This window comes from Nocardia cyriacigeorgica, assembly GCF_005863245.1.
Lineage (GTDB): Bacteria > Actinomycetota > Actinomycetes > Mycobacteriales > Mycobacteriaceae > Nocardia > Nocardia cyriacigeorgica_C.
This window is the reverse complement of sequence record NZ_VBUT01000006.1, coordinates 169,209-226,879: the sequence shown is the minus strand read 5'-3', so window position 1 is coordinate 226,879 and position 57,671 is coordinate 169,209. Positions and strand designations below refer to the sequence as shown.

Sequence of the window (57,671 nt, the reverse complement as noted above, 5' to 3'; positions counted from 1 at the left end):
CGTCGTCGACCACCAAGATCCTGCGCGCCGCACTGTGCTCCATGCGGGCTTACATTAGCCAGCGGCTGTGGAGAGATCCGGGGCCAATTGTGGAGATTCGGTGAGCGCCTGCGCCCGATTCGGGCGGTTCAGCCGATCAGCGAGTTCATCAGGGTGCCCGCGCTGGTGGCGATGACGCCGCCGAGCATCCCGCCGACCACCATCTTCGGCGAGGCCAGCGAGCCGTTGTTCCACTTCTCCCAGGCGAAGCGGCCGCCGGCCACGGTGATGCCGAGAACGCCCGACAGCAGCACGAACCAGGTGAAATAGCGCACGAGCTTGTCGATCTGGTCGGAGATCGGCGGCGCCTGTGGCGTGGGATCGGCCACTTGCGCGACGAACTCGTGAACTGCGTGAAGGACCATCATGCTCACTCCGTGAACGAATGCTCGTCTGATAGTGAAGCAATTGATACCTGACAGCTATCGCGACCGAAGTATCCAGCGTGCGGGGTTGCGCCGTCAAGACCTCATCGTGACCTGATCCGAGCATCGCGCGGGCTACGACTGTCCGTAGTATGGGTGGGTGCGTTCGTCCGGGTCGGCAGTCGCCTCGTTGCGGGGCGCGTTCGTCGGCTCCGCGTGCGGCGCGGTGAGTATCGCCGCCCACGCGCTCGGCGGCGGTGTCGTCGCACCGGGATCCGCCTCGATCACCCTGCTGCTCGGCGCGTGCGCGGTGATCGGCACGCTCGCCCGGGCCCTGCCGCTGCGGCCCGGGCTCGCGCAGGTGATGCTGCTGCTGACCGCGGGGCAGGCCATCGGCCATCTCGCCCTGACCGCCGGGCCGGGCCACCACCACGGATCGCACTCGGCCGCGATCATGCTGGCCACCCACCTGGTCGCCATCCCGGCCGGCGCGGTGCTGATCCGGGGCGCCGAACTCGCTGTGCGGCGGTCGTTGTCGAGCGTGCGTCGCGCGGTGTCGGTACTGTGCGCCGTGCTCGCCGGTCCACCGCCGTGGGCGCCGAGTTCTCTTGCGGCGGGCAGTGATCCGCTGATTCCACCGCGCCTGCTGCTCACCTCCGGTCGCGGTACGCGTGGGCCACCTGTTGCGGCCTGGCAGTTCCCAGCGTCGATCGCGACGTGCGCCGGCACGCTCATGCGTGCGCCGACGTACACGTGGTGAGTCACGTTGACCAGCACGCGCTACGCAGACCGGTGACCCGCACCGTATCGGTCGCTGAAGCACGGCGCGGATAGCCGGAACCACACCGCCACCAACACGGATCGCTGAACAGGACCGGCAGCAGCACCGTACCGGTGTCGGCACGGCCGCGAAGCCGCCGACCGGCTTCCTCCGCACTCGCTGAATCCTTGTCACCCGGCGGATTCAGGGACCGTGCTGGGCGGCGGCGCGACAGGTGCGCTCGCTCGCGGGCTTCATCGAGCTGCGTACACAGCGCGCATCCACTGAGGCCCCGGGACGTTCGTCGCAAGCCCCGCAGGACCGCCTGCCCCCGGGCGGCGCACGAGGCGAGCCGCACGGCAATGCCAACGTCCGGCCAACGTTCGCATCCGCCCGGATCGCCCAGGGAACCACCCCGCACATCCACCATCCACCATCCACACCAACCCGTACAGGGAGATCCCATGTTCCACATCGTTTCCGCGCGCTCACGCCTGCGCCGCGCGGCCGCCACCGCCTTGGTGGCCGCCGCCCCGCTGGTCGCGCTCGGCTGCTCCGGCGATTCCGGCGCACCGGCCGATGCCGCTTCGGCCGTCACCATCACCGAGCAGTGGGCCAAGGCCGCCGACAGCGGCATGTCGGCGGCCTTCGGGCAGCTGCACAATGACGGCGACGAGGACGTCACCGTCGTCTCGGCAACCAGCCCGGCCTCGGCCACCGTCGAATTGCACGAGGTTGTGACCGGCGACGACGGCGTCAAGGTCATGCGCCCGAAGGCGGGCGGGTTCCGCATCCCGGCGGGCGGCGATCTCGCGCTCGAGCCCGGCGGCAACCACATCATGTTCATGGGTTTGCGCGGTCCGCTGCGCACCGGTTCGGAGGCGCCGGTCACGCTCACCTTCGACGACGGCTCGACCACCACGTTCACCGCGCAGGTTCGCGACTTCCCTGGTAATCAGGAGAATTACGAGCCCGGCGGCGAGCACGGTGACGGCGCCGCGGCGCCGGGGCACGGTGGTTGAGCCGGCCCGCGCCCGTTCCGTCCGGCTGAACCGGCGGCGGCTGCTCGGTGGCGGTGCGGCCGCCGCGGGCGTCGCCGGTCTCGGCCTCGGCGCGGCCGCGTTCACCACCCACCGCGACGAGCCCTCGCCCGTGGCCTCGGCGGTCGAGCCGTTCTACGGCGAACACCAGGCCGGGATCGCGACCACACCTCCCGCGCACGCGGCGTTCGTGGCACTGGATCTGCGGCCGGGCACCGACCGTGACGACATCGTCGGTGTGCTGAAGATCTGGACCGAGGACGCGGCGCGGCTCACCGCCGGTCGCCCCGCACTCGGTGACACCGAACCGGAACTGGCCGAACGGCCGGCGCGGCTCACCGTCACCGTCGGGTTCGGCCCGCGCGTGTTCGACGTGGCCGGACTGGCCGACCGGCGCCCGCAGTGGCTGAAACCGTTGCCGCCGTTCCCCATCGACCGGCTCGATCCCGCCTACGGTGACGGCGATCTGCTGTTGCAGATCTGTGCCGAGGAGCCGACGACGGTCGCACATGCGGTCCGGGTGCTCTGCAAGAGTGTGAAGTCGCTGGTGGCGGTGCGCTGGGTGCAGCGCGGATTCCGCGACGCCGCACCGGGCGCCACACCACGCAATCTGATGGGTCAGGTCGACGGCACGGTCAATCTCGTCGCGGACACACCGGATTTCGAGCGGCTGGTGTGGGATGACGGCGCCGCTCAGCCATGGCTGGCGGGCGGGACGTCGCTGGTGTTGCGCCGGATCGCGATGACCCTGGACACCTGGGATGAAATCGACCCGGAGGGCAGGGAATTGACGGTCGGGCGGCGGTTGTCCAACGGTGCGCCGCTGACCGGGACGAGCGAGTTCGACGAACCGGATTTCGCGGCCGTCGACGGCGACGGCATCCCGGTGATCCCACCGTCGTCGCATATCGCTCGCGCCCATCACACTCATGACGGCGAGCGGTTCCTGCGTCGTGGGTACAACTACGACGATCCGCCGCGTCCGGGCGAGACCTCGAACTCGGGGCTGCTGTTCGCGGCCTATCAACGGGACGTGACGGCACAGTTCCTGCCGGTGCAGCAGCGTCTGGCCGAGTTCGACGCACTCAATGTGTGGACGGTCCCGGTGGGTTCGGCGGTGTTCGCCATCCCGCCGGGTGTCCGCGCGCCCGGCGGGTATCTCGGGCAGACCCTGTTCGAGCGGTGAGCGCACGGTTCCCGGTGCCGGTACGCCCGGCGCCGGGAACCGGCCGCGCCGAACTCAGGTCCAGAGCGCGGCGATCAGCACATTCAGGATCGCGAGCCCACCGGCGGCATGCGTCATCCACGGCACGGCCTTGCCGCGCTTGGCGTCGGCGCGGCTCATTTCGGCGAACGCCGCGACGAGCACCGAGATGGCCAGTTTGAACCCGATCTTGACCATGTTGAGGTCCTTGTCGAGTGAGTCGATCGACTCCGCCAGCCCGACCAGGATCACACCGGTGATCAACTGCAGCCGCGCACCCCACACCATCAACTCCGAAACCACGGGTTGACTCGCGGCGTAACCGCCGACGACCGCGGCCATTCCGAGCAGATGGGTGACAACCACGATGTTGTAGACAACGTCCATAGCGCCCAACGCTAGCCGATGAGACGCGCCTCTACTACGTCAAGTCGTATTTTCGCGGACGCGGCGGCCCGCACCCGTCCGCGACAGACCGGTCGGCCGTCGAAAGAGCTCGCCGACCTGCGCAGAAGCGGGAATAGACCGGCCGCTTCGCCGCATCGCAGTCGCCGACAACACCATGTCGAGGTCCACCGGCCCAGAGCAGCCGACAGCCCGCCGGAGATCTCCGGCGGGCTGTCGGCAAAGCAGTCTGCGTATTACTCGGCCGAGAAGCTGGAGAGCCCGCCGAAACCGCTGAAGATGTCACCGAATGCACTCAGAAGGTCTCCGAGGCTGCCCAGGTCCACTGAACCCATTTCCACTCCTATCCGTGTGCGAAATGCGACGCTCTTGCACCGCCGCACACCATTGGTAGTGACGTTATTTAAACGTGATTCATTATTTATCTTAACGTTATCCACATTCTGGTGAACTCGAGTTGAACTCACCTGTTGCAACTCGCTGGCCTGCGAATACGCGACAAATAACACTCATGTCGATCTAGAAACGGTTGACCCAGTGCCGCCAAATCGCACAGACCACACCGGCCGGCCGCATCGGAGGAACTATCCGGGCAGGTCAGAACGATCTCTTCCGAGTCGCGCCCTGCGCTGGGACGAAGCCGACCACTGGCACGACCCAAAAGATCAACAATTTGTCATATCCCGGAAAAAGCGATCCGCACCAGCTGCCGGATGAGCCTGATAACCCGTTATTACAACCGGCGCAACTACCGAAATACCGCCGCCGGGAACCAGTTCGAAACCCTCGGTCCAGGGTCCGCTCCGCTGCGATCCTCAAAACTACTGGAATAGCGCAGATTTCACACGACCCCGAAATAGTCGCCCGGAACGGACCTTCCCGCATCGAACTCGAATGGCGAACCGCCCGCGGATATTTCACCACCGCGACGGCACCTCAGGCGCGGGTGAACACGGCCACCAGAAAATCGGAGTCGTCGCGGAACGGGCGCAGATCCCAGGTCGACAGCCGCAGATCCGTTGCCAGGCCCGCGGCCTCGGCGTCGGCGAAGAACTCCTCGAACGGGTAGCCACGTTCGGCGCCGAATCCGATGACGGCCCGGCCTTCCGGGGCGAGGTGGCGGGCGAAGCCCGACAGCACCGGTCGGCGGGTACTCGGCGCGAGGAAGGTCATCACATTGCCCGCGCACACGATGACGTCGAAGCTCTCGGGGATGCCGCGGGCCGGCAGATCCAGTTCGGCCAGGTCGCCGACCAACCAGGTCGGGCCGGGGTGGTCGTGTTCGGCCGCCTCGATCAGCACCGGGTCCACGTCGACGCCGACGACCACGTGACCGGCATCGTGCAGGTAGCCGCCGATGCGTCCGGGCCCGCATCCGGCGTCGAGCACCCGCGAGCCCCGGCCGAGCATCGCATCGATCAGCCGGGCCTCCCCCACGATGTCCTGCCCCTGGGCGGCCAGGCCGCGGAACCGCTCGACGTACCACGCGGAGTGCGCGGGATCGTTGGCCGTGATCTCCTCCCACTGGCTCGGAACACGCTCACCCACGGATGGCTCCTTCTCGATGGTCGGCTGGTCCTGCCACCGTAGCCCTCGCGACCGCGCACCCACGCGGCCACCCGCGCCAGAGTTCACGGGCGCGGGAGATGTATGCCGTCCTACCCGGAAACGCGCGTGGACCCCGCGAGAGATCGCGGGGTCCACGCGGAATTCGGTGGTCCGGGTATTACGGCACCGAGACGCTGCCGCCGCTGGGGACGTAGCCGATGGTGTTGGGGTCGATCACGCCGAGGGCCTGGCCCGCGCAGTCGGGGCCCGCGTACAGCGTGATGGCCTGATCGGTGCCGTTGCCGACGGTGGTCTGCAGCGTCGTGTAGAAGCTGTCGCCGGTGTTGAAGCAGCCCACCGGGTTCGCGTGCGGCGCACCGTTCAGGGTCAGGGTGCCGCCCGCGGCGTGCGCGGCGCCCGGGGCCAGCAGGGTGATGGCACCCGCGGTGGCCAGCGCACCGACGATCCCAGCAGTACGAAACATTCGTGCCTCCAGTTCCTTTCGATGTCGACCCCCGACGTCGACCATTGACCCCGCGATTGTGTCATGCGACCGGCTGTGCCGGAACACCCAGATCCTTCGCGTCCTTACGCACCCCGAACGCGGTGATCATCTCCATGATCCCGAGCACGACCAGCCAGATACCGGCCACCCAGGCCAGCGTGGTGACCGACTCGACGGGCCAGACGATCAGCACGACACCCGCGATCGCGGTGATCACGCCGAAGAAACCCTGCCAGCCACGGCCCGGCAGACCCGGCTCCGAGATCGCGGCCATCGTCACCGCGACCCCGCGGAACAGCCAGCCGATGCCGATCCACAGACCCAGCAGCAGGATCGAGGTCAGCTCGTCGCGGAAGCAGAAGACACCGATCACGATCGACAACACGCCGCTGATGAAATACAGCACCCGCATTCCCGCGCTCGCCGGTGCCGCGAAGGCCGCGACCAGCTGCAACAGGCCGCTGACCACCAGGTAGATACCGAAGATGATGCCCGCGACCAGCACCGTCTTGCCCGGCCATACGAGGATCAGTACGCCGAGGACCACCGAGAGCAATCCGGTGACCAAGATCGATTGCCAGGCGGCACGCGCGAGGGTCTGCACCGGGCCCTGCGGGAGGATATTCGTCGTCATGAAGTGATGTTATGCCCGAAATCCCTGGTTCTCTGGGCATTTGCTCACCGCCCGTGCCCGCGCGCCGTCACCGCCGGTGGTGCGCACCGGCCACCGACTGTGACCGAGAACGCCGTGATGATCACGTTTGCCGCTGTACACGCCGGGTAATTGTGGGTCAATGGCTCTCGTCGTGAACGCCGTCAGGTGAGTCGAGTGGGTCGGGTATGACGAGTCTCGGGTGGCTAGGAGAAGAGGGTGTCGGTTGTTCTCGTGCTTCAGGCACGCGGTCTCGGTGAACTGCTCACCGCGGTCCCGGCGCTGCGCGCACTGCGCCGGGCGAGGCCGGACGACCGCATCGTCCTGGCGGCCCCGCATCGGCTTCGGCCCATCGTCGATCTGATCACGTCCGTCGACGCGATGGTCCCCACCACCGAGGGCGGCAGCCTGCGCTGGGACGGGCCCGCCCCCGATCTCGCGGTCAATCTGCACGGGCCCGACACCGAATCGATCGTCGAACTGATCAAGACGGACGCGCGCCGCATACTCACCTACGCCAATCCGGCCTTCCCCGAGTTGCCCGGCCCGCAGTGGGATCCCGATATGCACCTGGTGGACCGCTGGTGCCATCTGCTCGAGTTCGACGGCATCGACGCCGACCGGCGCAACCTCGGCCTCGTCCCGCCGGTGGCCACCACCAGCCACCGCGACGCCGTCGTCGTGCACATCGGCGCGGGCGCACCCGCGCGCCGCTGGCCACCCGACCGGTTCGCCGCCGTCATCCGGCATCAGTCGGTGCTCGGCCGGGAAGTCGTCATCACCGGCGACGAGTTCGAGCGCGAGATCGCCCTCGGCATCGCCGCGCGTGCCGGGCTGCCACCGCACCGGGTGCTGGCGGGCGAACAGAACCTCATCGAACTGGCCGCGACGGTCGCCGAAGCCGCGCTGGTGTTGTGCGGCGACACCGGCGTCGCCCATCTGGCCACCGCGTTCGGCACCCGCACCGTGCAGTTGTTCGGCCCGACTCCCCCGCGCCAAGCCGGGCCGCCGCCGCATCTGCTCGCCCGCCACGACGTGCTGTGGGCCGGTCAAGTCGGCGACCCGGATGCCGACAGCACCGATGCGGGCCTGCTGCGGATCGGGGTGAGCGAGGTGCTCGGCGCGATCGACGCCCAGCTCGGTAAGCACTCCTGGACGGGCAGCACCGGCGAACGTCCGCGCGCCTACCGCCGCGTCGGCTGAGGATTCTGTTCGTCCACGCTCGCGGTGTGCACCGCCGCGGAGTAGGCGGCGATGGCGCTGGGCCAGAAGCGCTCGACGTAGTCGCGGGCGTCGGCCAGCCCGCGCGGGTCCAGGAAGTACAGCCTGCGGTTGCCGTCCGGGCGCATCATCACCAGGCGCGCCTCCCGGAGTACACGCAGGTGTTGTGAGACCGCCGAGCTACTGACGCCGACGGCCTCGGCCAGCTCACCCACCGATAGTCGCGCATGCGGGAGTGCTTCGAAGATCGCCCGCCTGGTGGGGTCGGCGAGCGCTTCGAGGGCCCGAACTCCATTAGTCGCCACTAACACAGTGTGATCGTCGGGCGGTTTTGCCGTCAAATCGGCCATTTACCGCATTTGCCCAGCTCGACACGGAATATCAACCGTGTCGTTATCACTTCGTAATCATCGAACTGGGGTTATAGGCGCTGGTGATGGTAGCCACAGGATTGCGGAGCAGCGCCGGCGATCCCGTAGCTTCGAGCCATGCCCGTGACCGTTCCGTTACTTAATCGCCGTCCCGGCACACCGCGCACCGGTCGTCGCAGCGTCGCCACCCGCGTGGTGGCCGCCTCGACGGCGATCGGCGCCTCGCTCGGCGTGCTCGCCGGATGCACCGAAGAGAACTCGACCGAGGCCCTGCACTCCCCGCAGCTGGTGGCCGGCACCACCGACGCGACCTTCACCGCGTTCACCCCGCCCGAGGCCCAGCGGGCCCAGACCGTTCCGGAGGCGGTGGCCTGGGAACAGAACCGCCTCGCGATCGAATTCGCCCGGCCCAAGACCATCCGCCCAGTGGCGGGCCCGATGAGCTCCACCTTCGGCATGCGCTGGGGTGCGATGCACGCGGGCATCGATTTCGCCGACCCGATGGGCGCGCCGATCGCCGCCGTCACCGACGGTGTCGTGATCGAAGCCGGCCCGGCCAGCGGTTTCGGCCTGTGGGTGCGCGTCCAGCAGGACGACGGCACCATCGGCGTGTACGGCCATATGCAGGACATCCTGGTCGGCGTCGGCCAGCCGGTGCGCGCCGGTGACGTGATCGCCACCGTCGGCAGCCGCGGCCAGTCCACCGGACCGCATCTGCACTACGAGGTGCACGTGCCCGGCGTCGGGCCGATCGACCCGCAGCCGTGGCTGGCCGCGCGCGGGATCAGCGTCCACGGCGACCACTCCTGACACCGGCGGCCCCCATCGAGGGGCTGCGAAGAACTCACGGGGATGGCCCGTAGGCGAGAGCGCCTACGGGCCATCGTCGTCCTAGGTCCGCGGATGGGTCTGCGGGCGCGGTCCGATACTGCGGTAGGGGGCGCCAATAGCGCGTCGGCGTGATGTGGCCGGGTACTGCGAATTCGTAGTTTCGCAGCATGGTCACACCCGAGATCGCTTCCCCGGCAACGACTTCGGGCCGAGCCCACACCGGCCTTCCCGAGCGCGCAGCCCTGCACCGGCCACTGCTGGCGATGGTGGGCGTCATGACCGCCCTGACGATCGTCGCGGCCTGCGGCCTGATCGTCGACGACCGACTGCTGCTCGGGGAGTCGGTCTGGCTCAAACCGTTGAAGTTCGGCATCGCCTTCACCCTCTACGGGCTCAGCCTGGTCTGGCTGCTGGCGCTGCCGCACCGGGGCCGCCGTGCCACCTGGTGGCTCGGGACCGTCTTCGCGGTGACCGGTGTACTCGATGTCGGTTTCATCGCCGTGCAGGCCGCGCGCGGGACGTTCAGCCATTTCAACAATTCCGATCCCGATCCGGTGAACGTCATCGGTCAGCAGATCTTCGTCTCCGGTGTTCCCGGCCTGTTCGTCGCGAATCTGGTGCTGGCCGTGATCTTGTGCGCGCAGCGGCTTGTGGACCGGCCGACCACACGGGCGATCCGCGCCGGTCTCGTCCTGGCGGTCGCGGGCATGGCGCAGGCGTATCTGATGGGATACACCGGCAAGCAGCGTGTCGTCGACGCCGAGGGCAAGGTCGTGGAGTTGATGGCCGGGCACACCGTCATCGAGCCGGAGCTGCGCACCGAACTCGCCCGCGATGGGGCGGGCATGCCGATCACCCACTGGAGCACCATCGGCGGCGACCTGCGGATTCCGCATTTCCTCGGACTCCACGGGATCCAGGTGCTGCTGGCGGCGGTGATCATTTCGGCAGCACTGGCACCACGCGTCGCCTGGTTGCGCAGTGAACGCACGCGGACCGATATGGTCGGCGTGCTCGCCGTCGGCTACGCGGGACTGTTCGGGCTGACGTTCTGGCAGGCCATGCGCGCGCAGCCGCTGCTACGTCCGGACGCACTCACCGTCGCCGCCTTTTTCGCCCTGATCGTCGTAGTGGCCTGTCTGAGCCTGCTGGTGTACCGCCGCGGCCGCGCCCGCGCCGGCGGATCGAATTCGCGCAGATCCGAATCCGCGGATCTCAGCGCAGGCGTTCGGCGTCACGGGCGAGCTGGAGCAGAGTTTCACTGAGCGCGGCGAGTTCGGCCGCATCGGCACCCTCACCGATCGCGGTCGCCACATCCTCGGCCGCACACCGCGCCGCGAACCAGCGGTCGGCCAGATCGGCGGCCTCCTGTGCGCTCAACACCACCGAGTCCTCGGGAATCCCCGTCCCCTTCAAGCTGTTGCGATGTTCATAGGCCCGCTGGCGGCACGACTGACGGCAGTACCGGCGGCGGCGCCCGACCTCGGATCCCACGATTTCCCGCCCGCACCACAGGCAGGACAGTGACCGGCGCGACATGACCCGACACCCTAACCGCACCCGGCGACCCTCCGCACAGGGCACGCCGCACCGGCGACGGCGGCGAACAGCGTAGAATAGCCAGGTTCTCCCCCGCAGGGAACGAAAGTAGCCCACCACACGTTCACAGAGCACATGGTGTTCGCGCCGGTCGAGCCACGCCGGGCGCGAACAACCCCAACCGGTTCCGCGCATCCGTGCGCGTTCGGCCGGAACACCAACGGGGTGATGCGTCCGGACACGCCCCGGACGCGGAACTCCACCGGTTCGCGGCCCTGCCGATGTGGCGGCAGGTGCGCCACGCCAGGGTCACGAACCCGCCGCCGCGTAGCAGCGGCACAACAGACACAGAGAGGACCGAACAGATGGCAGATCGCGTACTCCGGGGCAGTCGGCTCGGAGCGGTGAGCTACGAGACCGACCGCGACCACGATTTGGCGCCGCGCCGGATGGCCCGGTATCGGACCGACAATGGTGAAGAGTTCGACGTCCCGTTCGCCGACGACGCCGAGATCCCGCCGACGTGGTTGTGCCGCAACGGCCAGGAAGGCGTCCTGCTCGAGGGCACCACTCAGGAGGCCAAGAAGGTCAAGCCGCCGCGCACCCACTGGGACATGCTGCTGGAACGGCGCAGCAAGGAAGAGCTCGAGGAACTGCTCAAGGAGCGCCTCGAACTGCTCAAGACCCGCAGGCGCGGCTGACAGCAGCCACACGCCGGAAAAGGCCGCTCACACCGGATTCGTCCGGGATGAGCGGCCTTTCGTCTGTCCTGGGGCGCCACGGGTTCGAAGCCACGGCGCCTCGGGGTCAGTGGCTGGCGACCCGCCGATACCGCAGCAGCGCCAACGGCACCACCACCGCAAGGATGGCCACCGAACAGATCACCGCGTATTCCACACAATGCTCGGCGGGCCAGCCGGTCGGGGTCGCGAACGACGGCGGCGAACCGTTGTCGAACAGTTTGCGCCCTGCCGCGGCCACCGCGGTGATCGGATTCCATTCGGCGATCGTGCGCAACGGCCCCGGCAGCGTCTGCGCGGAGATGAACGCCGAGGAGATGAATGACAGCGGGAACATCCAGATCAAGCCGACGCTCTGCGCGACCTCCACTGTCGGAGACAGCAACCCGGTGAGGGCGCCGACCCATGACATCGCGAACGCGAACAGCAAGATCACTCCGAAGGCGAGCACGGCATCGGTGATCGGGCCGTTGATCCGCCAGCCGACGATATAGCCGCAGCCCACCATGACGATCAGGCTGACAATGTTGACCACCAGGTCCGACAGTGTGCGCCCGAGCAGCACCGCCATCCGTGACATCGGCAGCGTCCGCATCCGGTCGATGATGCCCTTGTGCAGATCGCCGGCCAATCCGACGGTGGTGAACGCCGCGTTGAAGGCCACCGTCTGGGCGAAGATCCCGGCCAGCAGGAACTCCCGGTACTGGCTGCCGCCGAGCGAGGCGCCGAAGATGTAGGCGAACAGGAACACGAACATCAGCGGCTGGATCGTCGCGGTCACCAGCAGCGTCGGTACGCGCAGGATGGTCAGCAGGTTTCGGTAGGCGACGATGGCGCTGTCGCGGAAGACCCGTCCGTGCGGCGACATATCCACTGCCGCCGCACGCGGTTTCGCCGCTCCGCGCGCGTCGGTGTCCGCCGCGGAGTCCTCGGCCGCGGGGGCTTCGTCACGTACCGCTGCCGGCGCTGAGCTCACGACATGATCTCCTCTTGTACGTCATCGGATTCCGCCGCCGCGGGCGTGGGTGCCGCGGTGCCGGTGAGGGAAAGGAATACATCGTCGAGAGTGGGGCGGTGCACATTCGCGTCGACGACGCACACTCCGGCGTCGTCGAGCCGCCGCAGGGCCTCCACCATGGTGCGCGAACCCTCGCCCACCACGATCGACACATCATGGCTGCCGATGTCGTGCACCGGCTCACCGATGCCGACCTGGGCCAGGACCGACAGGGCGGGCTGGGCTTCCTGGCCGGTGGCCAGGGTGACCGTCAGCCGGTCACCGCCGATGGAGGTCTTCAGTTCGTCGGCCGAACCGCGGGCGATCACCTTGCCCCGATCGATGACGATGATCCGGTCGGCGAGTTGGTCGGCCTCTTCGAGGTATTGAGTGGTCAGCAGCACGGTGGTGCCGTCGTCGACGAGATCGCCGATCACCCGCCACATGTCGAGCCGCCCGCGGGGATCGAGGCCGGTGGTCGGTTCGTCCAGCACCACCACCGGCGGCCTCGCCACCAGCGCACCGGCCAGGTCGAGCCTGCGTGCCATGCCGCCGGAGTAGGTGCCCGCCCGGCGATCGGCGGCGTGGTCGAGCCCGAACGCGGTGAGCAGCTCGCCTGCGCGGGCCGCGGCCTGCCGATGCGACATGCCGTAGAGCCGGGCCACCATGCGCAGGTTCTCGTAGCCGGACAGATTCGCGTCGACGGCGGCGTACTGGCCCGACAGTCCGATGCGGCGGCGGGCGGCGGCCGGGTCGCGCAGCACGTCCACGCCGGCGACGTGAACCGAGCCCGCGCACGGCCGTAGCAGGGTGGTGACGATGCGCACCGTGGTCGTCTTGCCGGCACCGTTGGGCCCGAGCAATCCCATCACGGTGCCCGCCGGGATCTGGATGTCGATCCCGTCGAGCACTCGGACGCGGCCGTAGTTCTTGACCAGGCCGAGGACTTCCACCGCCAGGCTCACCTGTGTGTCTCCTTCGCTTGCCGGTCCGCGCCGTCGAGGTGGAAGCGCAGCACCGGTCCGATCACCGCGAGTGCTTCGGGTGTGGTCATCGCCGCGTGGGTGCAGCGCAGCTGATGGTCGTGCACGGCGCCGGTGACGAACGGACGCCAGGCGGCGGCGCAGCGGTCGCGGTCCGCGCGGTTGATCTCGTCGTCGGCCGCGGTGAAGAACAGCAGGTCGCCACGGAACACGCGGGGCCGGAAACTGTTGGCCAGCACCGTGCCGTCGGTGTAGCCGGCGTAGAGCCGTTCCAGGTGTTCGACCGTCAGCGCCGCGAACGGTCCCGGCTGAGAGCGCAGCAGCGCCGCGGCCTCGGGCAGGCTCATCCCGTCGTCGAGCGCTGCGGCGTCGGCGATCTGGTCGCTGCCGAACTCACCGATGATGTCGGCGACGCTGGGCATGGCCTGATCGAGCAGGCTGTCGGAGAGCTGGTAGCTGTCCATCATCGACAGCAGCGCCACCTGCTCCCCCGCCTCCTGCAACCGCACCGCGATCTCGTGCGCGATGAGCCCGCCCAGCGACCAGCCGAGCAGGTGGTAGGGCCCATGCGGCTGCACCGACCGGATGAGCTCGACGTAATGATCGGCCGCTTCGGCGAGGGAGCCATAGCCCGCGCCCCCGGTGACGTGCGGCGCTTGCAGCCCGTACACCGGGCGATCCGCGGGCAGATGCGCGAGCAGTCCCGAGTAGCACCACGCCAGACCGATCGCCGGGTGCACGCAGAACAGCGGCTCGCGGCTGGCCCCGGTGTCGGGTCGCAGCGGCAGGATCGGCGCCAGGGCCTCGGCCATCGCATCGGCGACGCCGCTGTCGTCGAGCCGTGCCGCGAGCGCGGCCGGGGTCGCCTCGCCGAACATCATCTGCACCGGCATGTCGATGCCGTCGGCGCGCAGGCGTGCCACCACCTTCGTCGCCAGCAGCGAGTTGCCGCCGAGTTCGAAGAAGCTGTCGTCGGCGCCGACCCGGTCGATGCCGAGCGCCTCGGCGAAGGCCGCGCACAGCGCCGCCTCGGTGCGGGTGGCCGGTGCCCGGTAGCCCTGGCCGCCGGTGAACACCGGTTCCGGCAGCGCTTGCCGGTCGAGTTTGCCGACGGGGCTCAGCGGCACCCGGTCGATCATCATGATCGACTGCGGCACCATGTAATTGGGCACCAGATCCGCCAGGTGGGCGGTCAGCTCGGCGGCGGTCACCACCGCGCCGGCCCGCGGCTTCACATACGACACCAGCGCGGTGGCGCCCGCGGGTGTGCGGTGGCCGATGGTGAGCGCGACCTCGACGCCCGGGTGCCTGCCGAGGGCGGTGTCGATCTCGCCGAGTTCGATGCGGAAGCCGCGGATCTTGACCTGATGGTCGGTCCGGCCGACGTATTCGATATCGCCGGACCCCGCGTCCGCGCCGGGCCACAGCCGCACCAGGTCGCCGGTGCGGTACATCCGCTCGCCCGGTTTGCCGTACGGGTTGGCGACGAACCTGGTCGCCGTCAGACCGGGGCGGTTGAGGTAACCGCGGGCCAGGGCGGCTCCGGCCAGGTGCAGTTCCCCGGTGACGCCGATGGCCGCCGGATGCAATCGCGGATCGAGAATGAGTGCGTCCACACCGCGGATGGGCCCGCCGATGGTGATGGGCCGGTCCGGCGCCATGGGCTGGGACATGATCGTGACGATGGTCGTTTCGGTCGGGCCGTAGACGTTGTACAGGTTGCGGCCACGCGACCACCTGGTCACCAGTTCCGGCGGCAGCGCCTCGCCGCCGACGAGCACATGTGCCAGTTCGGTGACACCGGTCGCATCGACGGTGCCCAGCGCCGAGGTGGTGATGAAGGCGTGGGTGATGGCCTCGTCGATGAACACCCGGCGCAGTTCCTCACCGCCGACCACGCCCGGCGGGGTGATCACCAGGGTCGCGGCGCCGCCGAGGGCGAACAGCAGATCCAGCATGGCGGCGTCGAAGCTCGGCGTCGCGAAGTGCAGCACCCGGCACCCGGGCCGCACATCGAAACGCTGCGCGGTCTCGGCGGCGAAGTTGGACAGGCCGCCGTGGGTGACGGTGACGCCCTTGGGCGTTCCGGTGGATCCGGAGGTGTAGATGACGTAGGCCGGGTTCTCCAGCCGCAGCGGGGTGATCCGGTGGGCGTCGGTGACGGGGTCGCCGGAGGCCGCCAGCACCAGGGAGCGGATATCGGGGGCGTCGAGCACCAGCCAGTCGGCGGTCGAGGGCAGGCTGTCGCGGTACTCGGCGAGTGTGATGCCGAGGGCGGCACCCGAATCCGACAGCATGTGCGCGATCCGGCCGGCCGGGTAGTTCGGGTCGACCGGCACGAACGCCGCGCCGGCCTTCGCGACCGCGAGCACCGTCGCCACCGATTCCACCGAACGTGGAATACCCAGCGCCACCAGGGTTTCCGGTCCGACCCCGCGTTCGATGAGCACGCGGGCGAGGCGGTTGCTCCATCGGTCGAGGGCCGAATAGGTGACCTCGGTGCCGTCCGAGCGCACGGCGATGGCGTGTGGATCGCACGCTGCCGCCGCGGCGAACACCTCGGGCAGGGTCACCGGACGATCCGGCTGGGCACCGCGTACCGGCGCGAGTTCCGGCCATTCGGCGGGATCGAGCAGGTCCAGGTCGCCGACCGGGGTGGTGGGGCTGGTGGCGATCGAGGACAGCAGGCGGACGAAACGCTTGCCGAATCGGGCGGCGGTGCCCTCGTCGAACAGGTCGCGCGCGAAGTCGATCGCGAGCGAGATGCCGCCGGGTTCGCCTGCCGCGGTGCGGTTCTCGGTGAGGGTGAACTGCAGATCGAACTTGGCGATCCCGGTGTCGGCGTCCTCGGCGTCGATGCGCAGGCCGGGCAGTTCCAGCACCCGGACCGGCTCGTTGCGAACCGACAGCATCACCTGGAACAGCGGGTGATGCGACTGCGACCGGGCCGGATTGAGCACCTCCACCAGGCGTTCGAACGGCAGATCCGCGTTCGCGAAGGCATCGAGGTCCGTCTCGCGCACCGCCGCGAGCAGGTCGGTGAACGCGGCGTCGCCGTCCACCCGGGTCCGCAGCACCAGGGTGTTGACGAACATGCCGACCATGCGATCGAGCGCCGGATGCCCACGCCCCGCGATCGGCGTGCCGACCGCGATATCGTCCACGGCCGTCATCCGGTGCAGCAGGACCGCCAGCGCGGCGTGCAGCACCATGAACATGCTGGCGTTGTGCCCGGCGGCGACCGTGCTCAGTTCCCGGTGGGTGGCGGCGTCGACCGTGCACCGCACCGTGCCTCCGCGGTAGGAGGGTGTGGGTGGACGCGGCCGGTCGGCGGGCACCGCGAGTAGCTCCGGCAGCTGGTCGAGGGCGTTGCGCCAGTAGTCGAGTTGGCGGCTGATCAGGGAATCGGCGTCGTCCTCGGTGCCGAGGACCCGCTCCTGCCACAGCGTGTAATCGGCGTACTGGATCTCGAGCGCGGGCACGGTGTCCACGCGGCCTTCCCGGGCGGCGCAGTAGGCCGCGGCCACGTCGGCGGCCAGCGGTTCGAGCGACCAGCCGTCCATCGCGATGTGATGCACGACCAGTACCAGCACGTGCTCGTCGAGTTCGCTGGTGACCACCGTCGGGTGCGCGACGGTCAGGATCGCGGCCCGCACCGGCACCGTGGTGCCGAGATCGAAGCCCTCCGAGGCGAATTCGCGCACGATCGGCTCCACCGCGTCGGCCCGCACGGTCTCGGTCCGCACCCGGATCGCCGCGTCGGCCGGATCCAGCACGACCTGCGCTGGTTCGCCCTCGATGACCGGGAAGACCGTCCGCAACGTCTCATGCCTGCGCTGCACCGCGTGCAGCGCCGTGATGAGGGCCGCGCGGTCGAGACGTCCACGCAGCCGCAGGACGACGGGCACGTTGTAGGCCCCGGAGCTGCGCTCGCCCGCCCCGCCGTCGAAGCGGTTGAGGAACCACAGCCTGCGCTGGGCGGCGGACAACGGGATGCGCTGCGGCCGGGCACCCGCGACCAGGGCCGGCCTGCCCTCCTCCGGTGATCCGGCGTCCAGGCGGGCCGCCAACTCGGCGACCGTTGGGCCGGCGAAGACGGCCCGCACTTCCAGCCGGGTGCCGGTCGCCGCCGCCAGCCGCGCGACCAATTGGGTGGCGAGCAGCGAGGTTCCGCCGATATCGAAGAAGTTGTCGTCCGCGCCGGTGATGTCGGCATCGACGAGTTCACCCATGACGGCGGCGACCAGCCGCTCGGCGTCGGTGCGCAGCGGCCGCGTCGTGTGCGCGGCGGGCAGCACCGGCTCCGGTAGCGCGCTGATGTCCAGCTTGCCGACCGGGGTCAGCGGAATCTCGTCGAGCACCGTGATCGCCGCGGGCACCATATGCGCGGGCACCTGGGCGGCGACGTGTGCGCGCAACCCATCGAGATCGAGTTCACCTGCGCGCGCGGCCTGGACATAGGCCACGATGCGGTCCGCACCGGCGAGGGTGCGCACCTGGGTGTGCGCGAACCGCACGTCCGGGTGCCCGGCCAGCGCGGCCGAGATCTCGCCGAGCTCGATGCGGAAACCGCGCACCTTCACCTGGTGATCACTGCGGCCGAGGTAGATCAGCTCGCCGGCGGCGTTCCAGCGCACGACGTCACCGGTGCGGTAGACCCGGGCACCGGCCGGGCCGCAGGGGTCGGCGACGAACCGGGCTGCCGTGAGCGCGCGCCGGGCGTAGTAGCCGCGGGCCAGGTTCGGGCCGCCGATGTACAGCTCACCGGGCACACCCGCCGGCACCGGCCGCAGACGTTCGTCGAGCACGACGGCCCGCGCACCGCGCACCAGGGTGCCGATATCGATGGGCCGCCCGACCTCGAACGGTACGGAAATCGTTGTCACCACGGTGGTTTCGGTCGGACCGTAGCCGTTGACCATGGACCGATCCGGCGCCCAGCGGGCGACCAGCTCCGGTCCGACGGCCTCGCCGCCGACCATCAGGCCCTGCAGGTCGGGCAGGGGCCACCGGTCGCGATCGATGGTCGCCAGCGCCGCGGGCGTGATGAAGGTGTGCGTCACCCGTTCCGCGGTCAGCAGCTCGGCGAGTTCGTCGCCACCGTATACGTCCGGCGGGACGACGATCATCGTCGCGCCCGAGCCGAAGGCCAGCAGCAGATCGAAGATCGCGGCGTCGAAACTCGGCGAGGAGAAATGCAGGGTCCGTGCCTGCGGGCTCACCCGCATCCGCTCGCGCAACTCGTCGGCCAGGTTCGACAGGCCACCGTGGGTGACGGCCACACCTTTCGGTTTTCCGGTGGAACCGGAGGTGTAGATCAGATAGGCCAGGTCGTCGGTGCGGGTCGGGCGCAGCCGCTCGCTCGCGGCGATGGCTCCGTCGGCAGCGGGCTCGAATTCCGCGTCGGCGGCGTCGTCGAGCACGATCCAGGCGATGCCGCGGTCATCGGCGGCGCGCATCTGCTGCCCGTGCGCGGACACCGTGACCCCGACCGCGCAACCGGAGTCGGTGAGCATGTGCCGTACCCGGTCGGTCGGATAGTTCGGGTCCACCGGGACGAACGCGGCGCCGGTCTTGGCGACGGCGAGCGCGGTGACCACCGATTCGACCGAGCGGGTCAGCCCGAGCGCGACCCGGTCGCCGGTGCCGATGCCGTGCCGGATCAACCGGCGCGCCACCCGATTCGACCGCCGGTCCAGCTCGGTGTAGGTCAGTTCGAGAGCACCGGAACGGATCGCCGGGCGCTGCGGATGGGCGGCCACGGTGCGCGCGAAAACCTCGGCCAGGGTGATTCTCGGCCCGGCGGGTGCCCCGCAGGCGGGCGCGAACCGTCGGCGTTCGTCCTCGGTGCGGGCGTCGATGTGGTCGACGCGGATACCCGGCTCGGTGCTGATCGTGGCGAGCACGGTCAGGAATCGGTCGGCCAGGGTCTGCACCGTGGCGTCGTCGAACAGTTCGGCGGCGTAGACGAATTCGAGCGTGCCGTCGTCGCCGGCCTCGGCCGGGTCGGTGACGCGCAGTTCCAGGTCGAACTTCGCCAGCTCGATATCGAGGGCGTGCGCTTGCAACGCCAGTCCGGGCAGTTCCAGGCGTGGATGCGGGGTGTCCTGGACCGTCAGCGCGACCTGGAACAGCGGATGCCTGCCGGTCGCGCGCGGGTCGCGGCCGAGTTCTTCGACGACACGCTCGAAGGGGATATCGGCATTGGCGATGGCGGCGAGTTCGGTGTCGCGATCGGCGCGCAGCAACGCGGTGAAGGCGAGCGCCGGATCGACGTCGGAGCGCAGCACGAGCGTGTTGACGAACATGCCGACCAGATCGTCGAGTTCGGTCTGGGTGCGGCCCGCGACCGGGGTGCCGATCGGGATATCGCGGCCGCCGGTCACCGCACGCAGCAGCACCGCAAGCGCCGTGCGCAACACCATGAACATGCTCACGCCCTGTTCGCGCGCCAGTTCGGCGAGTGCGCCGCGCACCGGCTCCGGCAGGGTGCGCCGCACCGAACCGGCGATCTGGGTCGGTTCGGCGGGCCGGGGACGGTCGTAGGGCAGCGGCAGTTCGTCGGGCAGGTCGGCCAGCTGCGTGCGCCAGAACTCCAACTGCCGGGCGGCCGGGCTGTCGGCGCCGGTGGCCTCGCCCAGATATTCACGCTGCCAGAGCCCGAAGTCGGCGTACTGCACCGGCAGTGGCTGCCAATTCGGTGCCGCGCCGCCGCGACGGGCCAGGTAGGCGGTGGCGAGGTCGCGGGTGAGCGGACCCAGCGACCAGCCGTCGGCGGCGATGTGGTGGACGGCGACGCCGAGGACATGGTGGTGTTCGTCCACCCGCAGCAGGGTGATCCGCAGCGGGGTGTCGGTGGTCAGGTCGAATCCACGCCGGGCCAGCCGTTCGAGATGCCCGGCCACCTCTGCTTCGGTGGCCGGTACCGGATCAACCGCGGGTACCGCATCGGCGACCGGCACGATGACCTGGTGCGGACCCTGCTCATCGTCGGGGAATCGGGTGCGCAGCACCTCGTGCCGGTCGACGATGTCGGCCAGGGCCTCGCCCAGGGCGGCGACATCGAGATCGCCGTCGATCCGCAGCGCGAACGCGATGTTGTAGGCACTGGATTCGGGTGCGAACCGGTTGAGGAACCACAGGCGCTGCTGGGGCAGCGACAACGGGATCCGGTGCGGGCGCGGGCTGTGCGCGACCAGCGGAATACGCTGGGTGCGCGGCGCTTCGGCGAGGTGGGCGGCCAGGCCCGCCACGGTGGGTGCCTCGAAGATGGTGCGCACCGGCAGGTCGACGCCGAAATGCTGGTACACCGACGCGGCCAGCCGGGTGGCCAGCAGCGAGTTGCCGCCGACGTCGAAGAAACTGTCCTCGGCGCCGGTGATGGGCCGGCCGAGTACCTCACCGAACAGGGCGGCGACCCGCAGCTCGAGTTCGGTGGCAGGCGCGCGGGACGCGGCGGTGGCCGCGAAGACCGGCTCGGGCAGGGCCTTTCGGTCCAGTTTGCCCGACGGCGTCACCGGAACCTCGTCCAGCACGGTGACCGCGGCGGGCACCATGTACCCGGGCAGTCGTCCGCGTACGGTGTCGAGCACGGCTGCCGGGTCGATCGCTGCCGCGCCGCTCACATACGAGGCGAGCCGCTGATGCCCATTGGCGTCGGTGTGCACCACCGTCACGGCGAAGTCGACGCCGGGATGTGCGCGCAGCGCATGGTCGATCTCGCTGAGTTCGATGCGGAAGCCGCGGATCTTGATCTGGTCGTCGGCGCGGCCGAGGAAGCGCAGGTTGCCCGCCGGATCGGCCACCACGAGGTCGCCGGTGCGGTACATCCGCTCACCGCGGCGACCGTGCGGATTCGCCGGGAACCGGGCGGCGGTCAGTGCGTGCCTGCCGTGGTAGCCGCGGGCGATGCCCGGACCGGACACATACAGCTCACCGGGGGTTCCTGGCGGCACCGGGCGCAGTCGGTTGTCCAGGATGAACAGCCGCATTCCGCGCACCGGGTGACCGAGCGGGATCGGTTCTCCGGGGCGCATCGGCTCGGAGGCGGTGGCCGCCACCGTCGCTTCGGACGGGCCGTACATGTTGTGCATGCGGTAGCGCGCCGCCCAGGTGGCCACCAGTGCCTCGGTGCAGGCCTCGCCGCCGACCATCACCGAGCGCAGGTCGTCGAGCCGCTCGCAGGGCACGGTGGCGAGCGCTGCGGGGGTGATGAAGGCGTGGGTGATGCGTTCGGTGCGCAGGAAGTCGGCGAGTTCGCTGCCGCCGTAGAGATCGGCGGGCGCGACCACCACGGTGGCTCCGGCCGCGAATCCCAGCAGCAGCTCGAGCACCGAGGCGTCGAAACTCGGCGACGAGAAATGCAGGGTCCGCGCGGTTTCGGTGACGCCGAACAGATACCGCTGCTCGTTGGCGAAGGAGGCCAGACCGGCGTGGGTGACGATGACGGCCTTCGGCGTGCCGGTGGATCCGGAGGTGTAGATCAGGTAGGCGGGCTGGCCCGCGCGCAGTGCGCCGAGCCGCTCGGCATCGGTGACGGGCGCGGCCGATTGTGCTGCACAGGCCATGTCGAGCTCGCCGGAGCCGAGCATCAGCCAGGTGCCGGTGGTGAGGCTGTGTTTACCGGGATCGGCGGGCCAGCTGGGCAGCGCCGACAGCGAACTCGGATCGGTGAGCCCGAGCAAGGCCCCGGAATCGCCGATCATGTGCGCGATCCGTTCGCGTGGATACCCCGGATCGATCGGGACGTAGGCCGCGCCCGTTTTCGCGACGGCCCAGATCGCCAGGATCGAATGCAGGCTGCGCGGCAATGCGACGGCGACGACCACTTCGGGTCCCGCGCCGTGTGAGATCAGCACCCGGGCCAGCTGGTTGGAGCGTTCGTCGAGTTCGCGGTAGGTGGTGGCGTTGCCGCGGAAGCGGACGGCCACCGCATCGGGCAGGCGTTCGGCGGTCTGGGCGAACAACCGCGCCAGCGTGACGGTGGGTTCGGCGGGCCCGCCCGCGATCGGCACCAGATCGGCCTTCTCGCGCCGGTCCAGGATGTCGATGTCGCCGACCGGCGCGTCGGGACGCACCACCGCGGCAGCGAGGATCGCGGTGAACCGCCGCGCCAGCGCCTGGATCGTGGCGTCGTCGAAAACATCGGTGGCGTAGCCGAATTCGGCGTGCAGCGGACCGTCGGTGGTGTCGTCGTGCACTTCGAGCTGGAGATCGAATTTGGCCACGTCGGCTGCCAGCGGCAGCACTTCGGTGTGCACACCGGGCAGTTCGATGCGCAATTCGGGCGCACGGTCGTAGGACAGCATCACCTGGAACAGCGGGTGTCTGCCGCTCATCCGCTCGGGGTTGACGACCTCGACCAGCCGCTCGAACGGCACGTCGGCGTTGGCGAAGGCATTGAGATCGGTTTCCCGGGCGACGTCGAGCATCCGATCGAACCCGGCGGCCGGGTCCACCTCGGTGCGCAACACCAGGGTGTTGACGAACATACCGACCAGCTCGTCCAGCGCCGGGTCGGAGCGGCCGGCGATGGGTGTGCCGATGACGATGTCGCTGCTGCCGCACACGCGCGCCAGCAGGGTGGCGAACGCGGCATGCAGCACCATGAACATGCTCACGCCCCTGGCGACGGCGAGTTCGCCTGCGGCGCGGCGGGTTTCGGGGTCGATGGTGAAGCCGAACCGAGCACCGGCGGTGGATCGCCGCAGCGGGCGCGGGCGATCCAGCGGCAGGTCCAACTGCTCGGGCAGCTCGTCCAGCGCCGAGCGCCAGTAGTCGAGCTGACGGCTCAGCGCGCTCGACGGGTCGGTTTCCTCGCCGAGCAATTCCCGCTGCCACAGCGCAAAATCGGCGTACTGCACCGGCAGCGGGGTCCACTGCGGGGCCTTGCCGTCGGCGCGGGCGGCGACCGCGGTCATCAGGTCGCGGGCCAGCGGTGCCACCGACCAGCCGTCGCCGCAGATGTGATGCAGCACGAGCAGCAGCACATGCCGGTCGGGACCGGTCTCGTACAGCGCCACCCGGATCGGCGCCTGGCTGCGCAGATCGAAGCCGTATCCGGCGAACTCGGCGACCAGCGCGTCGACGTCGGCGCCGCGGGCGTCGATGGGGTCCAGGTGCAGCGGGATGTCGGTGGCGGCGTGGATCACCTGGCTCGGGCCTTCCGGGGTCTCCGGGAAGGTGGTGCGCAGGCTTTCGTGCCGGTCGAGGACGTCGAACAGGCCCGCCCGTAGCGCGGCGATGTCGAGTTTGCCGTCCAGGCGCACGGCCAGGGGCATGTTGTAGGCGGCCGCGTGTTCGGCGAATCGGTTGAGAATCCACAGCCGCTGCTGTGCGGGCGAGAGCGGGATGGTGGCCGGGCGGCCGGTCGGCCGCAGCGCCGGCGACGAGGTGTCGAGGTGCTGGGTGGAGAATCGCTCGGCCAGCGCCGCGATGGTGCCCGCCTCGAACAGATCGCGGATGGTCACGCCGGCGCCGAGGGTGCCGTTGATCCGGGCGACCGCGCGCGCGGCGATCAGCGAATTGCCGCCGAGGTCGAAGAAGCCGTCCTCCACGCCGATGTCGTCGATCTCGAGCACCTCGGCGAAGATGTTCGCCAGGACCCGCTCGACCTCCGTGCGCGGTGCGATGCTCGCGCGTCCGGTGGGCCGGACATGCGCGGCGGGCGCGGGCAGCGCGGCACGATCGATCTTGCCGTTGGCGCTGAGCGGCAGCTCGTCGAGTTCCATCAGGGCCGTCGGCACCATGTAGGAGGGCAGCATCTCGCGCAGGCCGGTGAGCAGGCCCGCGGTGTCGAGCTTTTCGGCCGCGGCGTCGCCTCGGGCACCGGGCGCGGCGACCACGTAGGCGACCAGTTCGTCACCGGTGCGTCCGGTGTGGGCGACGCAGACCGCGCGCGCGACCCGCTCGTCGGCCAGCAGCGCGGCCTCGATCTCGCCGAGTTCGATGCGCTGGCCGCGAATCTTGACCTGGAAGTCGGTGCGGCCCAGGTATTCCAGCACGCCGCGCTCGGGCCCGCCCGCCGAACCGCGGCCGCGCAGGTGCCAGCGCGCGAGGTCGCCGGTGCGGTACATCCGGGTGCCCGGGGTGAAGGGGTTGGCGACGAACCGGTCGGCAGTGAGTCGTGGCTGACCGAGATAGCAGCGGGCCAGCTGGGTTCCGGCCAGGTACAACTCCCCCACGCCGCCGGGCGGCACCGGCTGCAATCGCGCATCGAGGACGTAGGTCTGAGTGTTCCAGACCGGCGAGCCGATCGGGACGGACTCCGGGTCGGCCGGGCAGGGCCAGTAGGTGACGTCGACGGCCGCCTCGGTCGGGCCGTACAGGTTGTGCAGCCGCGGGCCGGGCAAGGCCGCGTGGAAGTCGCGGACGGTGGCCGGCGGCAAGGCCTCACCGCTGCAGAACACCCGGCGCAGCCCGGTGCAGCCGCGCACATCGGTATCGGTGACGAAGACCGACAGCATCGACGGCACGAAATGCGCTGTGGTGACGCCCTTCGCGGCGATGACCTCGGCCAGGTAGCTGGGGTCGCGATGCCCGTCCGGCCGGGCCACCACCAGCCGGGCGCCGATCTGCAACGGCCAGAAGAACTCCCACACCGAGACGTCGAAGGTGGCCGGGGTCTTCTGCAGGACCGCGTCACCGGCGTCGAGCGGGTATTCGTGCTGCATCCATTGCAGCCGGTTGACGATGGCGGCATGGCTGACGCCGACGCCCTTGGGATTGCCGGTGGAACCGGAGGTGAAGATGACGTAGGCCAGATGATCGGGCCGCAGGGTCGCCGAACGGTCGGCGTCGGTGATCGGATCCGGTGAGTAGGCGGCAAGGTCGGCGGTGTCGAGAATCAGTTCGGGTGCGTGCTCGGGAAGGCCGGCCGCGTCCGCCGCGGCCGTCAGCACCGCGACCGGCGCGGCCTGCTGCACGATCCGCTCCATCCGCTCGCGCGGGTAGTCGACGTCGAGCGGCAGATAGGCCGCGCCCGCCTTCACGATGGCGTACAGGCCGACCACCAGGTCGAGGCTGCGGCGCAGGTACACACCGACCACGCGATCGGGCCCGGCGCCGCGCTCGATGAGCATCCGGGCCAGCCGGCTCGAGCGTTCGTCCAGTTCGCGATAGGTGAGGGATCGGTCCTCGAACTCGACCGCCGTCGCGTCGGGGCAGGCCGCGGCGCGGGCACCGAACATTCCCGCCAGGGTGTCGGCCGCGACCGGTACCTCGGTGGCGTTCCAGGCCTGCAACACCCGATGACGTTCGGCGTCGGTGATCGCGGTCAGTGACAGGGCCTTGGTCTCGGTGCCGGCGGTGAGGAAGCGGGCGAGGAAATCCAGGAACCGCTCGTGGTGCATGGCGAGTTCGGTCTCGCCGTAGAGCTGCGGGTTGGCCTCGAAATCGATGTGGATGCGGTCGCCGACCCCGTTGTAGAGGTTGATCGACAGATCTTCGACCGGGCCGGTGGCCAGCACGTGCAGCGAGCCCAGCAGGCTGCCGAACTTCAGCTCGTTGTGGAACAACATGATGTTGACCATCGGGCCGAAGAAGCCGCGCGCGTCGCGCGAGTATCCGCAGTCGCGGCGGATGTCGTCGTGACGGTAGCGCTGATGCCGCAGCGCGCCGGTGATCTGCAGTTCGACCGCGCGCACCACATCGCGCACGGTGGTCTCCTCGGCGAAACGCACCCGCAGCGGCACCACATTCGACACCACGCCGGCCGAACGGCGCAGCGCCACGGTGGTGCGGGCCGAGACGGGCAGGCTCAGCACCACATCGTCGGTGCCGGTGACCGAGCGGACGTAGCAGGCCAGCGCCGCGGCGAACAAGGTCGAGTTGGCGGCGCCGAAGGCGGTGGTGGCCGCGGTGACGGCGGCTTCTGTGCGCTCGTCCAGCACGGCGGTGGCGCGCCGACGGCCCGGATCGGGCATCGGCACGGCGCTGTTGGCGTTGGACAGGCTGAGGGTGCCGCCCACGCCTTCCAACTGCTCCATCCAGTACTCGCGGTCGCTGCGGAAACGCGCGGAATCGCGGTAGCGGGATTCGTCGGCGTAGATCTCGGCCAGCGGGGTGGCCCGGGAGACGGCGGGCTCGGTCTGGTTCTCGATCGCGGTGTAGATCTCGGCGGTCCGGGTGAGCGCGTTCATGGCGCCGTAGCCGTCGATGACGATGTGGTGCGCGCGGGCGTACCAGATGTAGTCGTTGTCGCCGTAGCGCAGCACCGCGTTGGTGATGAGCGGATCGTTGTCCAGGTCGATGGGTGAGCTGGCGTGCTCGTTCATCCACTGCATGGCCGCCGCGTGCGGGTCGGCCTCGCCGCGCAGGTCCACCCGCGCCCAGCCGGGCCGGTGGAACGGATCGACCACCTGGTGCGGTACGCCATCGATCTCGACCAGCCGCAGCAGACCGACCTGGGTCTCGGCGCCGAAGCGCTCGATCGAGTACAGCAGCCTGCCCGCGTCGAGGTCACCGTGGATCTCCACGTACTGCGCGATGGTCAGCGGCACGTCCGGGCGGATGCGCTGCGCGTACCACAGGGCTGTCTGCGCAGGCGACAAGGCGAACGGTTGTGCTGAGAATTCGCCCGATGAACATTGGTCGACACGATCCGTGGCCAATGAACTCATCAATCACTCCGTTCTGCCGCTGTTCACGCAACTCCCCGAGCACCACACGGTCGGCGCGCACGCGCCTAGCCGTAGGACGTAGTCCACGAATGATGATTCGGAGCGTCATGGCGGCCGGATGGCCGGGGGTTCGGATTTGTTTCACTTCCAACGGCCTTGGCGCAACGCCACTTTGGACAGCTACATTTTCGCTATCGGGCGAGGAGCGGAAACATTCCGACAGGAATGCCGGAAAATGGCTCGCTGACGTGCCGGTCCGTCCGTGCGACGGCTATTGTCGGGCGAACCAGGAATTCGCCCGCGCCGCAAGACCGCACGTTCGATCGGACCGGACAGATAACGGGCGTCCGGTTAGCGCGGCGCCTATCGCGCAGACGGATGCGCCGGAAATTCGGGCGAAGACGCTCGCTCGGTCGGCTCATCCGGACGCCGGGTTCGCCGGCGGATTGCCACGACGGCCAACGCGGCGGCAGTGAGAACGATGGCCGCCCATTCCGGTGCCGCACCGAACCGGGTGGCCACCGTCGTCGAACTCCGCAGCGGAAGGTCGGCGATCAACGCGGCGGGCACGAACAGCTCGGTCTGCTGACCCACCGCGCCGTCGGCGGTGATCATGGCGCTGACGCCGGTGGTGGCCGCGACGACGAGCGCCCGCCCATGTTCCACCGCCCGCACCCGCGACATGGCCAGCTGCTGATAGGTCATCTCGCTGTCGCCGAAGGTCGCGTTGTTGGTCGGCACGGTCAGCAGCTGCGCGCCCGCGGCCATGGAATCGCGGAAGGCGCGGTCGAAGGCCACTTCGTAACAGGTGGCCACGCCAAGGTCGATACCGGCGATGCCGACCGTGCCGTCACCGTGGCCGGGCACGAAATATCCGGCGCGATCGGCGTATTCGGAGAACAGCCGGAAGAATCCGCGCATCGGCAGGTATTCGCCGAAGGGCTGGATGATGCGTTTGTCGTGCCGATCGGCGGGGCCGGATTGCTCGGTCCAGACCATCATCGAGTTGGTGGTGGTGCGGTCGTCGTTGACCAGGACCGCGCCGATCAGAATGGGTGCGCCCACACGGCGCGCGGCGCGCGTGATGATGGTGGCGGCGTCGGCGTTGCGCAGCGGGTCGATATCGGAGGAGTTCTCCGGCCAGATCACTAGATCCGGCTGCGGGGCCCGGCCTGCGGCGACGTCGTCGGCCAGCTGTTCGGTGCGGCGGGCGTGGTTGTCGAGGACGGCGCGGCGCTGGGCGTTGAAGTCGAGGCCGAGCCGGGGCACGCTGCCCTGGATCGCGGCGACGGTGACGGTCGATTCGCCGTCATCGGGGGCAGGTAGCGTGGGGCGCAGCGCGAGTCCGGCCACCGGCATGACCGCGATAACGACGACTGCGGCAAGGACCGCACCCCGTCGGACGCTGCCGCCCCGCACCGCGACGACGAGCGCCGCGATCCCGGTTCCGGTCAGCGCGACCGCGAAGCCGACCAGCGGTGCCCCACCGTAGGCGGCCAGCGGGAGGAACCAGCCGTCGGCCTGGCCGAAAGCCAGCCGCCCCCACGGGAATCCGCCGAAGGGAAAACTGGAACGCCCCCATTCCGCTGTCGTCCAGGCCAGCGCGATCCACACCGGCCATCCTGGCAGCGTGCCGAGCAACCGGGCCATCATGCCGAACAGACCGACATAGACCGCGCATGCCGCCGACAGCGCCAGCCACGGCACCGGACCGACGTAGATGCCGGTCCACGGCAGCAGCGGCAGGAAGAACCCGAGCCCGGCCAGCAGGCCGTAGCCGAAACCACCGCGTAGCTTGCCGGTGCCGCGCACGGTCAGCGTCAGCAGTGCGATACCGGCAGGGGCCAGAAACCACCACGGGCGCGGCGGAAAGCTGCCGAACAGCAGCACGCCGGAGACGACCGCGGCCACCGCCCTGATGAGGACCGGATGCCGGTCCAACAGCGCAGCCGGACGCAACCAGAAGCCGGCGGACTCAGCCGCCATAGATGGTCACTCCCCGGTGCACCGTGCGCAGGCAGCGCGGCAGCGCGTCGTCCGGGGCGAGCGAGGGCAAACCGGGAACACGCGAACGCGGATCGGTCGACCAGCGTTGCACCGAATCGGCGGCCGCGGCCACGACGAGTTCGCCGGCTTCCCACACCGCGTACGAGGCCGGGGCACCGGGCACGAGCGTGCCCGCGACGCCGTCGCGGACCCCGCCCGCACGCCACGCACCCCTGGTGGCCGCGGCGAAGGCCGCGCGCGGCGACACCCCGTGACCGGGCGTGCGATGCTCGGTGGCCGCGCGCACCGCGGCCCACGGATCGAGGGCGGTGACCGGTGCGTCCGAGCCGATGGCCAGCGAGATACCGGCCGAGGCCATGGCCGCGAACGGATTCAGCAGGGCGGCGCGTTCGGCGCCGAGCCGTTCCGCGTACATACCGTCGGGGCCGCCCCACGCGGCGTCGAACGCGGGCTGCACGCTCGCGATGACGCCCCATGCCGCCAGTTTCGTGATCTGGTCGGCGTCGATCATCTCCGCGTGCTCGATCCGGTGCCCGCGCGCGGCCACCGCCGGGCCGCCCAGTTCGTCGACCACAGCGCCGAAACCGGCGACCACGGCGTCCATCGCGGCATCACCGATGACATGGAATCCGGCCTGGATCCCGGCCTCGGTGCAGGCCCGCACATGCGCGGCGACCGCGTCGGCGTCCAGGTAGCCGAATCCGGTGCCGTCGCCGTCGGCATAGGGTTCGCGCAGCCAGGCGGTGCGCGAGCCGAGCGAACCGTCGACGAACAGGTCACCGGCCAGGGCATGCACCCCGAGGTCGGCGATCAGCGCACGCGCCTGGTCCGCGCTGGTCACGGCCTGGCCCCAGTTGACCCGGACCTCGACGCCGTGGTCGAAGGCGAGCAGTTCGCGGACGTCGGTTTCCCCGGAAACCTCCGGGCCGGCGCATTCGTGCACGGCGACGATGCCGTGCGCGGCGGCGTGATCGAGGGCCGCGCGCCGGGCGGCGTCACGCTGGTCGCGGGTGAGTGCGGCCAGCGTCGCCGCACGCGCCAGATGGTGGGCTTGCCCGCGCAAGGGTTCGCTGCGGCTGAATCCGGTCGCCGAGGTCAGGTCGGGTATGGCGTCCAGGACGGCGGTGGAGACCACCGCGGCGTGCGCGTCCACGCGCGAGAGATAGACGTGCCTGCCGGCGTCGGCGCCGAGCGCGGCATCGATATCGGCGGCGGTGGGTGGCCGGTGTTCGGGCCAGCGGGTCTCATCCCAGCCGTCGCCGATGATCACCGCGCCGGGATGGGCCGCGGCGAAAGCGCTGAGCAGTTCCATGCAGTGCGCGAGCGAACGCGCGCCGGACAGATCGAGTCCGGTCAGTTGCAGCCCGAGAGCGGTGGTGTGCAGGTGCGGTTCCACGAAGGCCGGTGCGACGAAAGCTCCGTCCAAGTCGATGATCTCGGCGTCGGGATGCAATGCGCGGCCCACATGATCGGCGCCCAGCCACACCACGGTGCCGTCGGTGACCGCCATCGCGGTCGCGTCCGGGGAACTGGAACTGTAGATACGACCACCGACCAGCAACTGGGTACTCACGATCGACCAGTCTGCCAGTGCCGCATCCGCGCACGGGCACCGGCGGGTGCGGCGGCGATCACCTCGCCGCGCGCCGCTGTGACGGTGTCAGGCGCCGCCGATGGCGCGCCGGGTGCCGGGGCGCGGGTCGTCGTACCACTCGGTGACGACGACGCCATCCACCACATCGTCACCGTCGATGACGACGCCGCGATACGGCATGCGCGCGGCCACCCGTTGCATCCGGCGCGTGGTCACCGCCGCCACCAGCGGACGCAGCAGCGCCCTGGTCGGCGGCAGGAGCAGCAGCAGCCCGAACACGGAGGTGACCAGGCCCGGCACGAACATCAAGACGCTGCCGCTGGCCACCAGCGCACCGTCGGCGACGGCGGTGCCGGGCGCGATCTCGCCGCGTCCGGCGCGGCGGAACTGTTCGAACACCCGCCGGCCCTGCGAGCCGATGAGCAGCATCCCCGCCGCGGAGCAGGCGATGAGCACGAGGATGGCGGGCATAACGCCGATCCACTGCGCGACACCGACGAACGCGGCGATCTCGACGACGAGGTAGGCGAGGAATACAACTGCGGGCATGACGTTCCTTCCGGACGATCTACCCCCTCAACGTCCGGGACCTCGATTTTTCTCCCGGTGGGCGCGTCCGGTTGCCGAGCTCACCCGCCGGGGCGCACCAGCCCGGTCTCATAGGCCAGCACCACCGCCTGCACTCGATCGCGCAGGCCCAGTTTCGTCAGCACCCGGCCGACGTGGGTTTTCACCGTCGCTTCGGACAGGAACAACGCGGCGGCGATCTCGGCATTGGACCGGCCCGCGGCGATCTGTTCGAGCACCTCGCGTTCGCGGGCGGTGAGCACGTCGAGCACGCCCGGGTCACGGGTGCGGCCGGGATTCTCGCTGATCATGCGGTCGAGCAGGCGTTTGGTGACCTTCGGTGAGACCACCGCGTCACCGGCGGCGACGCTGCGGATGGCCGAGATCAGGTCCTCGGGCGGGGTGTCCTTGAGCAGGAAGCCGCTGGCGCCGGCACGCAATGCGCCGAGGGCGTGTTCATCGAGGTCGAAGGTGGTCATCACCAGGACCCGGCTGCCGTGTCCGGCTTCCACGATCTGCGTCGTCGCGGTGACGCCGTCGACGACCGGCATCCGCACATCCATCAGCACCACATCGGGCCGCAGTTCGCTCGCCTGGGTCACCGCGAGCGCGCCGTTGGCGGCCTCGCCGATCACTTCGATGTCGGGGTGCGCGCCGAGCACCATTTTCAGGCCCATGCGCATGAGTTCCTGGTCATCGACGACGAGCACGGTGATCGGCACGCACCACAGCGTAGTGGGCTCGCCGGCGGGCGGCGGCCGGCGGCCGGATCAGTCGGGCTGGACCAACGGGATGGTCGCCCGCACCCGCCACGAGCCGTCGGGGGTGCGGCCCGCTTCCATGGTCCCGCCGAGCACCGCGACCCGTTCGCGCATGCCGGCCAGTCCGAGTCCGCTGCCGGTGATGCGGTTCTCCGGTTCCTGCACGGGCACGCCACCGGTGTCGGTGACCTCGATGAGGACGTCGTCGTCGCGGCGTTGCACCCGCACCCAGGCCTTCGGGTGGGCGCCGGCGTGACGCAGGGTGTTGGTCAGCGATTCCTGCACGATGCGGTGCACGCCGAGGCTGATCTCGGGGGCGATGTCGTCGAGTTCGCCGGTCATCTCCAGCTCCACCGCCAGCCCGGTGCCGCGCATCATCTCCACCACTTTCGCCAGCCCCGCGGTGCCGTGCTGCGGCAGTTGGTCGGGTGCGTGCTCGGTGCGCAGCAGCGCGACGGTGCGGCGCAGCTCGCGCAGTGCTTCGCGGCCGGTCGCGGCGATGGTGGTGACGGCCTGTTCGGCGGCGTCGGGGTCGTGGCGCAGCGCGTATTTCGCGCCATCGGCCTGCACGATGATGACGCTCACCGCATGAGCCACCACATCGTGTAGTTCGCGGGCGATGCGGGTGCGTTCGGCCGACACCGCGTCGTGCGCGCGCCGTTCCCGGTCGTAATCGGCCACTGCCAGGCGCGCGGCGACCTCGGTGTCATAGGCGTGACGGGCGCCGATGAACTCGGCCAGCGTCCAGCACAGCGCGTACAGCACGATGACGAAGGCCAGGTCGGTGCCGGCCGGGAACCCCGTCGCCAGCATCGACAGTCCGGTATCGACGACCAGGCCGGCCAGAAACACCAACCCCTCGCGGCGGCCCACATAGGCCACCAGCGTGTAGAGCATGATGCCGAGCCCGAGCAGCGCGACATGCTCGGACTGTTCCTCGGTGAGATAGCTGACGGCGGTGGTGGTGATCGACAGCCCGAGCATCGCTGCCGCCATCAGCCGCGGATAGACCCGGCGCAGGATCATCGGCAGCGGCAACACCAGCGACAACGCCACGAAGGCGACCTTGTTGTGCGCGGTGGAGACGCCGAGGACGTCGAGCACCAGCAGCACACCGGCCAGCATCGAGTCGGCGACGATCGGCTTGCCGCGAAGCCACAGACTGAACCTGCGCATGCCGTTCAGCGTATGGGTGGCTTCGGCACCGACCGGTGACGGCGCGCACGCGGGACGCACCCGGCGGACCGGTCATGGGATGTTTCTGGTTGTCTTGCTGGCGTGGAGATCACCGACTGGGCGGTTCTGTTGACCGCGGCGACGGCCGCGGGCTGGGTGGATGCCGTGGTCGGCGGCGGCGGTCTGATCGTGTTGCCGACGCTGCTGCTGGTGGCGCCGGGAATCGCACCGCAGACGGCTCTCGGCACCAACAAGCTCTCCGCGGTGGCGGGCACGACCGCGGCGGTGGTGACCTTCTCCCGGAAGGTGCCGATCCGCTGGCGCGTGCTGCTGCCCGCGGCGCTGATCGCGGCCGTGGCGTCGGCGGCCGGTGCGGCGGCGGTCTCGCTGATCGATCGCGAGCTGTTCATACCGATCGTGCTCGTGGTGCTGGTGGGGGTGGCGATCTTCGTCACCGCGCGGCCGTCGGTCGGGGTCACCCTCGCCACGCATCCGCCGACCCGGCGCAAGTTCATCCTGGTGGTGGCGTTGGCGGCCGGGCTGATCGGCTTCTACGACGGGCTGCTCGGCCCCGGCACCGGCACCTTCCTCATCATCACCTTCGCCACGCTGCTCGGCACCGAATTCGTGCGGGCCGCGGCGATGGCCAAGGTGATCAACTGCGGATCGAATGTGGGCGCGCTGATCTTCTTCGGCGCGACCGGTCACATCCTGTGGGCGCTGGGCGCGGCGATGGCGGTGGGCAATATCGCGGGCGCGGTGGTCGGCTCGCGGATGGCGTTGAGCCGCGGCGCGGAATTCGTCCGGGTGGTGTTGCTGGTGGTGGTGATCGCGATGGTGCTGCGGCTGGGCTGGCAGCAGTTCGGCTGACGGTCAGACCCGGGCGAGCCAGGGCCGCAACACCTCGGAGGTGGTTTCGTGGATCTTGCGCTGCAACCGTTCACCGTCCTCGATGCCGATCTGCGGGCCCTGGAACAGCACCGTCAGCGCACCCGAGACCGCACCGACCACGGCACCGACCAGTGCCGCCGCGCCGACCTCGTCGAATTCGGCCGGGAACGCGGCGTGCAGTTGCCTGGCGATCTCGCGCTGGGCCACCAGCTGCGCGTGCGCAGCCCGACCGCTCACCGCGGGCACGGTGCGCGACACCTGGGCCCGCAGGGCGGCGATGCGGGCGTAGAGATCGTCGATGAGATGTTCGCCGGGATTGTCGCCGGCCGCGCGTAAGGCTCGTAACAGCACCTCCACCGGCCGCTCCCCCGGACGCCGCGAAGCGATCGCGACCACCGCGGCCCGCACCCGGTCGTCGGGTTCGGGGAACAGCAACTCTTCCTTACTGGCGAAATAGTTGAAGAAAGTGCGCGTGCCCACCTCGGCGACGGCGGCGATATCAGCCACGGTCGTCTCTTCGTAGCCTCTGGTCTCGAACAGTTCGACAGCAGCCTCGAGCAGGGCGCGGCGGGTACGTTCTCGTTTGCGATCACGGAGGGCGGAAGGCGGCACGCGGGCACAGTACGACATCCGCACGCGCGGACGTGGTAGGCGCGAGCGCCGCGTCCCGGTTCGATACCACTGTGGACAGCAACTATTCGGCGGCGGCTGTCGGTGGCACCGGCTACCGTGTGCTGGGTGAGCATCCCGACTTCCCACGAGGGCAGCGGATCCGGCCGCGCACGCCACGGCGTCGACGCCGAATTCACCGCGCTGCCATTGGCCGCGCTGGCCGACGCCGCGCTCTCGGCCGCCACCGCCGCCGGTGCCTCGCATGCGGATCTGCGAGTGCATCGGCTGGTCACCCAATCGATCCGGTTGCGCGACGGTCGCGTGGAATCGGTCGCCGATTCCGCCGAACTCGGGCTGGCGGTGCGCGTGATCGTCGACGGCACCTGGGGTTTCGCCTCGCATGCCGCGCTCACCCCCGATTCGGCGGCCGAGGTCGCCCGCCGCGCCGTCACCGTGGCCACCACCTTGCGCACGCTCAACCGGGAACGGGTCGAGCTGGCCGACGAGCCCCGCTACGACGGCGTGGAATGGGTCTCGGCCTACGATCTCGACCCGTTCACCGTGCCGACCACCGACAAAGTGGCGCTGTTGCAGGAGTATTCGCAGCGGCTGTCGGCCGCCGACGGCGTCGACCACGTGACGGCCTCGGTGTTGCAGGTCAAAGAGCAGACCTTCTACGCCGACACCGCAGGCTCCTCGATCACCCAGCAGCGGGTGCGGTTGCATCCACAGCTCGAGGCCATCACCGTTGATGCGGCGGCCGGAGTGTTCGAGACCATGCGCACACTGGCCGCACCGGCGGGCCGCGGCTGGGAGTACGTCACCGGCGCCGACGGAACCTGGGACTGGTCAGGCGAACTCGCCCGGATGCCGGAATGGCTGGCCGAGAAGGTGAAGGCGCCCAGCGTCGTCGCCGGGCCCACCGACCTCGTCATCGATCCGACCAATCTGTGGCTCACCATCCACGAATCCATCGGCCACGCCACCGAATACGACCGCGCCATCGGCTACGAATCCGCCTACGCGGGCACCTCGTTCGCCACACCCGATCTGCTGGGCATGCTGAAGTACGGCAGCCCGATCATGCACGTCACCGGCGACCGCACCGAACCGCACGGCCTGGCCACCGTCGGCTACGACGACGAGGGTGTCGCGGGCCAGCGCTGGGATCTGGTGCGCGGGGGCCTCTTGGTCGGCTACCAGCTCGACCGGGTGTTCGCGCCGCGCCTCGGACTCGACCGCTCCAACGGCTGCTCGTACGCGGATTCGCCGCACCATGTGCCGATCCAGCGCATGGCCAACGTGTCGCTGCAACCGGACCCGCACCGCGACACCACCACCGAGGAGCTGATCGCCCGGGTCGAGGACGGCATCTACATCGTGGGCGACAAATCCTGGTCGATCGACATGCAGCGCTACAACTTCCAGTTCACCGGGCAGCGGTTCTTCCGCATCCGCGACGGCAAGCTGGACGGGCAGCTGCGCGATGTCGCCTACCAGGCCACCACCACCGACTTCTGGGGCGCGATGGAGGCCGTCGGCGGGCCGTCCACCTGGCAGCTCGGCGGCGCGTTCAACTGCGGTAAGGCGCAACCCGGGCAGGTGGCGGCGGTCAGTCACGGATGCCCGTCGATCCTGGTACGCGGCATCAATGTTCTCAACACGCGGACGGAGGCGGGGCAGTGAACGGGACCGGCGCGGCGATTGTGCCCGGTGGGGCGGTGGTCGAACAGGCGCTGGCGCTGTCGAAGGCCGATGAGGCGATGGTCATCGTCACCGACGCGCATGAGGCATCACTGCGCTGGGCGGGTAATTCGATGACCACCAACGGGTCGTCGGTCTCGCGGCAGTGGGCGGTGGTGTCGGTGTTCCGGGAGGGCCCGAACCTCGCGCGCGTCGGCAGCGTCACCGCAACCAGCGTGGACGGCGCCGATATCGAGGCCGTGGTCCGCGCCAGTGAGCAGGCGGCGCGCACGGCCGAACCGGCGCGCGATGCGATGCCGCTGCTGGAGCCGGATGACGCCGCCGAAACACCGGATTGGGCGGGCGAACCCGGCCGCACCGGTATCGAGGTCTTCACCGGGCTGGCCGCCGACCTGGCGCGCGGGTTCGACGGCACCGACACCCTCTACGGTTTCGCCCACCACCAGATGCACACCACCTGGCTCGGGACCTCCACCGGCCTGCGGCGCCGCTATGTGCAGCCCACCGGTTCGGTGGAGATCAACGGCAAACGTGGCACGGGCGCCGATCTGGCCAGCGCCTGGGTGGGCGTGGGCACCAGCGATTTCACGGATGTGGATACCCCGGGGCTACTGGCCGAGCTGTCACGGCGATTGGATTGGTCGGCGCGGCGGGTGGAGCTGCCCGCCGGGCGGTACGAGACGTTGCTGCCGCCGTCGGCGGTGGCGGATCTGATGATCTATCTGGCCTGGACGATGGAGGGACGCGGCGCACACGAGGGCCACACCGCCTTGTCGCGGCCGGGCGGCACCCGCATCGGTGAGCGGCTCACCGACCTTCCGCTCACCCTGTACTCGGATCCGAGCGCCAGTGGTCTCGAATACCGCCCGTTCGTCGCCACACCGGCGTCCTCGGAGGCGCTGTCGGTGTTCGACAACGGACTGTCCGCGCAGCGGGTGAACTGGCTGCGCGAGGGCGTCATCGAATCGCTGGTCTACCCGCGCGCCACCGCCGCCGAATTCGACGCCCCCACCACCGTTCCCGGCGAGAACCTGCTGTTGACCGGTGGCTCCGACGCCACCCTCGAAGACATGATCGCCCGCACCGAACGCGGCCTGCTGCTCACCACGCTCTGGTACATCCGCGAGGTCGACCCGGCCACCCTGCTGCTGACCGGCCTCACCCGCGACGGTGTCTACCTGGTCGAGAACGGCGAGGTCACCGCCGCCGTCAACAACTTCCGCTTCAACGAAAGCCCCCTCGACCTACTCCGCCGCACCACCGAAGCCGGAGCCACCACCCTCACCCTCCCCCGCGAATGGAAAGACTGGTTCACCCGAACCGCCATGCCCCCACTGCGCATCCCCGACTTCCACATGTCCTCGGTCAGCCAGGCCACCTGATGCCCCCGACCTACCTCATCACCGGCGCCGCCGGCTTCATCGGCGCCGGATGACACCCGGATCCCGACACCCAGGTCACACTGTGCTGCCCAATGGGATTGGTTAGGAGCGGGCTGATCCGACCAGCGGAAATCTGGGTCGCTTGGTCGGATCGGATCGGTTCCGGCCGCGCCGTAGTCAGTTCGCGGGGGTGATTTCGATGCCGATGGTGCCGGATTTGCCGCGGCGGAGGTTGCTGCCGAGGAGGACGAGGGGGCCGAGGAGGAAGTATTTCTTGCGGATGAGGCGGCGGACGTTGTCGGTTTCGGTGGGGTCGAGGATGCGGGCGGTGCCGTCGATGGGGGTGCCGTGCGGGGTGCCTTTGGCGTTGCACGGTTGGAGGGTGACCGACTGGTTGCGGCGCAGGCGTTTGACCTTCCAGCTGTCGGTGACGGTCCAGACGAAGATCTTGCCGTTGTCGGCGGCGGCCCACAGCGGGGTGGGTACCGGGGTGCCGTCCTTGCGGAAGGTGGTCAGCAGGACGTAGTCGGCTTTTTCGACAGCTGTGCGCGCATCGCTCATACCGCAACGGTAGGCGACGCACGCGCGGCTCACTCGTCGTCGGCCATGCGGTACTCCCCCGCTTCCAGCCTGGCCAGCACACCGGAGGTCCAGCCGGACAGGTTCTCGAACACCCCGCTCCACAGTTCCAGCAGGTCGGTCGCGTGCGGCGCGGAGTATCGGCCGGGGAAATCCGGGACCATGGCCAGCAGGTCGTCGCGTATCTCGCGGCTGCGCCGGCGTTGTTCGCGGAGCTTGGCGATCACGTGCGCGCGCGGCAACGTGTCCATGAACGCGATCGCCGCACCGAGTTCCTCCATGTCCACGCTGACGAGCGCCTCGTCCATGAGTGCGCGGAACTCGTCCTCGCCGGAGGCGGTGAGTTCGAACATCGTCCGGCCCGGCCCGTGGCTGCTGCCCTCGGTGCCGAGTGCGCGCAATTTGCCTTCCTGGGTCAGCTGTTTGAGCGCGTGGTAGATCGATCCGGGCTTGACGTTGGTCCAGGTGTCGGCCCGCCACGACAGCAGCTCCTGACGCACCGCGTACCCGTGGGTGGGTTGCTGCCTGCGCATCACCCCGAGGACCAATAGCCGCACCGTCGACATCGGACTCCTTCCAGCGGGCCGACCGCCGAGCCGCCGCACCGCATGGTAGTCAAACTTGACCTCGAGCCCGCGGAGACGCCCCCGACAGCGCCCGAATCAGATCCGCGAAATGATCGATGACGAATCGAATACCGGCGATTTCACAGTTCTTCCTATCGCCGAGAATTGATCGTTTACAAAGTAGGCGAATCAAATCGCACAGTATAGACGATTCCTACCGCGAGCGCGACAATTATTGGTATCCGCTGACGTTCGTCGGGGGGACGCCATCGGATATCGGCACCATGAAATGGAACAGCGATGTTTATCAGGAAATTGGTGGCCACGGCGATATTGGCCATCGCCGCCACCGGTATAGCCACTGCCACCGCACAGGGCCAGGCGGGCGTGGCAGCAGGACCCAGTTTCACGTCGGTCAGCGGACCGGTCGCCTATACGACGACCTTGGCCGCCGACCGTTCGAGCGCGACAGTCACCTTGGCTTCGGGCACCTTCGAGATGACTCCCGGCGCGGTCACCGTCAGAGCCGGTGACGGCACGGTCATCGGCGCGATCCCGACGACGCTGCGCATGCAGACGGGTCAGAGTTTCGAGGTGACGCCGGCCGTCGACCGGACCGGCACCGTGCTGACCCTCACCCCGACAGCGGGTCCGGCACCCGGACCAGTGACCACGTCGCCCGAGGCAGTCGCGTTGCAATCGGTCGGTAATGCCGGAACCATCGCCGCAGGCATCGCCATCGGCTGCGTGATCGGCATCTTCATCGGCATCTGGTTCTTCTTCGTCGGCGCGATCATCGGATGCGCGGTGGGTGCCGTGATCGGCGGATTCATCGGCGCGGGAGTCTGACCGATCCGCACCGATCGTCTTCCGCGAGAGGAGGTCCGGGCCGGGCGTACACCGCCCGGCCCTTCGCTTGCCCACCCGGTAATCAAGTTTGACTTCCAGAGCCATCCAGGCCTAGTGTCTCGGTAGTCAAACTTGATTACGGAGGCCCCGAATGGACGACACCGCCGTCCCCGTGCTCCCGACCAGCGACCTCGCCCGGACCCTGGAGTTCTATCGCGCACTCGGCTACACCGTCACCCACGAACAGACCCGCCCCTACGTCTACGGCGCGATCGAGGCGAACGGTTGCGCCCTGCATTTCACCTCCAAGCCCCGGGACGCCGATTTCCCCGAGGAATGGGTCGGCTGCCTGGTGATGGTCGACGATATCGCCGGACGGCACAAAGAATTCACCGCCGCACTGCGCGCCCACTTCGGAAAGGTGCCCGCGAAAGGCCGTCCGCGGATCACCCGATTCCGCCCGGGGCAGTCCCGGTTCACTCTCGTCGACCCGGACGGCAATTCGATCATCTATATCCAATACGACGAACCGCCGAAGAACGAATACGGCGGCTCCAAGGAGCTGTCCGGATTGGCCCGGGTACTCGACAACGCCCGCATCCTGCGCGATTTCAAAACCGATGACAAAGCTGCTGCCCGGGTGCTGGAGGTGGGTATCGCGCGGTACCGAACGACCGCGCCCGCCATCGACCTCGCCCGAGCCTGGGCAGCGCTCGCCGAGATCGCCATCGCGACCGGCGACGAGGAGCGGGCAGCCACCTGTCGCGACGAGATGCGCGCCGTGCCACTCACCGAGGACGAGCGCGCCGCAATCGCGGCCGACGCGAATGCGAGTGAGGCCCTGCGGGAGTGGCTCGACGAACGGCAGTGAGCGAATCAGGCGGCCAGGGTGAGCACCCGCGGCCCGTCCTCGGTGATTGCGATGGTGTGCTCGGAATGCGCGGTGCGTGAACCGTCCGCCGAGCGGATCGTCCAGCCGTCGGGATCGGTGACGATGCGGTCGGTGGTGCGCGCGAACCACGGTTCGATGGCGATGGTCAACCCGGGCCGCAGCGGAAATCCGCGGCCCGCCCGACCGACGTTGGACACGTGCGGGTCTTCGTGCATCGTGCGTCCGAGCCCGTGCCCGCCGAATTCGGTGTTGACGGGGTAGCCGTAGTCGCCGGCGACCGCCGAGATGGCCGCGGAGATGTCACCGATCCGGTTGCCCGGCACCGCGACCTCGATGGCCGCTTCCAGGGCCTCCTCGGTGGCGCGCACCAGGCGTAGGTCCTCGTCGGCGCCGGTGCCGACCACCACTGTGGTCGCCGAGTCGGCCACCCAGCCGTCGATGGACACGGCCAGGTCCATGCTGAGCACATCACCGTCACGCAAGGCGTAGTCGAACGGAAGCCCGTGCAGCACAGCGTCATTCACCGATAGGCACACGGTGTTGCGGAACGGCCCACGCCCGAATGACGGGGCGTAGTCCCAATAGCACGACTGCGCACCGCGCTGCCGAATCCGTTCGCGCACCACCGCCTCGAGTTCGAGCAGATTCACCCCGACGGCCGCGCGGTCGCGCAGCTCGGCCAGGGTCTCGGCGACGAATCGTCCCGTCACCGCCATGCGCTCGATCTCCTCGGGCGACTTCAACTCGACCATCACAACCTCCACATCGACATCATCGGTATTTTAATACCAGATTGCGGTATTTAAATACCAACCGTAGGGTGGTCGCATGGTTCGTCTGCCCTTGACTCCCGCCCAGGTGGAGGCCGGTCGCCGACTCGGTGCCCGGTTGCGGGAAGCCCGCGGTGGCCGGGATCTCGCCGATGTCGCGCGCGCGGCGGGGATCTCCCCGGAAACCTTGCGCAAGATCGAAACCGGCCGCCTGCCCTCGCCCGCGTTCGGCACGGTGGTGGCGCTCAGCCAGGTGCTGGAGTTGCCGCTGGACGAGCTGGCCGCGATCTGGTTGTCCGGCAGCCTCGCCGCCTCGGCCTGAGTTCAGTCCGCGCGTTCACTGATCGCGATGCCCACCGAGGCGTCGGCGCCGCGCATCAGCTTGTGCCCACGGATGGCGAGGGCGCCGAGCAGGCCGTACTTGCGGGCGAGCACGTCGCGGACGTGTTCGGTGCCGTCGGCGTCGAGCAGCGTCGCGGTCGCGGCATGGACCTCACCGCCATCGGTGCGGCCGCTGTTATCGCAGGGCTGCACGGTCACCTGCGGATTTCGGCGCAGTCGCTTGACCTTCCACGACTTGCGGTTGGTCCACACCAGAATCCGGTCGCCGTCGGGTGCTACCCACACCGGCGTTCCCACCGGTGTGCCGTCCTTCTTATACGTTGTGAGCAGCGCATATTTGCTGGTTGCCAGTTCGTTCCAGGTCATACCGGCAACGGTAGGGCGGCGGCTGACAGCACACATCCGCCCAGGGACAGATTCGCGGCTACGTCCGGGGTCGTAGGGACGCGGCCACGACTCCCCTACTCGAGTTCACCTTCGGTTTCCAGGTAGATCTGGCGCAGCCGATCCAATGTCTCCTGCTCCGGCGCATCCCAGAGTTTGCGCTCGGCCGCCTCGAGCAGGCGCTCGGCGATACCGTGCAGCGCCCACGGATTGGACTGCTCCATGAACGTGCGATTGATTTCGTCGAAGACGTAGCTTTCGGCCAACTTCTCATACATCCAGTCCGCGACCACATCGGTGGTGGCGTCGTAGCCGAACAGGTAGTCCACGGTCGCCGCCATCTCGAACGCGCCCTTGTACCCGTGCCTGCGCATGGCCTCGAGCCAGCGCGGATTCACCACACGCGCCCGGAACACCCGGGAGGTCTCCTCGGACAGGGTGCGGGTGCGCACCGCGTCGGGGCGGGTGCTGTCGCCGATGTAGGCCTCGGGGTTCTTGCCGGTCAGCGCGCGGACGGTGGCGACCATGCCGCCGTGGAACTGGAAGTAGTCGTCGGAGTCGGCGATATCGTGCTCGCGGGTGTCGGTGTTCTTGGCCGCCACGGTGATACGCCGGTAGGCGGTGCGCATATCGTCGGCGGCGGGGGCGCCGTCGAGGTCGCGGCCGTAGGCGTAGCCACCCCAGGTGGTGTACACCTGGGCGAGGTCGTCGTCGGTGCGCCAGCTCTTGGAGTCGATCAGTTGCAGCAGGCCCGCCCCGTAGGTGCCGGGCTTGGAGCCGAAGATGCGGGTGGTGGCGCGGCGTTCGTCGCCGTGGTCGGCGAGGTCGGCCTGCGCGTGTGCGCGAACGTAGTTCGATTCGGCCGGTTCGTCGAGGGCGGCGACCAGGCGGACGGCGTCGTCGAGCAGGGCCAGCACGTGCGGGAACGCGTCGCGGAAGAAGCCGGAGATGCGGACGGTGACGTCGATACGCGGACGGCCGAGCTCCTCGAGGGAGATCACTTCCAGCGTGGTGACGCGGCGGCTGGCCTCGTCCCACACCGGCCGCACACCGAGCAGCGCGAGGACCTCGGCGATGTCATCACCGGAGGTCCGCATCGCGGAGGTGCCCCACACCGACAGACCCACCGAGCGCGGGTACTCGCCGTGATCGGCCAGATACCGCTCGAGCAGCGAATCGGCCATCGCCTGACCGGTCTCCCACGCCAGACGCGACGGCACGGCCTTCGGGTCGACGGAGTAGAAATTGCGGCCGGTGGGCAGCACGTTGATCAGCCCGCGCAACGGGGAACCGCTCGGTCCCGCCGGGATGAAACCGCCGTTGAGAGCGTGCAGGACACGGGCGATCTCGATACCGGTCTCACGCAGGCGTGGCACCACCTCGGTCGCGGCGAACCGCAGCACGGCATTCACCGCCGCCACGCGCTCGCCGACGGCGATGCCACCCGTCTGCGAGCCGGCGACCTGCCCGGCCGGGGTGCCGGTGCCCGCCGCATGCACATCCGGCTCGCCCGCCGCGTCGGCGACACCGACGCCCGGAGTATTGTTCGCAGTACCGGCGCCCGTACCCAAGGCAGCGCTGCCGGTCGTCCGCTCGGTCGAATCCCCGGAGACAATCGCGGTCGCGAAATCGTTGACCAACGAGTCGACCACGTCCACCGACCAGTTCTCGGCCTGCAACGCGGCGAGCAGTTCACGCGCACGAGCCTCCACCACGTCGACCCGCACCCGGGCCTCGTCTCCGGCTTCGCTGAGCCCCAGCGCTTCTCGCAGACCGGGCACGTTCTGCTCACCGCCCCACAGCTGACGGGCGCGCAGCATGGCCAACACCAGGTCCAGCTCCATCTCGCCCTCGGGCGCCTGGCCGAGCACGTGCAGGCCGTCGCGGATCTGCACGTCCTTGATCTCGCACAGCCAGCCGTCGACGTGCAGCAGCATGTCGTCGAAGGAGTCCTCGTCGGGGCGTTCGGACAGGCCGAGGTCGTGGTCCATTTTCGCCGCGCGCATCAGCGTCCAGATCTGCTGGCGGATGGCGGGCAGCTTGGCCGGGTCGAGGGCGGAGATATTGGCGTGTTCGTCGAGCAGCTGTTCCAATCGCGAGATGTCGCCGTAGCTTTCGGCGCGCGCCATCGGCGGGATCAGGTGATCGACCAGGGTGGCGTGCGCGCGGCGCTTGGCCTGGGTGCCTTCACCGGGGTCGTTGACCAGGAACGGGTAGATCAGCGGCAGATCGCCGAGGGCGGCGTCGGTGCCGCAGGAGGCGGACATGCCGAGCGTCTTGCCCGGCAGCCATTCAAGGTTGCCGTGCTTGCCCAGATGCACCATGGCGTCGGCGCCGAATCCGCCCGCCGACTCCGGTGCCGACAGCCAGCGGTAGGCGGCCAGGTAGTGGTGGCTGGGCGGCAGGTCGGGGTCGTGGTAGATGGCGACGGGGTTCTCGCCGAAGCCGCGCGGCGGCTGCACCATCAGCACGATATTCCCGAAACGCAGTGCCGCGATGACGATTTCGCCTGCCAGGTCGCCGGAGCGGTCCACATACAGTTCGCCCGGCGGCGGTCCCCACGCCTCGATCACGGCCTCGCGCAGGTCCTCCGGCAGGCTCTCGAACCACGCGGTGTAGGTGGCGGCGCCGATGCGGATCGGGTTGCCCTCCAGCTGTTCGGCGGTGAGCCAGTCCGGGTCCTGCCCGCCGGCGGCGATGAGGGCGTGAATCAAGGCGTCGCCGTCGCGGTCGGTGAGACCGGGAACCTCGCTCGGATCGCCCAGATCGTAACCGGCCGTGCGCAATTCGGTGAGCAACCGGATCGCGCTGGCGGGGGTGTCGAGGCCGACGGCGTTGCCGATGCGGGCATGTTTGGTCGGGTACGCCGAGAGCATGATCGCGAGTCGCTTCTGCTCGGCGGGGATATGGCGCAGCCGGGCGTGGCGCACCGCGATACCGGCGACTCGTGCGGCGCGCTCGGGATCCGGGACGTAGGTCGACAGACCGTCGGCGTCGAATTCCTTGAACGAGAACGGCACGGTGATGATGCGGCCGTCGAACTCGGGCACCGCCACCTGCGTGGCCACATCCAGCGGCGACAGACCGTCGTCGTTGGCTTCCCACTGCTCGCGACCGGTGGTCAGGCACAGGCCCTGCAGGATCGGCACATCGAGTTCGGCGAGCGCGCCGACATCCCAGGCTTCGTCGTCGCCGCCGGCGGACGCGGTCGCGGGCTTGGTACCGCCCGCGGCGAGCACGGTCACGACCAAGGCGTCCGCGGTACGCAAGGTGTTCAGCAATTCCGGTTCGGCGGTCCGCAGCGAGGCGCAGTACAACGGCAGCGGGCGGGCACCGGCCTGTTCGATCGCGGTGCACAGGGCGTCGATGTAGGCGGTGTTGCCGGCCAGATGCTGGGCGCGGTAGTAGACGACCGCGACGGTGGGGCCGTCGATGTCAGCGGCGTCGCGCTCGAGCTCACCCCAGCTGGGCAGCTGCACCGGCGGCTCGAAGCCGTGCCCGGTGAGCAACACGGTGTCGGAGAGGAAGTTGTGCAGCTGACGCAGATTCTCGGCACCACCTGCGGCGAGGTAGTTGTGCGCGTCGGCAGCGACACCGGCTGGCACGGTCGAGCATTCCATCAGCTCGGCGTCGGGTGCGAGTTCACCGCCGAGGGCGACCATCGGTACGCCGCTGGCCCGGACCGCGTCGAGTCCTTCTTCCCAGGCCCGCTTGCCGCCGAGGATGCGCACGATGACCAGGTCGGCGCCGTCGAGCAGGCCAGGGAGGTCCTCGATCAGCAGCCGCGCCGGGTTGCCCCACCGGTAGTCGGCGCCGCTGGCGCGCGCGCTCAGCAGATCGGTGTCGGAGGTGGACAGCAGCAGGATCACGGGTGAGACCTTCCTCGGGTGACGCGCCCAGCGGGTGTGCGCTCGCCGGAGAGGGTCTGGCTGTTCACAGTGGCGCGACCGCACCGGAATTTCACCGGTTTCCTCATCGCCCGCCGAGCCCCCGGATGCTACCGCGCGGGAATCGGGCCGCCCGCATCGCCCGGAGCTGGGCCGCCAACGCGTGCCGCCCTGGTGCCGGCGGCCGCTCTACGGGCTCGGCCTACCGACGACTATTGGCCCGGTGCAGTGCCATCGGCGCAGTACCCGCTTCCCTGGGACGTCATCGGGCGGGTGGGTTCGCTCCGGTCTCGCCGCCCGTCACTCGGCGACGCGCACCAGCAGCTTGCCCACGTTCTTGCCGACCAGCAGGCCTTGGAATGCGGCCACCGCCTGATCGAGGCCGTCCACGATGTCCTCGAGGTAGGCCAGCCGGCCATCGGCGACCCATCTCGTGGCCTGGTCGAGGAAGTCGTCCATCTGCGTCGGGGCGAATTCGGTCTGGATGAAGCCGCGCACGGTGAGGCTCTTGCGCAGGATCAGACCCATGAGCAGGCCGAGCCGGTCGGGGCCCGGCGGCAGTTCGGTCGCGTTGTAGGCGGCGGCGAGGCCGCAGACGGGGATGCGGGCGAAGCTGTTGAGGCGCGGCAGAACCGCGTCCAGGACGGCGCCGCCGACGTTCTCGAAATAGACGTCGATGCCGTCCGGGGTGGCGGTGGCCAGCTGCTCGGCGAAGTCGTCGGCGCGATGGTCGATGGCGGCGTCGAAGCCGAACTTCTCGGTCAGCAACCGCACCTTCTCCGGGCCGCCCGCGATGCCGACGGTGCGGGTGCCTTCGAGTTTCGCGATCTGCCCGACCGCCGAGCCCACCGGTCCCGTCGCAGCGGCCACGACCAGCGTCTCCCCCGCTTTGGGCTTGCCGATATTGCGCAACCCCGCGTAAGCGGTGAATCCCGGCATCCCGAGCACACCGAGGGCGGTGGTCACGGGCGCCTTCGCCGGATCGAGTTTGCGCAGGTAGGCGGCCGATTCCAGCGAATGCGTCTGCCAGCCGCCATACCCGAGCACGATATCGCCCGGCCGCACCGCGCTATCGCGCGATTCCAGCACCCTGGACACGGTGGCGCCCACCATCGTCGCCCCGATCGCCACCGGCGGCGCATACGACGGCGCGTCACTCATCCGCCCGCGCATATATGGATCCAGCGACAGATACAGCGTTTGCAGCAGCGCCTGCCCATCGCCGGGCTCGGGCAGTTCGACGGTTTCGGTGCGAAAGTTCTCCGGCTGCGGCGCACCGACCGGACGGGACGCCAGCACGATGCGAGTGGACTCGACAGACACGGTTCCTCCTGTGGGTCGGCTGTGTTCGATCATGCGCCTCGCGGCTCGGGCCGGAAACGGCGGCCCATCTGGACGCGCCCTGTGCCTGCCTCGGGACCTCGAATCGTTCGACGGGTAGCTGGCCGACCAGGGGCGAATGACCTAGTTCGTCGAGCTGCGGCCCGGACTTCGTGTTCAGCACCAGCAGCGCGCCCGAGCGGCACAGGCCGCCACATCAATCGAGGTACAACCTCTCGTTCGGCAGCCGAGGCAGATCGGCCACGTCGCCTGGAATGACCATCGCCGCATCGGCGTGGTAGCGGAGGCACCATTCATCGATGAACTGGGCAGCGGCAGTACGACACGCAACGAACTCCAGACGGACATCGTGGAACTGCACCGAAACGCGGACATCATCTTCATCCGGCTTCGGCGATTCAGCCCTCACCGGTGCACCGACCTCACCGCGTCTACCACCGCCATCCCGGACGGAGGCACGCCATCGTGGGGTGGTTTCACCCATACGCGAAACCCTGGACCACGCTCCCCTGGCGACGGGAGGACGATCTCGGCTCCTAACGGCGACACGGAAACGTCGAGGCGAAACAACTCCATGAACAATTTCGTATCGTCAGGCACGTCCCGCTGCACCAAGAACGACCACCGTCGCGACCGTGGATGCGCCACAACCGGACCCGCTATCGGCGACCGAACCAGCACCATTCCCCCGTAGTGGGCGGGCATCGTCACTGCCCCAATGGCGCACGCCCGCATCACAATCCGCCCGCTACGCGGCTCCACAGACGCTGGAAGTCCGCAAACCCGCCGGTAGTACTCACACCAGCTCACCGGCGTGTCTCCCAGTTCCGACAACACACTTCCGTCCATACGCATAGCCCCTCGCTCGACGTCAAGAAGGGGCACCCGCCCGGGGAGCTTCCGCCACCGACAGCTCATAGCCGACCGGTGTGCCCGTCGAGCTCCAGGGCATCAACCCGGCCACGGGTGCCGCACAAAGAGATTCGTCGGCGTATCTGCAGCGAAGTGCCAATGGCTTTGGCACCCTGGGTATGCGAACGCCAATGAAATGAGGGCATGATGACCCGAACCTCTGGTATCGGTCGGCGTGTTGCCGAAGAACGCCACCTCGCCGGCTGGACACAAGCCCGACTCGCGCAAGAAGCCCACGTATCGGTGAGCCTGGTCCGAGCCGTCGAGCAGGAACGTGCTCCGGCATCACCCGCTTTCGTCAGCGCGGTTGCGCGCGCGCTCAAAGTCGGCGTCGCAGACTTGCTCGACCAGCCGTATCCCCGTGCGACCCGAGACGAACACAATGTGCACGCCGGGGTGCCCGAAATTCGACGCGAGCTGGCCGCGTACGGGATCGAGCCGGAGGAGTCAGCACCGCGGGAATTCACTGAGCTTGCGGCCGAAGTCGACACGGTGTCGAAGCTGCGGCACTCGGTCCAGCTCGGCGAACTCGGCGCAAAGCTTCCGCCATTGCTGGCAGATCTCCGACGTGCCTGGCACTCCGCTGATGGGCTGAAACGCGAGAGAGTATTCGGGCTGCTGGCCGAGGCTTATGCGGCGACAAGCCAACTGGTGTACAAGCTCGGCTACATCGATTTGGCGTCCCTGGCTGTCGAACGATACGAGTGGGCGGCGGCCCGATCCGGTGATGAGCTCGCCGTCCTGGTCGGCGACTATCAGCGGGCGGGTGAGCTCATCGGCGCTGCCGACTGGAATTCGGCACTGCGTTTCCTGGAGAAGAGCCGGGGCCGGATCGACGCAGAACTCCGACGCGAGGACCCGCCAGTCCTTGCCATGTGGGGCAATCTACATTTGAAATCAGCCCTTGCGGCTGCTAGATCAGGCCAACGTGCCCTCGCCGACGCACACCTGGCTGAGGCGACTGAGACGGCGCGCAGAATCGGACGCGACCGTGACGACTACCGGCTGTGTTTCGGACCGACCAATGTGGCGATCTGGTCGGTAGGGCTCGCCGTGGAAATGATGGACGGGACCGAAGCAGTACGACGAGCAGAAGCAGTCCGGATTCCTGCGACTGCTCCACGAGAGCGCGCCGGCCACCATTACATCGACCTCGCGCGCGGACATCTCCTCCACGGGAATCGCGCGGCAGCACTCAACGCCCTCCACACCGCCAAGAAGATCGCACCTACCCAAACTCGCTACCACCCGATGGTCCACGAAACTGTGCGGATCCTCGCACGGCAAGAAGCACGTTCTTCGGAAGGTGTGCGGGGATTCGCCGCATGGTGCGGCATCAGCAATGTATGAAGAGTCGGCCGGTCACTCAGCCTGCGACCGGCGCATCCAGTAATCAGCACGAGGTACTGCTATGGATTCCAGCGCGTTCGACCCAATCACCCTATGCTGCAATGTCAGTCGACGAGCCAGGACTTCCGGTGATAGTACGGATCGTAATCATCATCGAGATAAGGATCGTCGACAGGCGTAAGGTACGTTTCCCTCTGACGGCGCACTGGTGGCGGGAAACCTGCGTCCCCACCTGCCGGTGTGGTGGACTCATTCACATGCGCGCTCGGCACCGCCGGTCGTACATCGACCGGCGGTTGGGCCATCGCATCCTGCGTCGCCTCGATAACATTCGCTATCCGCGGATCCGCACAGAAGGCGTCCACTGCATCTGCGACTTCGGCCCTCGCCTTGGTCAAGGCCTGAGCGGCCAGCCGGTTGAGCTCGGCAGAGATCGTGGCACCACCGTAAGCAAGCGCGCGGTCGTCGATCTTGACCGTGAGCTGGCCGTCGGCGCACATTTCCACCACCAGGAACCCATCGGACGACTGTGCCCGTGATCGAGCCGTCGTCAGCGACTGCACCAATCGCTGAGTGTTCTGTGACATCGGGTCGAGATCAGCAGAGGTCATCGCCACAACTCCTTGCTCCGGATCCCCTGGGTCTGCATCAGCAGACGTACCGGCGCGCTGGTACGCATGTGCTCGAAAGCATGCATTGCCTTGCCACAGCGCACATTGCGCCATTCCAGCGCCAACGGTAGCATGCCCGGGCGTGGCCGACCCGTTAACTGAGACCGTCAAGATCGATGGCGCTGATGCCGCTGTCCTGGCGCGCGATGTGCGGTCTCGAGCCGGGGACATACGTAACATCAAATCGGGTGAGGCTTCCGCTGGAATCGCATCGGGATTTCCCGGATTCGAAATCGGTGTAGCCTGCACCACAGCATGCGATTCCGCGACCAAGACGCTCCAGCAATTGGCGACAACACTCGAGTCGATCAGCGATAATACGATATCTGTTGCCGCCAAGTTTCTTCACATCGACGAAGTAAGGGCACGGGAATTCGATCGGCTGGGCGGCACTCCGTAGTGGCCGAGGATGGGGGAATATAGATGGCACCGGCCACTAGAACGCAAGCGGAGAGTTGCAATCCAGACGCCCTGAGTGCGCTGATTTCTGAATGGACGTCCGCCCGCGACACCCTGCAACTCGGGCTCGACAAAACCTCTAATTCCTACCAGAGTTCGTCCGCATTCTGGGAGGGAAAGACCGCGGACCGAGCCCGAGACACTGTAAATCAGGTCGTATCCGCCGGGAGGCGCGTGGTTACTGATCTGACGAACGCAGTTACCGCCCTTCAACAGGATCAAAACGCCATCTGGGCCGCGAAGAACAAGAGTATCCAGGCGATTTCCACGGCAACAACCGCTAAGTACGAGGTCGGGGACGACGGCTCGGTCAGGCCGAGCAAAGACGCGGAGAGCGCTGCGATTTCCTCGATCGAGGACCCGGGCAAACAGACCGCGGCCATCAGCGCCCTCTGGAAGCACGGGCGTGACACTCTGGAGCCTCCGATCAAGTCAGCGTTGGCCGAGCTCGGAACTGCCGTCGAGACTGCGACAGGACACATCCGAAAGGCGTTCGAAAACAGCCCAGACGTAGCTGCCATCGCCGCTGAGGCACCCGGAAAACTTGATCCGTCAAAGCAACTGACCGCCGAGCAGGGAATCGCAGACGGGGAGACTATCGCCGACGGCAAACTGTCCGAGGATGAGAAGCAGCGAATCCTCGAGAATCTCCGGAAAACCAACCTCACCCCTGAGCAGCTGGAAGCAATCCGGAACGGGCAGGAGGTGACCGTCCCCGCGTCGACCATGGCGTATCTGGAAAACCTGTACGGTAAAGCAGGTTTCAACGGGCTGACCGAACTATCGAATACACTGAAATCGGACAGCTCACCGGACAGCCAGGCACTACGTCGCGAACTCGCAACCGGCATGCTCACGCTATCCAACGAGCAAGTCACGAGCCGCAATCCGGATGGGTCCGTCAACAGTCGCGGTGGATTCACCAAGCTCGACCCGAAGGTCCAGTTCATGACCGGTACCCGATTCGCGGGACCGGATGCGAACACCGAGGACTACCCGGATGGCTACCGGGACAACTTCAACGACTCACCGGAAGTTGCGCACGGCAAGTACTTCCAAGATATGACCAGCTTCTCCGACTTTCTGGGAGCCGCGAATCCCGATTACCAGCCTGGCGATCGTTTCGGCGTCGAACTGGGCCGACAGGCCGCCCATCAAGCGTGGATCGACGACCACGGAACCGGAATATACGGCGACACCGGCCGAAAAGGCGCCGAATTGCCGTGGGTGCAACAATCAGGATCTGCCGCGACACAGTTCCTGGACGTTTCCTCACGCAATCAAGAAGCATCGCACGCACTACTCACCGGGATCGGTTCGGACGAACTGTTCGGCAAGGGAACGCCAGGGCAATCCTGGCATCCGTACAGCGCAAGTGACACGGTCGGCGCGCTCATGACGCATGAGTGGAACGATGACGGCAGAGCCTTGAGTTCAATGGTCTCCTGGGCGGGCGATCAGGCATACGATCCAGATCCCGCCAAAGCGGAAAGAGCTGGACAAGCCGCCCACTCGCTGGCGGACATCATGTCGACCACGAAGTCGAATGATGGGACGAACATCTACCAGTCACTGCTCGACATGCCCGGGCAGGACCGAAAGTCGTTCGGGGAAGTGAACCCTCTGGCCGCTCAAGGAATCGCCGCGACTCTTGCGCCCTACACAGCCGACATGGTCGGTGCCCCCGCTTCTCTGACGGGTACCCGCGGCTTCACCTCCGATCTGGGGCCGGCCGATGTCACTCGGGTGTTCAGTGCACTCGACGGCGATCCGACCGCGAGTGCAACCATAAATGGCGCCGCACTGGCGCGGGCCGAACAGATCGACCGGTACTTCGCGAACGCGGCAGTACTCCCTAGTGACAGCGAACCATTAGAACTCGGAACCTATTCGGGAAGGCTCCGCGGCACAGTCGACGCGGGATTGAATGCTTACGTAGCGGACCTCAACCTCAATGAGACGGACCGAACCAAGGAGATCTCGGATCAGCGCTCCGCTGCCTACGGCGTGGTGCAGAACCTGATCGGCTTGTCTGGCGCCGCCGGGCCGGTGGGCGCCGTTGGAGGCCCGATGGCGCAGGCCCTGATCGAGATTCCCAAGAATCCATTGACGAGCGTCGATCCAGAGTACGGGGGACGCCTTCCCGGGTCTTCAGTAGATGGAACCGAGTACGACCTCAACCGTTCAGGGACAGTCGGCGACCGCCGCTACAACTTGTTCAGCCAACTGATCGCGACAGGACAGATCAACCCATACGCGCTTTCCGATGAGCTGCAACAAACTGTGTTCAGTACATCGGACGATGGATCGCGTCACCTCAAACCGTACATTGCCGCTACCCCGGACGACGCATCGGCAGATGTACTCGAGCGATACCTGCCCGATATCCTCGACAGCTACGGAATCAGTCGGGAAGACCAGACCGACTACCTCAATAACGGTGACAAGGGGCGAGATTCGTTTACCCCGGTCATCTCTAACGGAACCATCGATGCCCAGCATGAACTCAAACGGCTCTTCACGGATGAACTCGAGCAGCAGGGGTACAACACGTGGCCCCGCTGAGTCACCGATCTTTTGGATCAGCATGGACGAGGCCGCCTGATCGATTTCTACGATCTGTCGTCGCGGTCTTCCTGGCCATGGTCATCACAGCATGCGGTGACGATCCTTCTGCTGAAAGATCACTGTCGGAAGCTCGGCCATTCGTGCCCCCGGCTTCGTTGAGCGAATCAACTGCGGTATGGTCCGCAGAACCAGGCAGGGAGCTGACCGACATGGCCGTGACGCTGGCCCGAGGGGCTGCGGAAGCGGACTTCATCGCCCAGATGTATGGCGCAGAACACTCCTACCCGGGATTTGAACGAGCACTGACGTCGCCAACGTCATCAAGATTAGGCGCCAAAATCGCCGGCAATTGGCTGGTCGGCACTTTCCATTGGCGGTTGATGTCGGTATCACAGGATTCGGAAAGCGTTCGCGCTCAAACATGTCTCCAGATTCGTGGCGCCGCCAGCAGAAAAGGTCCAGGACAATACGTGACCTGGCCTCTCGGAACTATCGAGAGTTCGACAATCGAACTATCCAGAGTCGGTGCCGCCGCGCGAGATTCGACGACGCCTTCAAGCGCGACTTCGTCGCCAACGTCCTCACGGTCCGAGGTTCCGCACTGGGAGGGGCCATCGACCGATGTCTTCGATGGCTGGCATGTGGCTGTGCGCCCGGGAAGCCCCGCGGATCTAGAGGCATGTCAAGAGTGGGGATACGAGCTGTTCCCCCTCCCGCCGGGCACTCACGACGACGGACTGACGTATACCGTCACCGCCGCCGAACCGCCGCCGACGCTGCCTGCGTTTCCGGGATGGGACTGACGGGAGACCTCCCTGAACTATTCTCCGGGCGGCATCGCTAGCCGCAGCAGTTCACTTCGCAGGTCCGGAAACGAGATCGGGTCGATGTGGAAGTCCTGGTAACGCTGCCGATAGACGTAACGACCATCATCAACTACGTCGAACCAACCCAAATGGATTGGGGGATGCGGACGCTCGCTGCTCACACGGTGCCGGATTTCAACTCGCCCCGACGCGTCGCGCGGGGCCGACAGCAACTTCCGCATGCGATCAGCGGTCGTCGGGGACGATCCGTTCCAGCCCTGGTCGTCAGCGTGCAGGCGGTCGCAATCTTCCACCAAGGGACGGTGCCGCCCGGCCTGACAATCACCCAGTATTGACGAGATAACCCTGGGAGGTAGATCTACACCGCCGGTTTCGACCACCACCGAGCCGCCGAACTCGCGATCCGAACCCGGAAGCTGCACAAGTGTCACAGCGACTGTTGCCACGATTGCGCCGTAAACCCGTATCGGATGTCGCCGTGTGCCCGTAAGGGTGACCACTGTGTCAGGGTGAGCCGCGACTCGTAGTGCCGCCGTCAAATCTGGGTCGTCCCCGTGAGGGAGTCGAGCACTCAGTTCAGCCGCAAGCCGCTCGTATTCGTCTTCCCAGCGAACCGAAGAAATCAGACTCAGCGGAAACGGATACCGGTCGAGCCCCGTTTGCGACCACACGTGCATGAACTCGTCTGGGGTAAATGTCCACCTCATCGGTGCCGACTATTCGCCTCCGCCGACTGGGACTGGGCCGCTTGTGCGTCCCCGCCGATCACAGGCGGCACAGTGCCGCTGCGGCGGCCGAGCAACTCCTCTTCGTGGTTGCCGACAAGGTAGTCCGGTGTCTTTCGATCCGACTCCTCATCACCGCTGCTGCGTCGCCCTGCTCCAGGCGGCATCATGCCGGGCATACCGCTTCCGATTCCGCGTCCCGCTCCAGTTCCCGCAGCAGCAGCCGCGCCCGCAGAGTTCCCGCCGGTGGGCGCGCCGGGAATGCTGCGGCCCAGACCCGGAGCCTGCGAGCCGCCACCTGAGCCGGCGCGGCCGCCGGGCGAGCTTCCGGAGCGGCCGGAACCTCCTCCCGGCAACGACGAACCACCGGGGAAGCCCGCAGCGGTCGTCGATGACCGCGGGTCGGCACCCGCTGGACTGCCGGAGTTGGTCATGCCGGTCTGCGGCGACGTCGACGAATTCTGACCGGAGGAGTTCGCCGGGTCCGAATTCGCTGCGGTGACCTGTGGCTCCTCGGTAGCCGCCTCGTTCGGTCCAGCCTGGCCGGTCGTGCCTGCGCCTTGCCGCGCGTCACCACCGCCGGAACCAGATTGTGATGATCCGCCACCATTCGAGCCCGGCCCGACCGGACCCGGGCCGACCTCACCCGGACCCTGAACAGGGACAAAGGTCGGCACGCCTTCCCCGGACGGTTGGTATGTCGGCTTGTAGACGGTATTCATCACTCCGACAGCAACTTGGCGCTGTTCTTCCTTCGCCGCAGTGGACGACGTTGCACCGCTCGGATCGAGCAGGTCGACCAAGGTCACCGGGCTGGGCTGTACAGCGGTTGTCGGGGTGCCGGCCGGTGCTGGAGTGGCGTTCGATGCAGGCACGGGCGGCGGCACGGAGGACTTGACGACCTCCGCACCGTAGGCTGCGGCCTTGATGCGGTGACCCACTGCGAAGATCACGTCGTGAACGTCCGTGGCTTGGTCGTAGAAACGCTTAGCCGCGTCGAGAGCGGCCGTGGCGAACTGACCGTCGAAACCGTCTGATAGTGCACGGTTGATCGCCATATGGGCACCGAACAGACCTCCCGACAAGGAAGCGGCGATACTCAGGAACCTGTCGCCATATGTGTGGATGTTTCCTGGGGCCATGCTCTGAGCGTTTGTATAGATTTCTTCGTGCGGAATCCCCTCGAAATGTTCCATTCGCTGGATGTAGGCCGGATCCGTACCGTCGTGGGAGAGGTGGTCACGCTCGAATTGAGCAACCCCGTTCTGGCTCCGCTCTGCACGGATTCGCGCCTGCACCGAATCGGGGGAAATTCCTAGGCCGGGACCAAATATCCCTGCTGGATCTGAAGTCGGCTCGTTCCCCACCGCTCAGTTTTCCTTCCCGATCTCGGGTTCGATCGCCTCGGCGATCTCCAGAACCCCGTCGCACCTCTGCAAACCTGCTTGTATGCCTTCGTGGGTGCGGACTGCGCTCAGGATCACGAAGCCAACCTTCGTCCGAAGATGGATATCGCAGGTGCCCTGCAGATCCGGATCGAGCACCCACATCGCTTCCCGGCCATTGACAGTCAATGGCTTGCTGTTCGGGCCGTTCTTAGCGATGTCCTCCTGCCATGTGACGTTGCCCGAATCCACGGAGAGATCGCGGTGCAGTCCGTCGAAATCACAGGTCAGGAAGGTGTATTCGGCAACCCAGTCGCTGCCCCGCCGACGGGTTCCAGGATCGAGGCCGGCCTTCGCTATGGCCTCGTCACTGAACCATGTGCAGGGATCCACAACGACTTCTGGTCGCCCTTCGGTCGTGTACTTGTTCTGCTGCGTCGGAGGCTGCAGCTTCGGATCTGTCAACGTGGGGCGAGCTGGACTTGTCTCTGTCGTCGAACTAGCAGCCATCGCGGAGCTGGAGGGCAGAGCCGAATCCTTTCCGTCCTGTGAACAGCCCACCAAACCGGCTGTCGCTGTGGCCAGTACGGCAACCCACCGCAATCTTCGTGACATCACTGGTCGATGGTTCCCCTCGTCGCATCAATTGCTCGCGTGTTCATCGCGTCTGCCTCCTCGAATGCACCACCTGCCCGCAGGAAGGCGGCTGCCATCCGAAGCGCGGCTTCCTTCACTCCCGTAAGCGCCTCGGTAGTCATGACGCCTTTGGCCTCGAACCCGGCCTGTAGCTGCCGGGCGGAATCGAACCCGCCGAACCCGTCCAGGCGATGTAACCGCCGCGATTCCACAATCTGCGGGTCCAACGTCATATCGACCAACCGCACGAAAACCTTGGCGCATTCTTCGGCCGCACCCCGCTCCATGCGGAACGTTCCGGCAACCGCCTGCTGCCATAGTGCGTTGGCGTTCCCCTGCCCAACGTCCATCGACTGGCCCACCCTTCCACAAGCTTTGCTTACTGTACTGGACGCAACAGGACCCCTCGCGGTTCCATCGAATCGACCGTTTTCGGCGGCTTCCCGAGGACTACGGAGCGACGAGGCGGCGAGCGGCAAGGACAATCGCCGCCCGTTGCACGGTCGAACGTTGTGCCCGACCCGCACGACGGTCAACGAAGGCGGCGTGCATAGCGCTGGTGCGAGCCAGGTCGGTGAGCATGCGCAGTAGCGCCGGGGCCGGGATGTCGGCGGTGATCAAGCCCTGCTGCTGACCGCGGCGCAGTTCGGCGAGTTTCGGGTCGATGGTGCGGCGCACCACCTCTGCCACGGCGTCGTCGTCGGCCGGTTCGAGTTCCGACCAGGCCTGCAAGCGCGCGTTGTCGGGGTTGGCCAAGAAGTGGTCGAACAGCCGGCCCACGTAGCCGGGCAGGTCCTCGGCGCGTAGCGCGGTTTCGGCGGTGGTTTCGGCGGTCCAGCGTTCGGTGACGGCCAGGTAGAGCTCGTGTTTTCCGGGGAAGTAGGCGTAGAGCCGGTCTTTGCTGGCCCGTGCCGCGGTGGCGATGCGGTTGATCCTGGCTCCGGCGATGCCGTATTGGGCGAACTCGGCCTTGGCCGCCGCGAGGATTCGCTCCCGGGTCGCCTCACCTGCCGCA

The 57,671-nt window shown here is 68.1% G+C and carries 46 protein-coding genes (2 of these 46 cut by a window edge); 16 read left to right on the top strand and 30 right to left on the bottom strand.

Going from position 1 to position 57,671, the window contains the following annotated elements:
- Positions 1 to 43, bottom strand: partial view of a response regulator transcription factor gene (locus tag FEK34_RS17025; protein WP_138448784.1) — the 5' end (the start) only. Its footprint begins 641 nt before the window's first position; the window shows 43 of its 684 coding nt (coding positions 1-43); the start codon lies at positions 41 to 43; its stop codon lies off the left edge, out of view.
- Between the two features lie 85 nt (positions 44 to 128).
- A complete protein-coding gene (locus FEK34_RS17020; protein WP_036536874.1) occupies positions 129 to 404 on the bottom strand; it encodes a hypothetical protein in 276 nt (91 codons plus the stop codon).
- Between the two features lie 160 nt (positions 405 to 564).
- On the opposite strand from FEK34_RS17020, the gene FEK34_RS17015 reads away from it, so the two are divergent.
- The 3 genes from FEK34_RS17015 to FEK34_RS17005 all read left to right on the top strand — a co-directional run bounded on the left by FEK34_RS17015 (position 565) and on the right by FEK34_RS17005 (position 3,390).
- Positions 565 to 1,164, top strand: a complete 600-nt coding sequence (locus FEK34_RS17015; protein WP_212748775.1) for a hypothetical protein — start codon at positions 565 to 567, stop codon at positions 1,162 to 1,164.
- 464 nt (positions 1,165 to 1,628) lie between these two features.
- The gene (locus FEK34_RS17010) at positions 1,629 to 2,186 is read left to right on the top strand and encodes a copper chaperone PCu(A)C (RefSeq protein ID WP_138448783.1); all 558 of its coding nucleotides are present in this window, start codon (positions 1,629 to 1,631) and stop codon (positions 2,184 to 2,186) included.
- The gene (locus FEK34_RS17005; RefSeq protein ID WP_138448782.1) at positions 2,179 to 3,390 is read left to right on the top strand and encodes a Dyp-type peroxidase; all 1,212 of its coding nucleotides are present in this window, start codon (positions 2,179 to 2,181) and stop codon (positions 3,388 to 3,390) included. The genes FEK34_RS17010 and FEK34_RS17005 overlap by 8 nt, the downstream gene beginning before the upstream one ends.
- A gap of 54 nt (positions 3,391 to 3,444) precedes the next feature.
- Here the strand turns inward: FEK34_RS17005 and FEK34_RS17000 are convergent, their stop codons facing one another.
- From FEK34_RS17000 to FEK34_RS16985, 4 genes are all read right to left on the bottom strand, one after another.
- Positions 3,445 to 3,795, bottom strand: coding sequence for a hypothetical protein (locus FEK34_RS17000; RefSeq protein WP_036537461.1), 351 nt, complete (start codon positions 3,793 to 3,795; stop codon positions 3,445 to 3,447).
- A gap of 954 nt (positions 3,796 to 4,749) precedes the next feature.
- Complete coding sequence (locus tag FEK34_RS16995) at positions 4,750 to 5,361, bottom strand: class I SAM-dependent methyltransferase (RefSeq protein WP_138448781.1); 612 nt, start codon at positions 5,359 to 5,361, stop codon at positions 4,750 to 4,752.
- A 178-nt stretch (positions 5,362 to 5,539) separates the two neighbouring features.
- Positions 5,540 to 5,845 carry a hypothetical protein gene (locus tag FEK34_RS16990; RefSeq protein ID WP_138448780.1) on the bottom strand — a complete coding sequence of 102 codons (306 nt, stop codon included), beginning with the start codon at positions 5,843 to 5,845 and terminating at the stop codon, positions 5,540 to 5,542.
- Between the two features lie 61 nt (positions 5,846 to 5,906).
- On the bottom strand, positions 5,907 to 6,500 hold the full coding sequence (locus tag FEK34_RS16985) for an HdeD family acid-resistance protein (protein WP_138448779.1): 594 nt from the start codon (positions 6,498 to 6,500) through the stop codon (positions 5,907 to 5,909).
- A gap of 237 nt (positions 6,501 to 6,737) precedes the next feature.
- Here FEK34_RS16985 and FEK34_RS16980 point away from each other — a divergent pair, with 237 nt between their 5' ends.
- On the top strand, positions 6,738 to 7,721 hold the full coding sequence (locus FEK34_RS16980; RefSeq protein WP_138448778.1) for a glycosyltransferase family 9 protein: 984 nt from the start codon (positions 6,738 to 6,740) through the stop codon (positions 7,719 to 7,721).
- Here FEK34_RS16980 and FEK34_RS16975 read toward each other — a convergent pair.
- Positions 7,703 to 8,044, bottom strand: a complete 342-nt coding sequence (locus FEK34_RS16975) for an ArsR/SmtB family transcription factor (RefSeq protein ID WP_249359309.1) — start codon at positions 8,042 to 8,044, stop codon at positions 7,703 to 7,705. The genes FEK34_RS16980 and FEK34_RS16975 overlap by 19 nt on opposite strands.
- A 258-nt stretch (positions 8,045 to 8,302) precedes the next feature.
- Between FEK34_RS16975 and FEK34_RS16970 the strand changes: the two genes are divergently transcribed.
- Both FEK34_RS16970 and FEK34_RS16965 read left to right on the top strand, forming a co-directional pair.
- The gene (locus tag FEK34_RS16970; RefSeq protein WP_138449104.1) at positions 8,303 to 8,920 is read left to right on the top strand and encodes a M23 family metallopeptidase; all 618 of its coding nucleotides are present in this window, start codon (positions 8,303 to 8,305) and stop codon (positions 8,918 to 8,920) included.
- Between the two features lie 188 nt (positions 8,921 to 9,108).
- Positions 9,109 to 10,206, top strand: coding sequence for a hypothetical protein (locus FEK34_RS16965; protein WP_349292436.1), 1,098 nt, complete (start codon positions 9,109 to 9,111; stop codon positions 10,204 to 10,206).
- Here FEK34_RS16965 and FEK34_RS16960 read toward each other — a convergent pair.
- Positions 10,157 to 10,480: a hypothetical protein gene (locus FEK34_RS16960; protein WP_138448776.1), complete on the bottom strand. Its 324-nt coding sequence runs from the start codon at positions 10,478 to 10,480 to the stop codon at positions 10,157 to 10,159. The genes FEK34_RS16965 and FEK34_RS16960 overlap by 50 nt on opposite strands.
- A gap of 365 nt (positions 10,481 to 10,845) precedes the next feature.
- Here FEK34_RS16960 and FEK34_RS16955 point away from each other — a divergent pair, with 365 nt between their 5' ends.
- The gene (locus tag FEK34_RS16955) at positions 10,846 to 11,181 is read left to right on the top strand and encodes an RNA polymerase-binding protein RbpA (RefSeq protein WP_014351500.1); all 336 of its coding nucleotides are present in this window, start codon (positions 10,846 to 10,848) and stop codon (positions 11,179 to 11,181) included.
- Positions 11,182 to 11,287: 106 nt separating this feature from the next.
- Here FEK34_RS16955 and FEK34_RS16950 read toward each other — a convergent pair whose 3' ends face one another.
- The 8 genes from FEK34_RS16950 to FEK34_RS16915 all read right to left on the bottom strand — a co-directional run bounded on the left by FEK34_RS16950 (position 11,288) and on the right by FEK34_RS16915 (position 32,924).
- Positions 11,288 to 12,088, bottom strand: coding sequence for an ABC transporter permease (locus tag FEK34_RS16950; protein ID WP_138449102.1), 801 nt, complete (start codon positions 12,086 to 12,088; stop codon positions 11,288 to 11,290).
- A gap of 104 nt (positions 12,089 to 12,192) precedes the next feature.
- Positions 12,193 to 13,182 (bottom strand): ATP-binding cassette domain-containing protein, encoded by a 990-nt coding sequence (locus tag FEK34_RS16945; RefSeq protein ID WP_130916893.1) that lies wholly within the window; start codon positions 13,180 to 13,182, stop codon positions 12,193 to 12,195.
- On the bottom strand, positions 13,179 to 26,819 hold the full coding sequence (locus FEK34_RS16940; RefSeq protein WP_432760957.1) for an amino acid adenylation domain-containing protein: 13,641 nt from the start codon (positions 26,817 to 26,819) through the stop codon (positions 13,179 to 13,181). Before FEK34_RS16940 ends, FEK34_RS16945 begins: the two co-directional genes overlap by 4 nt.
- A gap of 363 nt (positions 26,820 to 27,182) precedes the next feature.
- Complete coding sequence (lnt, locus tag FEK34_RS16935; RefSeq protein ID WP_138448774.1) at positions 27,183 to 28,805, bottom strand: apolipoprotein N-acyltransferase; 1,623 nt, start codon at positions 28,803 to 28,805, stop codon at positions 27,183 to 27,185.
- Positions 28,795 to 30,399 carry an amidohydrolase gene (locus FEK34_RS16930; protein WP_138448773.1) on the bottom strand — a complete coding sequence of 535 codons (1,605 nt, stop codon included), beginning with the start codon at positions 30,397 to 30,399 and terminating at the stop codon, positions 28,795 to 28,797. Before FEK34_RS16930 ends, lnt begins: the two co-directional genes overlap by 11 nt.
- 87 nt (positions 30,400 to 30,486) lie before the next feature.
- A complete protein-coding gene (locus FEK34_RS16925; protein ID WP_138448772.1) occupies positions 30,487 to 30,969 on the bottom strand; it encodes an FxsA family protein in 483 nt (160 codons plus the stop codon).
- 80 nt (positions 30,970 to 31,049) lie between these two features.
- Positions 31,050 to 31,709: a response regulator gene (locus FEK34_RS16920; RefSeq protein ID WP_138448771.1), complete on the bottom strand. Its 660-nt coding sequence runs from the start codon at positions 31,707 to 31,709 to the stop codon at positions 31,050 to 31,052.
- Positions 31,710 to 31,757: 48 nt separating this feature from the next.
- Positions 31,758 to 32,924, bottom strand: coding sequence for a sensor histidine kinase (locus FEK34_RS16915; RefSeq protein WP_138448770.1), 1,167 nt, complete (start codon positions 32,922 to 32,924; stop codon positions 31,758 to 31,760).
- Positions 32,925 to 33,026: 102 nt separating this feature from the next.
- Between FEK34_RS16915 and FEK34_RS16910 the strand changes: the two genes are divergently transcribed.
- Complete coding sequence (locus FEK34_RS16910) at positions 33,027 to 33,794, top strand: TSUP family transporter (RefSeq protein WP_138448769.1); 768 nt, start codon at positions 33,027 to 33,029, stop codon at positions 33,792 to 33,794.
- Positions 33,795 to 33,797: 3 nt separating this feature from the next.
- Here FEK34_RS16910 and FEK34_RS16905 read toward each other — a convergent pair whose 3' ends face one another.
- Positions 33,798 to 34,427, bottom strand: coding sequence for a TetR/AcrR family transcriptional regulator (locus FEK34_RS16905; RefSeq protein ID WP_231855939.1), 630 nt, complete (start codon positions 34,425 to 34,427; stop codon positions 33,798 to 33,800).
- A gap of 126 nt (positions 34,428 to 34,553) precedes the next feature.
- On the opposite strand from FEK34_RS16905, the gene FEK34_RS16900 reads away from it, so the two are divergent.
- The gene (locus tag FEK34_RS16900; protein ID WP_432760956.1) at positions 34,554 to 36,113 is read left to right on the top strand and encodes a TldD/PmbA family protein; all 1,560 of its coding nucleotides are present in this window, start codon (positions 34,554 to 34,556) and stop codon (positions 36,111 to 36,113) included.
- A gap of 17 nt (positions 36,114 to 36,130) precedes the next feature.
- Positions 36,131 to 37,513 carry a metallopeptidase TldD-related protein gene (locus FEK34_RS16895; RefSeq protein ID WP_432760962.1) on the top strand — a complete coding sequence of 461 codons (1,383 nt, stop codon included), beginning with the start codon at positions 36,131 to 36,133 and terminating at the stop codon, positions 37,511 to 37,513.
- 177 nt (positions 37,514 to 37,690) lie between these two features.
- Here FEK34_RS16895 and FEK34_RS16890 read toward each other — a convergent pair whose 3' ends face one another.
- Positions 37,691 to 38,074 (bottom strand): PPOX class F420-dependent oxidoreductase, encoded by a 384-nt coding sequence (locus FEK34_RS16890; protein ID WP_138448768.1) that lies wholly within the window; start codon positions 38,072 to 38,074, stop codon positions 37,691 to 37,693.
- 29 nt (positions 38,075 to 38,103) lie between these two features.
- Positions 38,104 to 38,658: a PadR family transcriptional regulator gene (locus tag FEK34_RS16885; RefSeq protein ID WP_138448767.1), complete on the bottom strand. Its 555-nt coding sequence runs from the start codon at positions 38,656 to 38,658 to the stop codon at positions 38,104 to 38,106.
- 300 nt (positions 38,659 to 38,958) lie between these two features.
- Here FEK34_RS16885 and FEK34_RS16880 point away from each other — a divergent pair, with 300 nt between their 5' ends.
- Entirely contained in the window at positions 38,959 to 39,507 is a 549-nt protein-coding gene (locus FEK34_RS16880) for a hypothetical protein (RefSeq protein WP_138448766.1), read from the top strand.
- 151 nt (positions 39,508 to 39,658) lie between these two features.
- Positions 39,659 to 40,378 (top strand): glyoxalase, encoded by a 720-nt coding sequence (locus FEK34_RS16875; RefSeq protein ID WP_138448765.1) that lies wholly within the window; start codon positions 39,659 to 39,661, stop codon positions 40,376 to 40,378.
- Positions 40,379 to 40,383: 5 nt separating this feature from the next.
- Here the strand turns inward: FEK34_RS16875 and map are convergent, their stop codons facing one another.
- On the bottom strand, positions 40,384 to 41,151 hold the full coding sequence (gene map, locus FEK34_RS16870; RefSeq protein ID WP_138448764.1) for a type I methionyl aminopeptidase: 768 nt from the start codon (positions 41,149 to 41,151) through the stop codon (positions 40,384 to 40,386).
- Positions 41,152 to 41,227: 76 nt separating this feature from the next.
- On the opposite strand from map, the gene FEK34_RS16865 reads away from it, so the two are divergent.
- Positions 41,228 to 41,491, top strand: a complete 264-nt coding sequence (locus FEK34_RS16865; RefSeq protein WP_138448763.1) for a helix-turn-helix transcriptional regulator — start codon at positions 41,228 to 41,230, stop codon at positions 41,489 to 41,491.
- Between the two features lie 2 nt (positions 41,492 to 41,493).
- Here the strand turns inward: FEK34_RS16865 and FEK34_RS16860 are convergent, their stop codons facing one another.
- The 4 genes from FEK34_RS16860 to FEK34_RS16845 all read right to left on the bottom strand — a co-directional run bounded on the left by FEK34_RS16860 (position 41,494) and on the right by FEK34_RS16845 (position 47,607).
- On the bottom strand, positions 41,494 to 41,877 hold the full coding sequence (locus tag FEK34_RS16860) for a PPOX class F420-dependent oxidoreductase (protein ID WP_138448762.1): 384 nt from the start codon (positions 41,875 to 41,877) through the stop codon (positions 41,494 to 41,496).
- 95 nt (positions 41,878 to 41,972) lie between these two features.
- Positions 41,973 to 45,764: a cobaltochelatase subunit CobN gene (cobN, locus tag FEK34_RS16855; protein ID WP_138448761.1), complete on the bottom strand. Its 3,792-nt coding sequence runs from the start codon at positions 45,762 to 45,764 to the stop codon at positions 41,973 to 41,975.
- A 318-nt stretch (positions 45,765 to 46,082) separates the two neighbouring features.
- A complete protein-coding gene (locus FEK34_RS16850; protein WP_138448760.1) occupies positions 46,083 to 47,138 on the bottom strand; it encodes an NADP-dependent oxidoreductase in 1,056 nt (351 codons plus the stop codon).
- 181 nt (positions 47,139 to 47,319) lie between these two features.
- On the bottom strand, positions 47,320 to 47,607 hold the full coding sequence (locus FEK34_RS16845) for a hypothetical protein (protein WP_171048255.1): 288 nt from the start codon (positions 47,605 to 47,607) through the stop codon (positions 47,320 to 47,322).
- A 572-nt stretch (positions 47,608 to 48,179) separates the two neighbouring features.
- On the opposite strand from FEK34_RS16845, the gene FEK34_RS16835 reads away from it, so the two are divergent.
- A complete protein-coding gene (locus tag FEK34_RS16835) occupies positions 48,180 to 49,385 on the top strand; it encodes a helix-turn-helix domain-containing protein (protein WP_138448757.1) in 1,206 nt (401 codons plus the stop codon).
- Between the two features lie 104 nt (positions 49,386 to 49,489).
- Here the strand turns inward: FEK34_RS16835 and FEK34_RS16830 are convergent, their stop codons facing one another.
- Positions 49,490 to 49,996: a hypothetical protein gene (locus FEK34_RS16830; protein WP_138448756.1), complete on the bottom strand. Its 507-nt coding sequence runs from the start codon at positions 49,994 to 49,996 to the stop codon at positions 49,490 to 49,492.
- A gap of 142 nt (positions 49,997 to 50,138) precedes the next feature.
- Between FEK34_RS16830 and FEK34_RS16825 the strand changes: the two genes are divergently transcribed.
- Together FEK34_RS16825 and FEK34_RS16820 are read left to right on the top strand one after the other, a co-directional pair.
- Positions 50,139 to 50,456: a hypothetical protein gene (locus FEK34_RS16825; RefSeq protein ID WP_138448755.1), complete on the top strand. Its 318-nt coding sequence runs from the start codon at positions 50,139 to 50,141 to the stop codon at positions 50,454 to 50,456.
- A 233-nt stretch (positions 50,457 to 50,689) separates the two neighbouring features.
- Positions 50,690 to 53,080 (top strand): hypothetical protein, encoded by a 2,391-nt coding sequence (locus FEK34_RS16820; RefSeq protein WP_138448754.1) that lies wholly within the window; start codon positions 50,690 to 50,692, stop codon positions 53,078 to 53,080.
- A gap of 823 nt (positions 53,081 to 53,903) precedes the next feature.
- Here the strand turns inward: FEK34_RS16820 and FEK34_RS16815 are convergent.
- The 5 genes from FEK34_RS16815 to FEK34_RS16795 all read right to left on the bottom strand — a co-directional run.
- Positions 53,904 to 54,617, bottom strand: coding sequence for an ESX secretion-associated protein EspG (locus FEK34_RS16815; protein ID WP_138448753.1), 714 nt, complete (start codon positions 54,615 to 54,617; stop codon positions 53,904 to 53,906).
- Positions 54,614 to 55,831, bottom strand: coding sequence for a hypothetical protein (locus tag FEK34_RS16810; protein ID WP_138448752.1), 1,218 nt, complete (start codon positions 55,829 to 55,831; stop codon positions 54,614 to 54,616). The genes FEK34_RS16815 and FEK34_RS16810 overlap by 4 nt, the downstream gene beginning before the upstream one ends.
- A gap of 174 nt (positions 55,832 to 56,005) precedes the next feature.
- Positions 56,006 to 56,635 (bottom strand): DUF3558 domain-containing protein, encoded by a 630-nt coding sequence (locus FEK34_RS16805; protein WP_138448751.1) that lies wholly within the window; start codon positions 56,633 to 56,635, stop codon positions 56,006 to 56,008.
- Positions 56,635 to 57,006 carry a hypothetical protein gene (locus FEK34_RS16800; RefSeq protein WP_138448750.1) on the bottom strand — a complete coding sequence of 124 codons (372 nt, stop codon included), beginning with the start codon at positions 57,004 to 57,006 and terminating at the stop codon, positions 56,635 to 56,637. The genes FEK34_RS16805 and FEK34_RS16800 overlap by 1 nt, the downstream gene beginning before the upstream one ends.
- 100 nt (positions 57,007 to 57,106) lie before the next feature.
- Positions 57,107 to 57,671, bottom strand: partial view of a TetR family transcriptional regulator gene (locus tag FEK34_RS16795; protein ID WP_138448749.1) — the 3' portion only. It continues 5 nt past the right edge of the window; the window shows 565 of its 570 coding nt (coding positions 6-570); its start codon lies beyond the right edge, outside the window; the stop codon is at positions 57,107 to 57,109.

Bases quoted from the DNA above. Each gene is read 5' to 3' on its own strand.
- FEK34_RS16865 (WP_138448763.1), top strand. From the start codon at position 41,228: ATGGTTCGTCTGCCCTTGACTCCCGCCCAGGTGGAGGCCGGTCGCCGA.
- FEK34_RS16960 (WP_138448776.1), bottom strand. From the start codon at position 10,480: ATGTCGCGCCGGTCACTGTCCTGCCTGTGGTGCGGGCGGGAAATCGTG.
- lnt (WP_138448774.1), bottom strand. From the start codon at position 28,805: ATGGCGGCTGAGTCCGCCGGCTTCTGGTTGCGTCCGGCTGCGCTGTTG.
- FEK34_RS16915 (WP_138448770.1), bottom strand. From the start codon at position 32,924: ATGCGCAGGTTCAGTCTGTGGCTTCGCGGCAAGCCGATCGTCGCCGAC.
- FEK34_RS16875 (WP_138448765.1), top strand. From the start codon at position 39,659: ATGGACGACACCGCCGTCCCCGTGCTCCCGACCAGCGACCTCGCCCGG.
- FEK34_RS16940 (WP_432760957.1), bottom strand. From the start codon at position 26,819: ATGAGTTCATTGGCCACGGATCGTGTCGACCAATGTTCATCGGGCGAA.
- map (WP_138448764.1), bottom strand. From the start codon at position 41,151: ATGGTCGAGTTGAAGTCGCCCGAGGAGATCGAGCGCATGGCGGTGACG.
- FEK34_RS16845 (WP_171048255.1), bottom strand. From the start codon at position 47,607: ATGGGTGAAACCACCCCACGATGGCGTGCCTCCGTCCGGGATGGCGGT.
- FEK34_RS16810 (WP_138448752.1), bottom strand. From the start codon at position 55,831: ATGGAACATTTCGAGGGGATTCCGCACGAAGAAATCTATACAAACGCT.
- FEK34_RS16955 (WP_014351500.1), top strand. From the start codon at position 10,846: ATGGCAGATCGCGTACTCCGGGGCAGTCGGCTCGGAGCGGTGAGCTAC.
- FEK34_RS16835 (WP_138448757.1), top strand. From the start codon at position 48,180: ATGATGACCCGAACCTCTGGTATCGGTCGGCGTGTTGCCGAAGAACGC.
- FEK34_RS16985 (WP_138448779.1), bottom strand. From the start codon at position 6,500: ATGACGACGAATATCCTCCCGCAGGGCCCGGTGCAGACCCTCGCGCGT.
- FEK34_RS17020 (WP_036536874.1), bottom strand. From the start codon at position 404: ATGGTCCTTCACGCAGTTCACGAGTTCGTCGCGCAAGTGGCCGATCCC.
- FEK34_RS16890 (WP_138448768.1), bottom strand. From the start codon at position 38,074: ATGAGCGATGCGCGCACAGCTGTCGAAAAAGCCGACTACGTCCTGCTG.
- FEK34_RS16805 (WP_138448751.1), bottom strand. From the start codon at position 56,635: ATGTCACGAAGATTGCGGTGGGTTGCCGTACTGGCCACAGCGACAGCC.
- FEK34_RS16950 (WP_138449102.1), bottom strand. From the start codon at position 12,088: ATGTCGCCGCACGGACGGGTCTTCCGCGACAGCGCCATCGTCGCCTAC.
- FEK34_RS16965 (WP_349292436.1), top strand. From the start codon at position 9,109: ATGGTCACACCCGAGATCGCTTCCCCGGCAACGACTTCGGGCCGAGCC.
- FEK34_RS17000 (WP_036537461.1), bottom strand. From the start codon at position 3,795: ATGGACGTTGTCTACAACATCGTGGTTGTCACCCATCTGCTCGGAATG.
- FEK34_RS16830 (WP_138448756.1), bottom strand. From the start codon at position 49,996: ATGACCTCTGCTGATCTCGACCCGATGTCACAGAACACTCAGCGATTG.
- FEK34_RS16860 (WP_138448762.1), bottom strand. From the start codon at position 41,877: ATGACCTGGAACGAACTGGCAACCAGCAAATATGCGCTGCTCACAACG.
- FEK34_RS16885 (WP_138448767.1), bottom strand. From the start codon at position 38,658: ATGTCGACGGTGCGGCTATTGGTCCTCGGGGTGATGCGCAGGCAGCAA.
- FEK34_RS17010 (WP_138448783.1), top strand. From the start codon at position 1,629: ATGTTCCACATCGTTTCCGCGCGCTCACGCCTGCGCCGCGCGGCCGCC.
- FEK34_RS16925 (WP_138448772.1), bottom strand. From the start codon at position 30,969: ATGCCCGCAGTTGTATTCCTCGCCTACCTCGTCGTCGAGATCGCCGCG.
- FEK34_RS16850 (WP_138448760.1), bottom strand. From the start codon at position 47,138: ATGATCGAACACAGCCGACCCACAGGAGGAACCGTGTCTGTCGAGTCC.
- FEK34_RS16815 (WP_138448753.1), bottom strand. From the start codon at position 54,617: ATGAGGTGGACATTTACCCCAGACGAGTTCATGCACGTGTGGTCGCAA.
- FEK34_RS16880 (WP_138448766.1), top strand. From the start codon at position 38,959: ATGTTTATCAGGAAATTGGTGGCCACGGCGATATTGGCCATCGCCGCC.
- FEK34_RS16990 (WP_138448780.1), bottom strand. From the start codon at position 5,845: ATGTTTCGTACTGCTGGGATCGTCGGTGCGCTGGCCACCGCGGGTGCC.
- FEK34_RS16800 (WP_138448750.1), bottom strand. From the start codon at position 57,006: ATGGACGTTGGGCAGGGGAACGCCAACGCACTATGGCAGCAGGCGGTT.